Origin of the sequence: Rheinheimera riviphila (assembly GCF_004005945.1) — a bacterium.
In the GTDB taxonomy this organism is placed as follows: Bacteria; Pseudomonadota; Gammaproteobacteria; order Enterobacterales; family Alteromonadaceae; genus Pararheinheimera; species Pararheinheimera riviphila.
Window position 1 is genome coordinate 173,015 of sequence record NZ_SACS01000003.1, and the last position, 57,671, is coordinate 230,685.

46 protein-coding genes, 1 tRNA gene and 1 riboswitch (1 of these 48 cut by a window edge) are annotated in these 57,671 nt (G+C 50.2%); of the genes, 25 read left to right on the forward strand and 22 right to left on the reverse strand.

Annotated features, from left to right (window positions below; translation table 11 throughout):
• Positions 1 to 306: 306 nt before the first annotated feature.
• The 3 genes from astE to EOE67_RS04555 form a co-directional block, all read right to left on the reverse strand.
• Positions 307 to 1,380: a succinylglutamate desuccinylase gene (astE, locus tag EOE67_RS04545; protein WP_127697861.1), complete on the reverse strand. Its 1,074-nt coding sequence runs from the start codon at positions 1,378 to 1,380 to the stop codon at positions 307 to 309.
• Between the two features lie 184 nt (positions 1,381 to 1,564).
• Positions 1,565 to 2,812, reverse strand: coding sequence for an endonuclease (locus tag EOE67_RS04550; protein WP_127697862.1), 1,248 nt, complete (start codon positions 2,810 to 2,812; stop codon positions 1,565 to 1,567).
• Between the two features lie 196 nt (positions 2,813 to 3,008).
• Entirely contained in the window at positions 3,009 to 3,881 is an 873-nt protein-coding gene (locus EOE67_RS04555) for a DMT family transporter (RefSeq protein WP_127697863.1), read from the reverse strand.
• A 232-nt stretch (positions 3,882 to 4,113) separates the two neighbouring features.
• Here EOE67_RS04555 and EOE67_RS04560 point away from each other — a divergent pair.
• Positions 4,114 to 4,190, forward strand: a tRNA-Pro gene (locus EOE67_RS04560).
• A gap of 229 nt (positions 4,191 to 4,419) precedes the next feature.
• On the opposite strand, the gene EOE67_RS04565 is transcribed toward EOE67_RS04560, so the two are convergent.
• From EOE67_RS04565 to EOE67_RS04580, 4 genes are all read right to left on the reverse strand, one after another.
• Complete coding sequence (locus EOE67_RS04565) at positions 4,420 to 5,352, reverse strand: Abi family protein (RefSeq protein WP_127697864.1); 933 nt, start codon at positions 5,350 to 5,352, stop codon at positions 4,420 to 4,422.
• A 96-nt stretch (positions 5,353 to 5,448) separates the two neighbouring features.
• Positions 5,449 to 6,294: a substrate-binding periplasmic protein gene (locus EOE67_RS04570; RefSeq protein ID WP_164852218.1), complete on the reverse strand. Its 846-nt coding sequence runs from the start codon at positions 6,292 to 6,294 to the stop codon at positions 5,449 to 5,451.
• 420 nt (positions 6,295 to 6,714) lie between these two features.
• Positions 6,715 to 9,177, reverse strand: a complete 2,463-nt coding sequence (locus tag EOE67_RS04575; RefSeq protein ID WP_127697866.1) for a TonB-dependent receptor domain-containing protein — start codon at positions 9,175 to 9,177, stop codon at positions 6,715 to 6,717.
• Positions 9,178 to 9,347: 170 nt separating this feature from the next.
• On the reverse strand, positions 9,348 to 10,214 hold the full coding sequence (locus EOE67_RS04580) for a ZIP family metal transporter (RefSeq protein WP_206099429.1): 867 nt from the start codon (positions 10,212 to 10,214) through the stop codon (positions 9,348 to 9,350).
• A 241-nt stretch (positions 10,215 to 10,455) separates the two neighbouring features.
• Here EOE67_RS04580 and EOE67_RS04585 point away from each other — a divergent pair, with 241 nt between their 5' ends.
• Entirely contained in the window at positions 10,456 to 10,806 is a 351-nt protein-coding gene (locus tag EOE67_RS04585) for a putative quinol monooxygenase (RefSeq protein WP_127697868.1), read from the forward strand.
• A gap of 31 nt (positions 10,807 to 10,837) precedes the next feature.
• Here the strand turns inward: EOE67_RS04585 and EOE67_RS04590 are convergent, their stop codons facing one another.
• On the reverse strand, positions 10,838 to 11,776 hold the full coding sequence (locus EOE67_RS04590; protein WP_127697869.1) for a sodium-dependent bicarbonate transport family permease: 939 nt from the start codon (positions 11,774 to 11,776) through the stop codon (positions 10,838 to 10,840).
• 143 nt (positions 11,777 to 11,919) lie between these two features.
• Between EOE67_RS04590 and EOE67_RS04595 the strand changes: the two genes are divergently transcribed.
• From EOE67_RS04595 to EOE67_RS04605, 3 genes are all read left to right on the forward strand, one after another.
• Positions 11,920 to 12,870: a LysR family transcriptional regulator gene (locus EOE67_RS04595; protein ID WP_127697870.1), complete on the forward strand. Its 951-nt coding sequence runs from the start codon at positions 11,920 to 11,922 to the stop codon at positions 12,868 to 12,870.
• 205 nt (positions 12,871 to 13,075) lie between these two features.
• Positions 13,076 to 14,215 (forward strand): low-specificity L-threonine aldolase, encoded by a 1,140-nt coding sequence (ltaE, locus tag EOE67_RS04600; protein ID WP_240652714.1) that lies wholly within the window; start codon positions 13,076 to 13,078, stop codon positions 14,213 to 14,215.
• A 25-nt stretch (positions 14,216 to 14,240) separates the two neighbouring features.
• Positions 14,241 to 16,100, forward strand: coding sequence for an ABC transporter ATP-binding protein (locus EOE67_RS04605; protein ID WP_127697871.1), 1,860 nt, complete (start codon positions 14,241 to 14,243; stop codon positions 16,098 to 16,100).
• 12 nt (positions 16,101 to 16,112) lie between these two features.
• On the opposite strand, the gene EOE67_RS04610 is transcribed toward EOE67_RS04605, so the two are convergent.
• The 5 genes from EOE67_RS04610 to apbC form a co-directional block, all read right to left on the reverse strand.
• Positions 16,113 to 16,691, reverse strand: a complete 579-nt coding sequence (locus tag EOE67_RS04610; RefSeq protein WP_127697872.1) for a glutathione S-transferase family protein — start codon at positions 16,689 to 16,691, stop codon at positions 16,113 to 16,115.
• A 139-nt stretch (positions 16,692 to 16,830) separates the two neighbouring features.
• Positions 16,831 to 18,627: a DUF3300 domain-containing protein gene (locus EOE67_RS04615; RefSeq protein ID WP_127697873.1), complete on the reverse strand. Its 1,797-nt coding sequence runs from the start codon at positions 18,625 to 18,627 to the stop codon at positions 16,831 to 16,833.
• A gap of 83 nt (positions 18,628 to 18,710) precedes the next feature.
• Positions 18,711 to 19,607 carry a DMT family transporter gene (locus tag EOE67_RS04620; protein ID WP_127697874.1) on the reverse strand — a complete coding sequence of 299 codons (897 nt, stop codon included), beginning with the start codon at positions 19,605 to 19,607 and terminating at the stop codon, positions 18,711 to 18,713.
• A gap of 289 nt (positions 19,608 to 19,896) precedes the next feature.
• Positions 19,897 to 20,487, reverse strand: a complete 591-nt coding sequence (gene dcd, locus EOE67_RS04625; RefSeq protein ID WP_127697875.1) for a dCTP deaminase — start codon at positions 20,485 to 20,487, stop codon at positions 19,897 to 19,899.
• Position 20,488: 1 nt separating this feature from the next.
• A complete protein-coding gene (gene apbC, locus EOE67_RS04630; protein WP_164852219.1) occupies positions 20,489 to 21,601 on the reverse strand; it encodes an iron-sulfur cluster carrier protein ApbC in 1,113 nt (370 codons plus the stop codon).
• Positions 21,602 to 21,773: 172 nt separating this feature from the next.
• On the opposite strand from apbC, the gene metG reads away from it, so the two are divergent.
• The 4 genes from metG (at position 21,774) to EOE67_RS04650 (ending at position 26,617) form a co-directional block, all read left to right on the forward strand.
• On the forward strand, positions 21,774 to 23,852 hold the full coding sequence (metG, locus tag EOE67_RS04635; RefSeq protein WP_127697876.1) for a methionine--tRNA ligase: 2,079 nt from the start codon (positions 21,774 to 21,776) through the stop codon (positions 23,850 to 23,852).
• 143 nt (positions 23,853 to 23,995) lie between these two features.
• Positions 23,996 to 25,435, forward strand: coding sequence for an MFS transporter (locus EOE67_RS04640; protein ID WP_127697877.1), 1,440 nt, complete (start codon positions 23,996 to 23,998; stop codon positions 25,433 to 25,435).
• A gap of 58 nt (positions 25,436 to 25,493) precedes the next feature.
• Positions 25,494 to 25,865: an MbcA/ParS/Xre antitoxin family protein gene (locus tag EOE67_RS04645; RefSeq protein ID WP_127697878.1), complete on the forward strand. Its 372-nt coding sequence runs from the start codon at positions 25,494 to 25,496 to the stop codon at positions 25,863 to 25,865.
• Positions 25,862 to 26,617 (forward strand): RES family NAD+ phosphorylase, encoded by a 756-nt coding sequence (locus EOE67_RS04650; RefSeq protein WP_127697879.1) that lies wholly within the window; start codon positions 25,862 to 25,864, stop codon positions 26,615 to 26,617. The genes EOE67_RS04645 and EOE67_RS04650 overlap by 4 nt, the downstream gene beginning before the upstream one ends.
• Before the next feature lie 7 nt (positions 26,618 to 26,624).
• Here the strand turns inward: EOE67_RS04650 and EOE67_RS04655 are convergent, their stop codons facing one another.
• On the reverse strand, positions 26,625 to 27,662 hold the full coding sequence (locus tag EOE67_RS04655; RefSeq protein ID WP_127697880.1) for an NAD(P)H-quinone oxidoreductase: 1,038 nt from the start codon (positions 27,660 to 27,662) through the stop codon (positions 26,625 to 26,627).
• Positions 27,663 to 27,889: 227 nt separating this feature from the next.
• Between EOE67_RS04655 and EOE67_RS04660 the strand changes: the two genes are divergently transcribed.
• Together EOE67_RS04660 and EOE67_RS04665 are read left to right on the forward strand one after the other, a co-directional pair.
• Positions 27,890 to 29,080 carry a class I SAM-dependent rRNA methyltransferase gene (locus tag EOE67_RS04660; RefSeq protein ID WP_127697881.1) on the forward strand — a complete coding sequence of 397 codons (1,191 nt, stop codon included), beginning with the start codon at positions 27,890 to 27,892 and terminating at the stop codon, positions 29,078 to 29,080.
• A 209-nt stretch (positions 29,081 to 29,289) separates the two neighbouring features.
• Positions 29,290 to 29,859: a YceI family protein gene (locus EOE67_RS04665; RefSeq protein ID WP_127697882.1), complete on the forward strand. Its 570-nt coding sequence runs from the start codon at positions 29,290 to 29,292 to the stop codon at positions 29,857 to 29,859.
• A gap of 95 nt (positions 29,860 to 29,954) precedes the next feature.
• Here the strand turns inward: EOE67_RS04665 and EOE67_RS04670 are convergent, their stop codons facing one another.
• From EOE67_RS04670 to EOE67_RS04695, 6 genes are all read right to left on the reverse strand, one after another.
• Entirely contained in the window at positions 29,955 to 31,319 is a 1,365-nt protein-coding gene (locus tag EOE67_RS04670) for a YjiH family protein (protein ID WP_127697883.1), read from the reverse strand.
• 158 nt (positions 31,320 to 31,477) lie between these two features.
• Entirely contained in the window at positions 31,478 to 31,777 is a 300-nt protein-coding gene (locus EOE67_RS04675; RefSeq protein ID WP_127697884.1) for a PilZ domain-containing protein, read from the reverse strand.
• 137 nt (positions 31,778 to 31,914) lie between these two features.
• Positions 31,915 to 35,796 carry an ATP-dependent RNA helicase HrpA gene (gene hrpA, locus EOE67_RS04680; RefSeq protein ID WP_240652715.1) on the reverse strand — a complete coding sequence of 1,294 codons (3,882 nt, stop codon included), beginning with the start codon at positions 35,794 to 35,796 and terminating at the stop codon, positions 31,915 to 31,917.
• Between the two features lie 138 nt (positions 35,797 to 35,934).
• On the reverse strand, positions 35,935 to 36,354 hold the full coding sequence (locus EOE67_RS04685) for a CBS domain-containing protein (protein WP_127697886.1): 420 nt from the start codon (positions 36,352 to 36,354) through the stop codon (positions 35,935 to 35,937).
• A gap of 108 nt (positions 36,355 to 36,462) precedes the next feature.
• Complete coding sequence (locus EOE67_RS04690) at positions 36,463 to 37,515, reverse strand: isoaspartyl peptidase/L-asparaginase family protein (RefSeq protein ID WP_240652716.1); 1,053 nt, start codon at positions 37,513 to 37,515, stop codon at positions 36,463 to 36,465.
• A gap of 155 nt (positions 37,516 to 37,670) precedes the next feature.
• Entirely contained in the window at positions 37,671 to 38,612 is a 942-nt protein-coding gene (locus tag EOE67_RS04695; RefSeq protein WP_127697887.1) for an endonuclease, read from the reverse strand.
• 115 nt (positions 38,613 to 38,727) lie between these two features.
• Between EOE67_RS04695 and sbcB the strand changes: the two genes are divergently transcribed.
• The 12 genes from sbcB (at position 38,728) to EOE67_RS04755 (ending at position 53,334) form a co-directional block, all read left to right on the forward strand.
• Positions 38,728 to 40,236, forward strand: coding sequence for an exodeoxyribonuclease I (gene sbcB, locus EOE67_RS04700; RefSeq protein WP_240652717.1), 1,509 nt, complete (start codon positions 38,728 to 38,730; stop codon positions 40,234 to 40,236).
• A gap of 225 nt (positions 40,237 to 40,461) precedes the next feature.
• A complete protein-coding gene (locus EOE67_RS04705) occupies positions 40,462 to 41,259 on the forward strand; it encodes a hypothetical protein (RefSeq protein WP_127697888.1) in 798 nt (265 codons plus the stop codon).
• A 199-nt stretch (positions 41,260 to 41,458) separates the two neighbouring features.
• Positions 41,459 to 42,313, forward strand: a complete 855-nt coding sequence (locus tag EOE67_RS04710) for an HprK-related kinase A (RefSeq protein ID WP_127697889.1) — start codon at positions 41,459 to 41,461, stop codon at positions 42,311 to 42,313.
• Positions 42,313 to 43,425, forward strand: coding sequence for a nucleotidyltransferase family protein (locus EOE67_RS04715; RefSeq protein ID WP_127697890.1), 1,113 nt, complete (start codon positions 42,313 to 42,315; stop codon positions 43,423 to 43,425). Before EOE67_RS04710 ends, EOE67_RS04715 begins: the two co-directional genes overlap by 1 nt.
• Before the next feature lie 50 nt (positions 43,426 to 43,475).
• Positions 43,476 to 43,577: riboswitch (TPP riboswitch) on the forward strand.
• Between the two features lie 191 nt (positions 43,578 to 43,768).
• Entirely contained in the window at positions 43,769 to 45,625 is a 1,857-nt protein-coding gene (gene thiC / locus EOE67_RS04720; protein WP_127697891.1) for a phosphomethylpyrimidine synthase ThiC, read from the forward strand.
• The gene (gene thiE, locus EOE67_RS04725) at positions 45,622 to 47,208 is read left to right on the forward strand and encodes a thiamine phosphate synthase (RefSeq protein ID WP_127697892.1); all 1,587 of its coding nucleotides are present in this window, start codon (positions 45,622 to 45,624) and stop codon (positions 47,206 to 47,208) included. Before thiC ends, thiE begins: the two co-directional genes overlap by 4 nt.
• Positions 47,198 to 48,022 carry a HesA/MoeB/ThiF family protein gene (locus EOE67_RS04730; protein ID WP_164852220.1) on the forward strand — a complete coding sequence of 275 codons (825 nt, stop codon included), beginning with the start codon at positions 47,198 to 47,200 and terminating at the stop codon, positions 48,020 to 48,022. Before thiE ends, EOE67_RS04730 begins: the two co-directional genes overlap by 11 nt.
• A complete protein-coding gene (gene thiS / locus EOE67_RS04735) occupies positions 48,015 to 48,224 on the forward strand; it encodes a sulfur carrier protein ThiS (protein WP_127697894.1) in 210 nt (69 codons plus the stop codon). The genes EOE67_RS04730 and thiS overlap by 8 nt, the downstream gene beginning before the upstream one ends.
• Position 48,225: 1 nt before the next feature.
• Positions 48,226 to 48,993, forward strand: a complete 768-nt coding sequence (locus EOE67_RS04740) for a thiazole synthase (RefSeq protein ID WP_127697895.1) — start codon at positions 48,226 to 48,228, stop codon at positions 48,991 to 48,993.
• Between the two features lie 13 nt (positions 48,994 to 49,006).
• Positions 49,007 to 50,125, forward strand: a complete 1,119-nt coding sequence (gene thiH, locus EOE67_RS04745) for a 2-iminoacetate synthase ThiH (RefSeq protein ID WP_127697896.1) — start codon at positions 49,007 to 49,009, stop codon at positions 50,123 to 50,125.
• Positions 50,126 to 50,307: 182 nt separating this feature from the next.
• Complete coding sequence (locus tag EOE67_RS20660) at positions 50,308 to 51,849, forward strand: hypothetical protein (protein ID WP_206099430.1); 1,542 nt, start codon at positions 50,308 to 50,310, stop codon at positions 51,847 to 51,849.
• Positions 51,850 to 51,999: 150 nt separating this feature from the next.
• Positions 52,000 to 53,334, forward strand: a complete 1,335-nt coding sequence (locus tag EOE67_RS04755; RefSeq protein ID WP_127697897.1) for a mechanosensitive ion channel family protein — start codon at positions 52,000 to 52,002, stop codon at positions 53,332 to 53,334.
• A gap of 121 nt (positions 53,335 to 53,455) precedes the next feature.
• Here EOE67_RS04755 and EOE67_RS04760 read toward each other — a convergent pair whose 3' ends face one another.
• Positions 53,456 to 53,845, reverse strand: coding sequence for a YebG family protein (locus tag EOE67_RS04760; protein WP_127697898.1), 390 nt, complete (start codon positions 53,843 to 53,845; stop codon positions 53,456 to 53,458).
• 202 nt (positions 53,846 to 54,047) lie between these two features.
• Between EOE67_RS04760 and EOE67_RS04765 the strand changes: the two genes are divergently transcribed.
• Both EOE67_RS04765 and EOE67_RS04770 read left to right on the forward strand, forming a co-directional pair.
• Positions 54,048 to 55,346 (forward strand): anti-phage deoxyguanosine triphosphatase, encoded by a 1,299-nt coding sequence (locus EOE67_RS04765; RefSeq protein ID WP_206099431.1) that lies wholly within the window; start codon positions 54,048 to 54,050, stop codon positions 55,344 to 55,346.
• 162 nt (positions 55,347 to 55,508) lie between these two features.
• Positions 55,509 to 56,573 carry a patatin-like phospholipase domain-containing protein gene (locus EOE67_RS04770; protein ID WP_127697899.1) on the forward strand — a complete coding sequence of 355 codons (1,065 nt, stop codon included), beginning with the start codon at positions 55,509 to 55,511 and terminating at the stop codon, positions 56,571 to 56,573.
• A 140-nt stretch (positions 56,574 to 56,713) separates the two neighbouring features.
• On the opposite strand, the gene EOE67_RS04775 is transcribed toward EOE67_RS04770, so the two are convergent.
• Positions 56,714 to 57,671, reverse strand: partial view of a TonB-dependent receptor gene (locus tag EOE67_RS04775; protein ID WP_206099432.1) — the end only. Its footprint extends 1,373 nt past the window's final position; only the last 958 of its 2,331 coding nucleotides appear in the window; its start codon lies off the right edge, out of view; it ends in the stop codon at positions 56,714 to 56,716.

The following is a 57,671-nucleotide window of genomic DNA, read 5'->3' on the forward strand; positions in this document are numbered from 1 at the left end:
GTGCACCTGTCGGTGCTTGACGTACGCGTCAACTTAAATACGGTGTTTTCAGCTTGCTGTTATCGTTTTTTGAATGCGCCGCAACTTTACCTTTACGTAAACTGCATTGCAACCCAGCCAGCCGTTAAAATTTAGCAGAGCGGCGCAGCGCTTGCGTCGATTTTTGTTGCCAGCTCAAGCGACTGACTTGCGTTATCGCAGGCAAAAATTGAATCTAAACAATTGAAATTTAATATTTTAAATTGAATTGAAGCCCAAGGCGCCGGTAAGCCGACGCATTATTCAACTGCAGTTTTTGGCGCTTAATCAGGCAGTTTGGCCAATAATTGAAACTGGTTTGACCATTAGCATGGCGCGCTGACCAAGTGCCACATTGGCATTGGGGAAAATAATTGCTTCGCCTGGTTGCTCGACTCTGTATTCAATGTCCGCATCTTTTGCCAACAAAGTGCCCAAAGGCAGCTGGGTAAAATTCTCAATCGATGTGGCAAAACAAAGCTCAAAAGCTTCGGTTTGTTTATTGATGGCGCGGTACACCTCAAACAATTGAAAGTCAGTTTCGACAAAGGGTTTGGTTGTTATGTCAGCGCCGCTGATCAAGGCGCGCAAAGTGTCGGCAACCTTGGCGAAGCGGCTCATATCGTTCTCGCCAAGCGGCCGCGCTTTACCCAGTTCCAGGGTAAAGGCATGGGCGCCATGCGTTTGGGCAGCGTAATAACTAAAAGTGGTGGCTGGGGTTTGCATCAATAAGAAGCAGGGAATATCACAAGCAGCCAATAAACTAAACTGTGCTTCGGACCAGGGTTTGCCATGTAAAAAGGGGTAAACGGCAAATTTTTCAAATTGCGAACCACGAATGGCGGTATGTAAATCGTATAAACAACGTTCGCGTCCTGCTGGCACCGCCTGATAAAACCGGCTGACATACTGCTCTAAACGAGCACAACGACGTTTTTCAAAGGAAATTTCTACATCAGTGATGGCATCGATATCGCGATCATTGCTGATGCCATGCGCGCCGGAGAAAAACCGGTTCATATTGTCAATCAGCTCGCGCTTACCGGCATTAATTGCTGGTGGATTACCGAATAAAAACAATACTCGCTCGCTCAACTGCAACCGTTCCAGCAAAATGTCCTGCACCAGCGCGGCACAAATTTCTATCGGCGCCGTTTCATTACCATGCACGCCGCAGCTCAGTACGATATCGTTGTTGCCGTAGGTTTGCGGGGTAAAACAGATAATGCCGGTATCCCAGATTTGACAGTCAGTGCCATTTTTTAACTGAAATGTCAGAGGTTGCAGATCAGACGGCAATTGTTCGGGGTTTGCCAGAGTAAAGGCCAGAAAATCAGCAGAAGAAAGCCACGCCGGTAACATTCGATCATTCCTTGCAAAGTGCTTGAAGCGGAAGTCTATTCTACCCAGAACTTGGCTTTTCGCACCAGATGAAAAACAATCCAGTCAGGCGGAATACAAAACTGGCGCACTACCGCTTTCGCGGTGAGTGACGCCCTACTTTGCTTTTATTTCAATACTTTACTGACTATTACTTTATTAACTATTAAGGACACTGGCTACCATAAATCGAAGTCGCCCACTGTGGATTATCGATAAAGGGGTTGCGGTTTTGCTGCAGCTCATAGATCCGATTGTTGCGACGCTGCTCAAAACTATCCACCGGATCGGCGAGGTGCCAGGCCAGCAACACACAAAGTTTACCCATTTGCGGTGCGGTGCTGCCGGTAGGCGCGATATTTGGGATGGATAAATCCGGTGTGCCGCTATCGTCACCACCTTCGTAACGTACATCCATATAAAACATCATCCGTGCCACGTCACCTTTGACAGCAGCACGAGGTTCAAAGCTGTCGCTGTCAGTTTTGTTCAAAGGTGCTTCGCTGACTGCAGTGCCGCCATTGTCAAAATCTTTGTTGCCGCGGGTGGAATTCAGCGACACATCTTCCGGCCGTAAGTGGTGAATATCGGTGTGGGCATATTGGCTTTCTGCAGGGAAACCGTGGCTTTTCGCCCAGACATGCTCGCGGTTCCAGGCATCCAGTGAACTGCTGTTACTGACGCGGAAGGTTTTGGCGGTGCTGCGTCCGGCATATAATAAAATCACGTTGCTGGTGTTAGCCGGATCTTCATCGGTGTAGCTGATGGCATCCCACACTTCGCTGTAACTTAACCGTTGATGGCCGCGTAAAATGCCATTCAAGGTGGTTTTAAGTGCAGCACCGGTTTTGCCGCTGGTGCCGACATAATAAGTCGGCAGATTGACGGTATCGCCACCGCCGCTGCATGAAGTCGTTAACAGACCTGAACCAGGGTTACCGGCATTGGTCGACACTTGCCAATCCGCCATGGTGTTGCTGTCGGCGACATTTTGGCGGGCAACCGATTTATCAACAGCGTTTAAGGTCCAGCCGCTGATGGCATTTTCAAAAGCGACACTATCAATTTCAGTGCTGCCCTGGCGCAGTTTAACGTAGTCGCCGCTATTGCCAAGCGACAGTGTTAGCCCGGTTTGTTGTGGCGTTTTGCCAAACAACGCTTGCATGGCAGCAGTATTTTTCGCCACCACAAAATAGCTGGCTGGCGCGATGGTGCCACTTAAGTTAAAGCTGCCGCCATTATCGGCCAGCGAATAACCACTTAAATTGACGCTGGTGCAGCCGTCATTATAAATTTCAATAAATTCTTCAGTGGTATCGTTGGTCGGTGCGTCGTATAACACTTCAGAAATTAATAGCTTGGCGTGTACTGGCAAGGTCAGACTAAACAATGCCGCGAGGGTAAGAAGGCGCATAATGGAATGGCTCCGCTGGTATCGATATGTTTGATGTTCCGGCGCCCTTTCTTCGAGTGAGCTACCGCTTTTTTGCTGATGTTTTATCATCGCAAAACCAGCATAGCGCCAGAATATGACATTTGTCTTAATTAATATTAATGAATATTACAGATTTAACAAATGTCTCACTTACATCGACAACTGTGGCCGTTACTTACGCCCACATCACCAATAACGCCGCAACTACAATTAAACCCAGCCCCAGATAATCCTGCTTTTTCAGTTTTTCTTTAAAGAAAAATGCTGAAATCAGCAAGGTAAACAACACTTCCACCTGCCCCAGTGTTTTCACCAGCGGCACTATTTCCAGACTCATTGCAGTAAACCAGCCCAAAGATCCAATACAGCTGGTGACGCTGGTGAGGATCGTCAGTCGTGGCCGTTGCCATAATGCAACCAAAGTCGCGCTGTCACGCAAAGCCAGATACAGCAATAAAATAACGGTTTGCAGGCTAATCACAAACAACAGCACCCAGGCCGCACCATAAGGAAATGGCAAACCCAGCGCCAGACTGGCTTCGCGCACCCACAACGACGTCAGCGCAAACGCCAGCCCAGATGCCGAGCCAATCAACACCTTCGACCAGCTGATGGTTTTAAAGCTACTGAGGCCGCTCAGTAAAAACACCGCGACACTCCCCACCAGCACACCCAACCAACCCAGCGGCGTTAAGGTACTGGCAAAAAACAACACGCCTAGCACAGCCGCAAAAATCGCTTCGCTTTTGGCAAGACCAACCCCAATGGCATAATTTTTTTGTTTAAACAGCACCACCATCAAGGCCGTCGCCAGAATTTGCATCAGCGCCGCCGCCACCACATAAAACACGAAATTGCCGCTAAACTGCGGCAGCTGTGCCGATGGCTCACGATAGAGGAGCCATAAATACAAGCCCGCCAGCGGACTGGCATAAATAAACCGCGCCAGCGTCACACCCAATACATTGACATCAACCGACAGTTGTTTTTGAAAGGCATTGCGCCAGGCCTGCATAAAAGCCGCCAGCAGCGTAAACGAAATCCACATCAGCCAGGTCTCCGCTGTTGAGCAATTGGGGAAATATCAATGGACTGACAATCAGACATGCCTATGACAAGACGGAAGTCCAGATGGATAACTAAAAAGCTAATGTAACGGATTTTCGCCGCTGATGGCGCAGATATTTTTGAAAAACAGGTTAAAAATAACGCAGTTAGCGTTCGCTTGCGCTCCAGAGCGTTGCAATCACAGCCAAAAGCATTATGATAAGCCGCAATGTCGGTACGTAGCGCAGCTTGGTAGCGCACTTCGCTGGGGGTGAAGGGGTCGGAGGTTCAAATCCTCTCGTACCGACCATTAATTTCCCCTGTTTTGATTTTTTGCTTTACCCAATATCTCAATTAAAACAAAAACATACTTAACTAAGTAGCCCTGCTATATTCCTAATTTTAAGATTGTTGCTAAATTAGGTAGTTAAATATAATTAAAGTTTAGTTGACGGCGTCAACAGCCAACTATAAAGTTCTATTCAACACGACCCCGGCCTCTTGGTTCATTGAACTTACGCTGGGGTTATTATTTTCTGCTACCACCAAGTCTGCCAATCTTCTGGTAAACCCATTCCTTGCAAACCAAGTCTTTTATCTGAATGTTGTATTGGAAATTGTAATAAATGTGATTTTACTCTCTGCTCCCACGATGTATTTGGACATACTTGCTTGACCAGCTCTCTCGTAATGGCCAATAGAACAAAAGGTTTAGCCAATAATGTTTGTTGCTGTGCAAATGATTTGCACCAAATTGAATCGGTTAACAATTTAGGTGGGCTGGTGTTATTACGATTCCACATCCGACTGTGGTGGGCCGCAATATTGCGCAAGTAACTTAATGAATAAATCCAACTTCGGAACACATCCCAATCATTAATGCCATATTTTGCTGCCACGGATTGTTGATCTTTAACTGACATCATGGACAATAATTGGGAAATTGCACCAAAATCAAAAACCTCTATCGCGACCCAAACAGGGAGTTCCGCACCGTGCGTTTCCAAATAGTGGCGAACAAAATCTTCTTTCGACCGGCTCACTAAACCTCGGTATTTTTGTACCCATTCATCAAAAGCCGTCAGTCCGCTTGCTCGCTTCTTTCTGGCAAAACTTGGGTGAAAATTTGCGACATGAATATGAGCAAATATGTCTCTCTGACCAAGTAAATAAGCTATATCCACTCGCAACGAAATCTCTATACGCTCCAGTGCATCAAGTACTAAAAATCTCAACTTTTTATCAAACAGATAGAGATTTACAGCGTCCAGAAAATGGGTTCCATCAACAAACTGATCGGTTGCCTTACCAGCATGAAATATTCGGAATGGATACCAGTAACCACTTAATCGATAATAACCAATCCGCTCCAGATATTCGATAGCTGCAGCATCGTCAGTAATTACCATACCTCGCGATTTCAGCTGTTCGAGCTGTTGCTGGAAACTTAACCAAGGACGGCTGTAGGTCATCAAAACCTCAATCGAACTAAAAACAACATCCTACCTGCTTTTCTCCGGCCACTGCAAATACCACTAAGTCAAGCAAGGGGCTGTCCGCGCGACAAGTCACTTTCCCACCAAAGCCTCCACATCCACCCATAACTCCTTTCGATCCAACGGCGTTTCCTTGGGCAAAAAAGGATTATCCAGGTAAATCACCCGACGTTTACTAGCCAAGGCTTCCGCTAAGTCAGCGCCGTATTCCTCTAAAAACAACTGTTCAAACTCGCCGCTTTTGATCATCTGATTCAGACCTTGTTCGATGCGTTTGGCGAGTTCTGGCTGGCTTTTGCTGACGAAGAAGTACAAGGCGGTTGGGTAGTAGATGGATAGTCTGGGGTCTACCAGCAGATTGTGCTTTTCCAGCTTGATTTCTTTCCACACTTCCAGAATTGACCTTGGAAAGAGCTCGGCACGGCCGGTTGCTAACATATTGAACATGGAGCGGTATTGGTTGGAGGTAATGACTTTTAACTTGTTGCTTTGCAGAATTTTGGTGTCCGGCCAGTCGTGGCCTTGCAAGATCACCAGTTTTTTCAGCTGCGCGATGGTTTGCACGGTTTCGGTCAGATGTTGATTTTTTTCGGTGGTAAGGAACACCCGCCAGCCAAACAGGCCTTTATCAATTGGGATCCGTACCGGCAACAGGTATTGTTCACGCTCGATGCTGGTCATGCTCCAGAACACATCGACCTGGTTACCGGCGGCGATTTCGCGTAATGAGCGGTCTTGCACCATCGGCACCGGTGAGGCTTGCAGTTCATAAGGTTCGCCGGATTTGTCGAGCGCTGCGCGCAGCAGCCGGATGGGATAAAGCGTTAAGGGGTCAACAATTTGATGCGGATAGCCGAACACGATCAGTTGCGGCTGTAGTTTCGGCTGCGGTACCGGGGTTTCTGCGATCGCCTTCATTGGCACTGCGCTCATCAGACAGCTAAGTAACAATCCGGGTAAACAACCAACTCCGGAACTTAGCAGCAACCGAACGACGGAACGCGACAAATTGAAAACCTCGACTAACTGATGACCAAGAAGTTAAAGCCAGTATAGTTGAGGAGTCAGCGTGTAAAGGGGACGTTTGAAGTAAAAAACTGCACTTTTCAAATTTACCCTCCGGCGTACTGCCGCTGACGCGGCGAGTAGCGCCCTACAGTTTTTTTATCTTTAAAACAATGTGTTATATGTATTTGGTGTAGGGCGTACTCGCCGAAGGCAGTACGCCATTATCAAATCAGCATCGACAGAGTATCAAATCGTCATCTGGCGTACTGCCGCTGACGCGGCGAGTAACGCCCTACTCGATTCACTTAAAAATGACTCGGTGAACTGGACTCAGAACGTAACGTTCACACTCAGCCACAGGTTACGGGCTTTGTCTTTGTTATTAAAATCATCGACATAACTACCGGTATAACCACCACCGGTCACCGGTGCGAACACCGTGTTGTACGAAGTGAAGTCGATATCCAACAAGTTGTTGATCCGGGCGTTGAAGGTGACTGCATCGGATGCTTTGTACGACGCGCCTAAATGGAACACTTCGTAGTCTTTGTAAAACAACTCTTTGTTCAGGGTCGCATCAAAACCACGGTAGCGTTTTGAGCGCACTTCGGCAGTTAAAAACAACTTTAATAAGTCAGTTGCCGCATAATCCAAAGTGGCATTCGCCATATGACGTGCGGTATTGGTCATCGGTAACCCTTTGCTGGCACCACTTTTTTGCTCTGAATCGGTCAAGGTATAGTTGGCACGCAGCGTTAAATCGTACGGCAGCTGATAAACACCGGCCACTTCAGCGCCGTTGATATCCACCCGGTCAATGTTGATTTTCTGCGAGAACGACACATAACCTAAATCAGCCCAACCGGCGCCGACATCTGCGCAGCGTTGACCTGGTTTGGCAATATCACAAGGTGGAATGGTATCGCCACCGCTGGAAATTTTGTCGTCGAATCTGTTGTTAAAAATGGTGGCGTTAAAGCTGTGGCCATTATCATGCGCGTAGTACACCGCCACTTCAGTATTGACGCTGGTTTCTGGCGTTAACAACGGGTTACCAACGACTGGGCTTACACCCTGGCCGCCAAACATCACGATACCTGGGAATAAATCACTGGTTTTTGGTGTTTTATAACCGGTGCTGACGCCACCTTTGATGGTCCAGCTTGGGTTGACCGTCCACACGCCGTACAAACGCGGACTGACTTCGCCGCCAAACACGTTGTGATCGTCATAACGGATACCGGCAGTCAGCACTACATCTGGTAAAACTGTCCAGTTATCTTCGGCGAACAGCGCCCACATCTCGTGTTTTTGCACTGTGCCTTCGACATAACCATCACCGTACATGCCAAACACGCTGTCTTCCATCTCGCCGTCAATCAACTGACCACCGGTGACAACCATATGATTATCAAATGGAATATCTACTTTAGCGTCCAATGTGTATTGGTTGGTGGCTAAAGTGCGGGCATCACGTGGTAAATACGACAACATTTGCTGATATTGCGCCGCAGATAAATTAGCCTGCATAAAGGCCAGTTTCACCGCTTCACTTTGATTGGTGAAGGCGGTGGACTTTAACGTATCAGTGCGACCAGCCATAAAGCTTGGCACACAGTTCAACGCGGTATTATTTTTGCCACCGGCTTTTAAACATGCAGTGTTCCACAGGCCTTGTAAGCCGGAACGTTCGGCCACGGTGTAAGGTAAAGTCCGGCCCAGGTTGCTGGTATCGACACCTGACAAGCTGATATTGCTGCGAATATCGCCCTGCCACTCACCCAAATGTTGCAGCGCCCATTGTTCACGGCCAAAACGTTGATCTTTGGCATAACCAGCACGTGGCTGAATGGCGGCGTTGACGATGCGCAGCATGGCGTCGAAGGTATCTTCAGTGCCCAGCTGATTGCCATCGTTGTCGTATTTTTGCTCAGAGTTATCGTAGCTGAAAATGACCGTGTGTTTGTCGTTTGGCGTATAGTTCAGCGTGGCACCGGCCGACCAGTTGGTGTTATCCACGGTTTTACCGCCAGCGCCAAAACCTAATTCGCGGCTGACCCAGTTACCGTCCGGATCCATCGCCGGTGCGTATTCTGGATCTGAAGCATCACGCTCATAGACATTGCCCCGCAGCGCTAACCCCACTTTGCCCGGCAGCAACGGTGTAAACAGGCTGAAATCAGTGGTGGTATCGTCGCCGAACACTGATTCTGACTGCACAGTACGGCTGTGCGAGAATGCACCAACGGTTTTATCGGTAATTTTTTTGGTGATGATGTTAATCACACCACCTAAAGCATCTGCGCCGTACAAAGTCGACGCCGGGCCACGGATCACTTCCACCCGCTCCACCGCCGACAGCGGCGGAATATGGTTAAACTGGTTGCCACCAAAGCTGTTCGGGTAAATATCACCATTATTATTCTGACGACGGCCATCAATCAAAATCAGCGTGTAATCTGAACCCATACCGCGCATCGACACGGTGCCCTGCCCGGTTTTGTCACGGGTTTCGCCGATATCAACACCTTCCAGTTCCCGTACGACATCCAGCAACGTGGTGTAAGGACGACTTTGCAGTTCAATGCCGCTGATCACCGAAATACTGGCCGGAGCATCCACCACTTTTTGTTCAAAACCTGACGCAGTCACCACAATCCGCTCGATTGCGGCATCACCACTGGCACTTATATTGGCATTGGCGTCAGGCTGCACGTCGGCATAGGCAGCTGGCAGGCCCAATAAGGCAAATTGCAAGGCGATGGCGATCCGGGCGGGTTTAGACTTGAACATGAAGGACTCCTGTACTGCGATTTGGAACAACAATAAATTGCTGAAATGACAATAAGTTAAAATAAATTTCGCCAATGATAACCATTCTTAGTTGTATTTCCAATAATTATTGCGAACTATTTGCATTCAATGATGTCTGGCAGGCAGGTTTTGAAGGTCGCGGTGAGCACTTAACCCAATGCCGTATCCAACACCATCATCAAAATAAAACCAGTCATCAGCCCGATGGTTGCGGTGGTTTGATGGCCATGGCGATGGGTTTCCGGGATAACTTCATGCGACACCACAAATAACATGGCGCCAGCAGCGGCACCCAGCCCAATCGGATAGGCCAAAGCCCCGCCGCCGGAAAGTCCAACCCCAATCACGGCGCCGATAGGCTCCAGCAAACCACTAGCTGCGGCAATCAGTACCGCTCGCCATGCCGGCATGCCTATCCGGATCAACGCCAGCGCCACCGCTAAACCCTCCGGAATATCCTGAATCGCAATGGCCGAAGCCAGCGGCATCCCCACCGCCAAATCGTTCATGGCAAAACCAACACCAATCGCCATCCCTTCCGGCAAATTGTGAATAGCAATGGCAAATACAAACAACCACAACCGTGGGCACTGCTGATGACCTGGGCCACAAGGTCCGGTTTTATCATGTTCATGCGGGATAAAAGTATCAAGCCCCAGCATCAACAGCACGCCAAGGGCAAGGGCTGCTGCGACAAGGAATGAACCGGACATTGCTGATCCCAGTTGCAACTCTGCTGCCGCTAGCCCTGGCAAGATCAGCGAAAAAGCACTGGCAGCCAACATCATGCCAGCGGCAAACCCCAACAAACCGTCTTCCGCTCGTTGCGACAATTGTTTGAGCCACAAAGCTGGTAAGGCGCCCGCTGAAGTGGCGAGAAAACACACGCCACCGCCGATGATGGCGTAGATAAAAGCCTGATTTAATGCGGTGCCAGCGTCAACCTTTGCTGGCACACCGCCGAACAACGGCAGCACACTTTGGCCAATTGACCAGCACATCAGCGCTATCGTCATGGCGAAACCTGTAGCAATTAAGGGATGTTTTTTGCATTGAGCCAGCCACAATGTGGGCCAGCCGATGCTGCTTTTTATCGCTTGCGTCATAGTCGCTCCAAGGATTGATATAAACTGCAGTAGAATATCATGCAAATGATATTTATTCTCATTTGAAATTGTACGTTGCCACAGCTCAACCTGACAGCGGTTGCGGACTGGAGTACACTCGGCCGGTTTTGATTACTTGGAGCAGTTTTTGATGTCAAAAAAAGTCTATTGTTTGGCGCAGTTTTTACCTAAAGAGGGTCAGGAAGCTGCGTTATTTCAGGTCCTGCAACAGCTGGAACCCAATACTTTAAGGGAAGATGGTTGTCTGCAATACCGCGTCACCCGCCAGATCACCAGCCCCTTTGCGCAAGGCACCAGTTTTCCAATTGTTTTTAATGAAATCTGGGCTGATCTGGCAAGCTTTGAAGCGCACTGTCAACGCGCAGAAATTAATCACTTTTTTGAAAAGTATTGCTTAGCTGATGATGGTCTGGCCCAAGCCTGGAACGTCTGCGTTTATTCAGACGAACCGGCAGATTTTGATGCGCCAAAGTTAGGTTAGGATAGTTTAATTGGCGGGACGCTAGAGCGTACTATGAGTTCAGATAAAACCAACCCAACCACTGCTGATACACCGGGATCCCCAGAAGCACATTCACCGGAAAGGTAATCCCCAGCGCCGCCAATAACGCCAATCCGATATTGGCGCTGGGAATAGCAGCGCGAATGGCTGCCGGCGCTGCAATATAAGAGGCGCTGGCGGTGAGCGCCGTTAGGACTAAAGCGCTGCCATGCGGTAACTCTAACCAAAGCGACACACCAATCCCGAGCCAGGCCAAGCCAAAAGGCGCCACTGCGGCAAAGGCGAGTAAACGCCACTGCGCCAGTGGCAAGGGCGAACAAGCGCGCGCCGTACACAAACCCATTTCCAGTAAAAATAGCGCCAGCATGGTTTTAAAACCACCAAACAACACCGGCGTTAACGGTGCCAGGCCAGCAGGGCCATACAGCACGCCAATCAACACCCCACCACCTAACAGCAATACACCACGGCTGGTCAGTGACTCGCGCAGGATGCTCCAGGTACTGCCCTCGCCGCTCAGTTTCTGATGCAACCACAACATCCCAACGATGGCAGGGAGTTCCAGCACCACCAGATATAACGTCGTTTCCGCGCTCAGCGGCAACTGCTGAAACTCCACCAGCGCCAACACTACCGCAAAAGTACCGGCGCTGACCGAACCATAATGCGCGGCGATACTGACCGAATCGGCTTGCGACAACCGCACTAAACGTTTGAGCAGTGGATAAAGCAATAACGGGATCAACAACCCCATTAAGGCAATTGGGATCAGCTTTTCTAACATGGCGTGGGAATATTGACCGTGTAACGCCATACCACCTTTGAGGCCAAGTACCAGCATCAACATAATCGACAAGGTTTCGTAGATGGACGGTGGTACTTTTAAATCAGATTTTAACAAGCCGGCCGTTAACCCCAGCACAAAAAACGCAATCACAATATCCGGCATCTGATAACTCCTGTGTGAACCCAAGCAAACGGCTGCAACGTGCTCACCAAAGCGACACTTGCAACCTGTTGGCTGGCGATTGTGCCGACAAATGGTTATATTGGATAATTAATTGTTTCAGAGCCAGGTATAGACAATCATCTATGGATGTTCGGCAACTGAGTTTTCGATTGTTACAAGTCTATGTGCAGGTGGTGCGCTTGGGCTCGGTGACGGCAGCGGCAAAAATGCTGCATCTGACGCAGCCAACGGTATCGTTGCAATTAAAAAAGCTAACCGAAGCTGTGGGCGCGCCGCTGTTGGAATATCAGGCGCAGCAACTCACACCGACGCTGATTGGGCTGGAGCTGTATCAGGCGGCTTGTGACGTGTTAGGAAGATTTGACGACTTCAGCAGTTTTCTCAGCGAAGAGCGGGATGGTAATCTTGGGCAAATCAGCCTCGGTATAGTTACGACCGCCAAATATGTCATTCCACAAATTCTCGGTGGTTTTTACCGCAAATTCCCCAAAGTGACGGTTACGGTGAATGTGGGCAACCGCGCACATATCTTGTCGCGCTTTGAACGCCAACAAGATGATTTGTATCTGTTTAGTCATCCGCCAGCCGGTCAGACAATGCAGGCGGCACGTATTCTGAAAAATCCGTTGCAGTTGATAGCACCACCGGATCATTGGGCGGTTGGTATGCCCAATCTGACATTTTCGCAGTTACAACAAGAGCGGTTTCTGATGCGCGAGCCAGGCTCTGCCACACGCTTGATGTTTGAGTCCTGGCTCAGCAGTCAAGGGCTGGGTGTGCTACAAACCATGCAGATTGAAAGTAATGAAGCGATCCGGCTTTGTGTGGCAGCTGGCTTAGGCTTATCGGTGATTTCCGCCCATACCCTGGGCCAACAACCACAACCTTGTGCTGTGCTGAAAGTGGCCGGTTTTCCACTGGAAAGTCACTGGTATCTGGTACGACGGAAAGATCGCAGGCTGGATGCGGCTTCGCGCCAGTTTATTCGTTATATTGGCGAGCATCTGACGGATTGTATTGAGCCACAATGGCTGGTACCGGACCTTGCCAATCTGCCGCAAAAATTTGAATAAGTTTCGACCTTGCAGATTTTTGGAGATCAGTGGCCCTGTTGCATTCGATTGGTCGCAGGTGCATGGATCTGGCATACCCTTATCAACAGATCAGATAAATCACTCAGTTAGCCGCAGATGACTTTAGCGCCGTGCAGAATTCAGGCACACTAGCGCCAATCATTCTCCGCTATTTTTCCGATATGCTGCCAACTATGAGCCCAATATGAGCCCAACCATGATTGATTTACGCAGTGATACCGTCACCCGCCCGTCCCCTGCCATGCAACAAGCGATGTTTGAAGCCCCACTGGGCGATGATGTGTTTGGTGATGATCCAAGCGTCAATGGACTACAGCAACAAGCCTGTGAATTATTGGGTTTCGAAGCGGCATTGTTTGCCCCAAGCGGCACCATGACCAACCTGATCGCCTTGATGAGCCATTGCCAGCGTGGCGATGAAGCCATTGTGGGTCAGCAGTGGCACACCTATAAATGGGAAGCCGGTGGCATGGCGGTGCTCGGCTCGATTCAGCCACAACCATTGGTCCATCAGCCGGATGGCTCTTTGGCGCTACACGATATTCTGGCGGCGATCAAACCGGACGATCCGCATTTTGCCCGCACCCGTTTAGTGGTGATTGAAAACACCACCGGCGGTCAGGTGTTATCGTTGGATTATATGCAGCAAGTGCAACAGCTTTGTAAAGCGCAAAGTCTGGCATGTCATATTGATGGGGCGCGGATTTTTAATGCGGCAGTGGCGATTGCATCCCAACAACAGCAAGATCCTTATCAGGTGGCGCGGCAGTTGGTCGCAGGTTTTGATTCCATTTCGGTCTGTTTATCCAAAGGGTTAGGCGCGCCGGTTGGTTCGTTGCTGCTTGGCTCACACGAATTTATCGCCAAAGCACGGCGCATCCGAAAAATGCTCGGTGGCGGTATGCGTCAGGCCGGAGTTCTGGCAGCAGCTGGCAGTTATGCGCTTGCTCACAATGTGCAACGACTGGCTGAAGATCATCAACATGCGCAGGTATTAGCTGCAGGTTTTAACGAAGCTGTTGCTCAACACCAACTTCAGGCCGAGTTTAGCTGTCATCCGGTGCAAACCAATATCTTGTTTTGTGATCTGTCACCAAAACTAGCTGATTTTCTACGGCAGCAATTCACCGAACAAGGTATTCTGTGCACCGCTGGCAGCTATCAAAGTGCCGATGGGCAGCGTTGCCGGTTACGGTTTGTCACCCATCTGGATGTCAGCCTGGCGCAAATTCAACAAGTGGTTGCGGTCAGTCAGCAGGTGCTGGCGCACTATGCTCGCAATAATACCCGAAATAATGCTCGCGATAATTCCGCCGTTTTATAATTTTCATCAGTGAGATCAAGCTTTTATGCTGCGTTTTTTTGAAAAGTTAACTAACCCCTTTCCAGCTGCCGAACCGCAACAGCCACCCCGTGGTTTATTGGCGTTTTGTCTGCATTACAGCAAAGGCATGGGCTGGCCGCTATTGGTGATGGCAACCTTAACCGCGCTGATTGCGATGCTCGAAGTATCGTTATTTGGCTTTATGGGGCAGTTGGTCGACTGGCTGATTGAAAAAGATCCAAAAACCTTGTGGCAAACCGAAGGTAAAACCTTATTAACCATGGGTTTGTTAACGGCTGTTGGTATTCCGGCGCTGATTTTACTGCACGCCGCAGTCATTCATCAGACCATTTTGGGCAATTATCCGATGGCCATCCGCTGGTCAGCCCATCGGTATTTACTCAAACAAAGCATCAGTTTTTACCAGAATGATTTTGCCGGCCGTATTGCCACCAAAGTGATGCAAACGGCGTTAGCGGTGCGGGAAACGGCTACAAAGTTGCTCGATGTGATGGTGTATGTGCTGGTGTATTTCAGCACCATGTTGTACCTGATTGCCGATGCCGATTTACTGTTAGTGACGCCGCTACTGGTCTGGCTGGCGCTCTATATCGCGCTGCAATGTTATTTTGTGCCACGGCTAAAAGATGTCGCCACCCGTCAGGCCGATGCGCGCTCCGAAATGACCGGTCGCATTGTCGACAGCTATACCAATATCAATACCATTAAGTTGTTTTCGCACACCAGCCGCGAAGCTGAATATGCCAAAGACAGCATGTCGCAGTTCCTGCAGCCTGTTTACCAACAAATGCGCCTGGTAACCTGGTTAACGTTCTCGGTACAAACCTTAAATTACCTGCTGGTGTTTGCCATTGGCGCGATGTCGATTTGGTTGTGGACCGAGCAGGCTGTCAGCATTGGTTCTATTGCCATAGCAGTCAGTCTGGCACTGCGCTTAAACGGCATGTCACAGTGGATCATGTGGGAAGTCAGTGGTTTATTTGAAAACATCGGCACCGTGGTCGATGGCATCACCACGTTGGCGCAGCCACAACTGGTGCAGGATGTGCCTGATGCCAAGCAATTGGCGGTGTCTGGTGGCGCTATTACTTTTGCTGATTTGCAATTTAACTATGGCAAAGCTTTTGGCAAAGAAAGCGGGCACGAACACAAAGCACCAGTGTTAAATGGGCTGCAACTGCAAATTAAACCGGGCGAAAAAGTCGGTTTAGTCGGCCGCTCTGGCGCCGGTAAATCGACCCTGGTCAACTTGCTGCTGCGGTTTTATGACCTGGAGCAAGGCAAAATTCTGATTGATGGGCAGGATATTAGTCAGGTACAGCAAGAATCGTTACGGGCGCAAATCGCCATGGTGACGCAGGATACCTCGTTGCTGCACCGCTCGGTACGTGAAAACGTGTTGTACGGTAAGCCGGATGCCAGTGAAGCAGAATTACTGGCAGCGATTAAAGCGGCTGAAGCAGACACCTTTATTGCCGACCTCACTGATCCCAAAGGCAAAAGCGGTTTAGACGCACAGGTCGGAGAGCGTGGTGTGAAATTGTCCGGCGGTCAACGCCAGCGGATTGCTATCGCGCGGGTGCTTTTGAAAAACGCGCCGATTTTAATTCTGGACGAAGCCACTTCAGCGCTGGATTCAGAAGTTGAAGCGGCGATTCAGCAAAGTCTGAATACGCTGATGGCCGGTAAAACAGTAATTGCAATTGCCCACCGCTTGTCGACGATTGCGGCGATGGACCGGCTGATTGTGCTGGACCAAGGCCGGATTGTCGAAGAAGGTACCCACCAGCAACTGATTGCTGCCGGTGGTATTTATGCCCAATTATGGGCGCATCAGACCGGTGGTTTTATTGGTCTGGATTAGTTTTTTTACTTACTAACCTGCCAATCTTGGATCGGTCTGGGCGACGCCAGCCCGATCCTTGGTCACCTGCATAAATTGTTGTAACGCCGGGTATGGCATCAAATCGGCTAATTGCCGGAATTCCACCCAGTCCAACAAACAATACAAACTAATTGCCAGATAATCCCAGTCCGCAAACTGCCCTACGACCGCCTCTTGCTCCAATACTTGCAAAGTGCCGGTAACCCGCTCATGTTGCAGATTAAAAAACAGCTTATCGCTTTGAGTATCAAAGCCACTGCGTTGACACAATAACAGCTCAACCAGCGAATCGTTGACCGCGTTAATCATCGTCAGCCGGTTTTCATCGGCCCAGCTCAGCACTGGCAATTGCAGTTTTTGACACAAATAGCGAAAAATTACACCCGAATCAAAAATCACCAGCTCGCCGTCCTGCAACATCGGTACTTTGCGCGTTGGATTTAACTGCACAAGCGTTTCCCGACCGGCCGTTTCAAAAATATTCAGACTGATAAATTCATACGGCTGAGCAACCAGCAACAATCTTAAACGACGGACAAAGGGTGAGGACAACGAACCGTATAGCTTCATTTTAACTCCAGTAAGCGGCTGCAAAGTCAGCAGCATACACGGCTTTAAATGCAAAAAACCACTGCTTTTAGGCAGTGGTTTTTCGGGTACACTGTGTGACGCTTATGCTGTTGCAACAACCACGTGTTCAACAGCCAGGCTATTCAATTGAGCCACGGCTTTCGGACGTCCGTTGCCGCTGCTGACGGCCGCTATCATGCCGACCTGCGTCGTGGCGCGATACATCGTGCTGGCGTTGTGGCCGGTCAAATTGCCTTGAAGCCTGAAAAGACGGTTGTGGACGTTCAATGGGCCGCGGTGCTTCATAGGCTGGCTCAGCGCGTTCGATTGGTCTTGGAGCTTCATACACTGGCTCTTGCCGTTCGATAGGTCTTGGCGCTTCGTACACCGGCTCTTGCCGCTCGATAGGTCTTGGCGCTTCATACACCGGACGCTCCTGCCGCTCGATGGGTCTTGGCGCTTCGTACACCGGACGCTCCTGCCGCTCGATAGGCCTTGGTGCGTCGTAAACTGGCCGTTCCTGCCGCTCTATCGGTTTTGGTGCCTCGTAAACCGGCCGTTCCTGCCGTTCAACCCGCGGAGTTTCATACACCGGACGCTCACGTCGGATTGGCTCTGCCGTATCGATGGCTGGTCGCTCAACAGATTCCACCCGTTCAGGTGCGCTATAAACTGAACGCTCCCGTGTCGGTTGATCGCTGTTCAAAGGTTCTGTTTGCTCAATACGCCCACGCATCTCACGGCTATTATCCTGATGGCGACCGGCATCTACATTAATTTGGCGCTCGGCAGCCGGATTTTCGGCTTGCTGGCCATTGACGACATCCAGTTCACGGCTTCGCTGCTGATGCCGTTGCGGATCGCCTTCCCGATGCTGGCGCAACCGATCGCGATCGATGTCAGTGCCAGAGCGCTCATGATTGATCACTGTCGCCCGTTGCTGCTCCGGGTACTGTTCACGAACCCGGCGATCTTCCGGCACGCTGATATTATTGCGCTGGCGCTGATCTGCCGCCCAACGGCGCCGCTCACCGACATCGGCTTGTTGATAACCCTGGCCACGCATTTCACGGGTTGGTTGATAACTTTGATGGTACACCACACCATGGCGATGTTTAGGGTTATGGCGCCAGTGACGGCGTTCTTCATGACGTACAATATCGTGATGGCGATGGTAATAATTTGGGCGATGATGATTGATCACCACAATCTGCCGTTGTGGCCAATAAAAAGTCGAGAAATAAAACGCCGACGACACGCGCGCTCCAACTCCCCAATAGACGTAAGAACCACCTGAGTGATAATCCGGATATGGCCAGTGAATAGGTGGATATTCGCGCCACATCCAGTCACCGTACACCACGCGCGTATCGTAAACCGGCACATACACCACTTCCGGCGTGCGAGGTTCAATCACAATCACTTTTTCCTGCCGCTGAACAGTAATGTGTTCCTGGTCTTTTAAGTGACCAGACGCATAAGCGCGTTCCCGCAGCGCCTGCACCGTCGCCATCAGCTGTGCTTCCTGGATCAGGAACGCATCACCGAGTTTTTGGGTCCATTCCAGCTCATTATTCATTTTGGTCAATAGCGGCGGAAAGGCCACGAGAGCACGAACACTGGGATCCCAAGGCTCGTTTTCAGCGGCTTTTAACGCTTGTTCAGATGTCATTGCCGATTGTGCGCTGAGCCAGCGGGTGGCTTTGACAATTTCCAGCGGATAAGTGGCGGCAATTAAGATGTGTGACAACACAGTGTCAGGATAAAGGGCAATGGGCGCCAGCATCTGGTCAAGTTCAGCCTGGCTGAAAGTGACTGCGGCAGCATTGGCCTGAATAGGTGTGCCGGTGTCAGGCGTCGTTTGCGCCGAAACCGCAGTTCCGGTCAGCGCCAGGGCTAAGCTAAAAATTGAGAGGGAAAAACCGACACCGTTCATGGACTACACTCCTCACTGCCTTGGCAGTTTTCAAACTTTTGTTGAAGATGGAACTGGTCCGAAATTGCCAGTGATACTTTTGTTTATACGCGGCGCTGTCTGAACCATTTCTGAATACTGCTACCGGGGTTAAATCCAGTGACTAACGCAGTACCGGTTAACACCGTCAGCGAACCCGCTAAAGTGTGCCAACCAACCTGCTCGTTTAAGAACAACCAACCCCATAACACGCCGAATACCGGGATCAAAAAAGTGACAGTCAAGGTCGAAGTCGCGCCCACTTCCTGCACCAGTTTGAAGTACAACAAATAAGCGACGCCGGTGCAAACGACGCCCAAAGCCAACACGGCCGCCGCAACACCTGGCGTGATGGCTTGTTGTACCGGAAATAATACAGTCACCGGCAACAAACAACACAATGCGCCCCACATACTACCGTGGGCATTGGCAAAAGGTTCTACCGCTTTGGCGCGGCGGGTGTAATGGGTGGCGATGCCATAACAGCAAGCGGCGCTGGCTGCTGCCGCGACGGCCCATAGTGCTCCAGGTTGTAATAACACCGGGTCAAAACCGACCAGAATGGCCACGCCACTGACACCAAGTGTCAAACCTAACAGCACTTTGGCCGAAAGCGGTTGTCGGTAAAACAAAATCCCAATCACCGCGCCCCAAATCGGCGCTGTGGCATTGAGTACCGACAATAACGACGCCGTTAATACGCCCGCGGCATAAGCGAACAGCAAAAACGGCAACGCAGAATTGATAAAACCAAGCTTCAGATAATGCTGCCAATGTTCAGCCAGCAATAGCCGTTTTTTTAGCAGCAGCGCCACCAGCAGTAAAAACAACGCCGCAAACAACACCCGGCCATTCATTAAAAACGCCGGACCAAGCGCTGGTACTGCAATCCGGATAAACAAAAACGAGGCGCCCCAAATGGCGGCTAACAGTAAAAGTCGGGCGATATTCTGTAAGGACATGTCAGGCGGTTCCGCTACTTTGGGGTGAAAACTGCAACCTTATGCAACAGCAGCTGCAGGGTTAAATCGGGTAGTTATGCAAAAAAACACAATAAACAACAAAATCAACTTGCATGAGTTCGCAGATTTATCGCATAATTGCCCTGCTTCATTTTTGCTTTATTGCTTCGGCCCATGCGTTTTGCATGGGCTTTTTCATTTCTGGCACTATGATTTGTGGAGCATGGTTTTTTATGCGCCAAGACTGATACCGGTCAAAAAGCTGATGTCAGTCAAAGATATGACATATTCAGGACTGATCGTCCTGGCCAATCCGACTGGCCACAGCACCGGTTTGCTGCTGATACTTTGCATCGGTTCTTTTGTTATACGGCCGGTCAGCGGCACCACTCATGGTCTCAAAATTCAGCGCACCGATTTTCATCCCTGGCCGCAGCGCCAGCGGTAACCGACCACTGTTATAAAACTCCAGCACGATATTGCCAGACCAACCCGGATCAATGCGGTGCGCCGTCACATGCACCATTAATCCAAGTCGCGCCAGGCTTGAACGCCCATCTAACCAGCCGACGATATCCGCCGGTAAAGTCACTGATTCCAGCGTAATGGCTAATGCCAGTTCGCCTGGGTGCAGATAAAATGCCTCGTCATCGTTGAGCACCAGCTCATCACTCATTACCGAATCAAGTGCCGCCTGCACTTCTTCGCGTGGTCCGCTTAAATCGATAAAAGGTGCGGCATAGGCAGTAAAACTTCTGAATTTATGGCCAAGGCGGATATCCACACTGACACCGCTGATCATGTCTTGCTCTGGCATCGGCTCGATGCAGATTTTCCCTTCACTCAGATACCGTTCGATATCGCGGTCACACAGTCTCATGTTAATCGTCCGTCATGATAATTTGGGGTTGTTGTTCGCTGATTTTTTTACCGCGCCAGTATAAAGCGAAGATCACTTGTCTGGCTATTTTCCGATAAATATCAGCACATTGCTTATTTTCTGGCTGACTGATCGCCGACTGATCGCTTTCGTCTAAAGCAATAGGACGGCCGTTGTCGCTATGTTCGCGAATGGCTTTGAGCAACGGCAGCTGCCCCAGTACCGGCACCTGATAACGTTGCGCCAACTCAACACCACCGTTAGTGCCAAAAATGTCGTCAATCTGACCACAGCTGCTGCACTGGTAATAACTCATGTTTTCAACCAGACCCAACAGTGGAATATTCACCTGATTAAACATGCTGATGCCTTTTTTGGCATCGGCCAGCGCCACGTCCTGCGGTGTAGTCACCACAATAGCGCCAGCGACAGGTAACTTTTGTGCCAGCGTCAGCTGAATATCACCGGTGCCTGGTGGCATATCGACCACCAGATAATCCAGTTCCGGCCACTGGGTTTCATTGATCAGCTGTAACAGCGCTTGACTTGCCATCGGGCCACGCCAAACCGAGGCCGCTTCGGGGTCCACTAAAAAACCAATCGATTGCATAAAAATGCCAAATTTATGCTGCGGTAATAAGTGTTTGTCATCGGGAGAAGTGGCTTTTGCGCCATAAAGTCCGAGCATGGTCGGAATGGATGGACCGTAAATATCAGCATCCAGTAAACCGGTTTTGGCGCCTTCTTGCGCCAGACTCACCGCCAGATTCACCGCAGTGGTCGATTTACCAACGCCGCCTTTACCGGAAGCGATCAGAATAATTTGTTTGATGTTGCCGATGGTCGTCGGCAGTTGATTCAGCGCACTCAGTTCCAGTTGGCCGTGAAAACCGACTTCGTTGAGTTGCTGTAATAATAAAGGTGCTATTGATTGGGCAGCGAACGGCAGCTGCAGTTTTAACATATCGCCTGCTGTTTTTTGCTCCAGTTGCAGATCCAGCAGCAACTCACCCAAGGCAACCGGCAGTTCATCGGTCTGAAAATTCTGGATCACGGCGAGCTGTGCGTCGGTGATCGTTGCGGTTTTTGTTTTATTTTTCCACCAACCAAACATCTGTTTAACTCCGCAGGGTCAAAAATCAGGAACTCATAATTCAGGTGCTCAGGCTGCAAAACGCCACAGAGAAAAACACCATCAGCACCTTCTGTGGGGTGCGCTTTAACGGCCGTTATTGTATCATGTTGTTATCTCTTTTCAGTTATTTATGCACGCAGAGCCATTTTTGATGACCCAACGTAAAATTTTGATCACCAGCGCCCTTCCTTATGCCAACGGCCCAATCCATTTAGGCCATTTACTGGAATATATTCAGACTGACATCTGGTCACGTTTTCAGAAAAGTCGCGGTCATCAGTGTTATTACGTTTGTGCTGATGACGCGCATGGCACGCCAATTATGCTCAAAGCGCAGCAGCTTGGTTTAACGCCAGAGCAAATGATTGCTCAAACATCCGTTGAGCATCAGGCTGATTTTAAAGAATTTCTGATTGGTTTTGATAATTACCACAGCACGCACAGCGACGAAAACCGCGCTTTTGCCAGCGAAATTTATCAAAAACTCGATGCCGGTGGTTACATCAAACGTAAAACTATCAGCCAGCTGTTCGACCCGGAAAAACAAATGTTCCTGCCGGACCGCTTTGTCAAAGGCGATTGCCCTAAATGTGGCGCTTTGGATCAAAACGGTGACAGCTGTGATTCCTGCGGCGCCACGTACAGCCCGACTGAACTGAAAAACCCACGCTCTGTGGTGTCTGGCGCCACGCCGGTGCTGAAAGATTCCGAACACTACTTCTTTGATTTACCAGCCTTTGAGCAAATGTTGCAAGACTGGACCCGTGGCGGCTCGCTGCAAAGCGAAATGGCCAACAAACTGCAGGAGTGGTTTAAAGAAGGCTTGCAGCAGTGGGACATCAGCCGCGACGCACCCTATTTCGGTTTTGAAATTCCAGGCGCGCCGGGCAAATTTTTCTACGTTTGGCTCGATGCCCCAATCGGCTATCTGGCGAGCTTTAAAAACCTTTGTGATAAAACCGGTATCAACTTCGACGACTTCTGGAAACTCGATTCTGACGCCGAGGTGTATCACTTTATCGGTAAGGACATTATTTATTTCCACAGCCTGTTCTGGCCAGCCATGCTGGATGGTGCCGGTTATCGCAAACCAAGCAGCGTATTTGCCCATGGTTTTGTCACCGTCAATGGCGCAAAAATGTCGAAATCACGTGGCACTTTTATCAAAGCCCGGACTTATCTCGATAATTTAAACCCAGAATATCTGCGTTATTACTTCGCCTCGAAATTAACCTCAGGCATCGTTGATCTGGATTTAAACCTGGAAGATTTTTCACAAAAAGTGAATGCCGACTTAGTCGGTAAAGTGGTGAATATCGCCAGCCGCTGCGCCAGCTTTATCAGCAAAAAATTCGACAGCACTTTATCTGCCGACATCGCCGAGCCTGAACTGTTGGCCGAATTTGTCGCCCAAGGTGAAAGCATCGCCGCTTCGTTTGAACAACGGGAATTTGCCCGCGCCATCCGCGACATTATGGCGCTGGCCGATAAAGCCAATCAGTACATTGACGCAAAAGCGCCGTGGGTACTGGCCAAAGATGAAACCAAACAAGTCGAAACCCATCAGGTGTGTTCGATGGGCATTCACCTGTTCCGCGTACTGATGCATTATTTAAAGCCGGTGCTGCCGGCGATGGCGATTGAAGTGGAAGCCTTTTTAAATAGCGAACTGCGCTGGGATAACTACCAAACCGCACTCATCGCCCATCGCATCAATGTGTTTAAACCATTGATGCAACGGGTGGATCCGGTCAAAGTCCAGGCAATGGTTGATGCTTCAAAAGAAAACCTGCAAGCCAGTGCTGAGCCGGTAAAAGTGGCTGCAAAAACTACGGCCAAATCAGCAAGCAATGCGGCGGTCGTGGCCACAGAAAGCACAGCAACTGGCTTTGAACCACTGGCACCAACCATCAATTTTGATGATTTCGCCAAACTCGACTTACGGGTGGCGCGGATTGTCAGCGCTGAGCATGTTGAAGGCGCAGATAAGCTGGTGAAACTGCAACTTGACCTTGGATTTGAAACCCGCCAGGTGTTTGCAGGGATTAAATCTGCATATGAACCCGCTGATTTAGTTGGCCGTTTAACGGTGATGGTCGCTAATTTAGCGCCGCGCAAAATGCGTTTTGGCATGTCCGAAGGCATGGTGATGGCGGCGGGTCCTGGTGGTGCCGATATTTTCCTGCTAACGCCGGATGATGGTGCAACGCCGGGTATGCAGGTGAAATAACAATCCTGTAACCTATTGATAGAGTACAGCGATAACAATCTGAGGTTCTATTGTTATCGCTGATACAACGGCTATCAGGCCGTTGGTTTGATTGAATTTTTAAGTTGAGTTTCTACTTCCCACGACAGGCTTAAGGACAGCAGATGTCTGCCACTATCCGCTCATTTTCTTCATTGTATTTAGCCACTTTACTGATGGTATTGGCGGCAGGTTTACTCACCACTTATCTGGGCTTGCGCCTGGCCGCTATTGACGTCTCCAAAATCTGGATTGGCGGCATGATGTCGGCTTATTATCTGGGCTTGGTGGCAGGTTCAAAAATTGGCCATAAACTGATTGCCCGCGTTGGCCATATCCGGGCTTTTGTTGCCACCGCCGGTATCGTTACCGCTTCGGCGCTGGGGCATGCGCTGGTTGATGATTTAAACATTTGGCTAGTACTGCGGCTGATGGTTGGTATTTGTATGATGTGCCAGTACATGGTGCTGGAAAGCTGGCTGAATGAACAAGCCGACAGCAAAAACCGTGGCACTGTGTTCGCCAGTTATATGATTGTTTCTTATCTCGGCTTGGTGCTTGGCCAGGGTGCGATGAGTTTAAACCCGGAACTGACGATTAAACCGCTGATTTTAGTCGCCATGTGTTTTGCACTTTGTATAGTCCCGCTGGCGCTAACCCGCAGAATTCACCCCCATCCAATGCGCCCTGCGCCGCTGAAAATTAAAATATTCTGGCAAAAAGTGCCGCAATCGCTGACCACCATTGCCATGGCGGGCATGATTGTCGGTTCGTTTTACGGCCTGGCACCGGCCTTTGCCGCCAGCCAGGGCATGAATACCGAGCAAGTTGCCGCTTATATGGCAGTGACAGTCGTCGCCGGTTTATTGGCGCAGTGGCCGATGGGTAAATTATCCGACCGCGTACGCCGCTCCAGGCTTATTCGCACCAATACCGTTTTGCTTGGTTTATTGGTGCTGGCGATGGCAATTTTGCCCCTTTCGGGCACTTTGCAGCTGGTGTTTACTTTCTGCTTTGGCATCCTGGCTTTTACCTTGTACCCGCTTGCGACAGCAATGGCGAACCAACATATTGAACAGGATGAACGGGTTGCGTTATCAGCCACCATTCTGCTGACCTTTGGTTTAGGCGCCAGTACCGGCCCGCTGATTGCCTCTGCTTTTATGCAATTTGGCGGCAGCCGCATGCTGTATGCCTTTATGGCGCTGGTGGCAGCTTTGTTATTTGTGCGACTCACGCATGTGAACTATCAACAAAAACAACAGGATAAAGCGCAGCCGAAGGACTATGTGATGGCATCGGGTGATTTGGTGTCATCGCCATTGGCAGCGGCGTTGGATCCACGTGTTGATCAAGCAACAGCGCAGCAGCAACTGATGGCCGAACCGGCAGACGCCATGCCGGAACCAGGGCAAGGTTTACAACAGGAACTGCAGTTTGATCCGGAACCGGTAACGGCGGACGCCGTTGATCCCGATCTAACCACCGATCAAACCACCGAGCAAACAGCGCAGCAGCTCGCAGCTGATGTTGGTGCGGTGAAAGACCAGACCGGCACCACCTGATCTTGTGCATAATGCACATATGCTGCATAATTTGTGCAAATGCAGCAGGAGGTCCGTTATGTCAGCCATTGCAATCGCCAAACCCAGCGCCGATTTAGTGCTCGCCAAAGCCGTACTGAATGCCAGTCAGCAACTGGGGTTAACCCAGACCGAACTGGCGGCCGTACTGGGTGTGCATCGCACCGCCATCAGCCGCTTAAAACAACAATTATCACTTTCCCCCACTTCCAAACAAGGTGAACTGGCGCTGCTGCTGGTGCGGCTGGCCAGAGCTTTGTATGCCGTCACCGGCGGTGACGAAAGCTGGATCCGCCATTTTATGCAAAATCCCAATCAAATTACCGGCGATATTCCGGCCAAACAAATTCAGTCGATTGCCGGTTTAATGACGGTGGTGCAATTTTTGGATGCGATCCGGGGCAAAGTGTGAGTCTGTGGCAACAATGTCAGGGCGAACATCAGATCAAACCGCTGCAAGGCATGCTGCTACGGCTGGTTGAAAGTCAGGAACAAATTGCCACTTTAGGTTACGTCGACACGCTGGAAGAACAGGCGTTACTGGAAACTTTACTGGACGACACCAAACCCAATTATCCGGCGCATTGTCAAAATCTGCATTATTTACTAAAAACGCCATTTCGCTACCCACCGCTGAAATGGGGCTCGCGTTTTGGTCAGGTGCATGAACCCGGCATTTTTTATGGCGGTGGGACGCTGAATGTCACACTAGCCGAAGCCGCATATTACAGATTGTTGTTTTGGGACTCGATGTCCGGCACTGCGCCCAAAGCGCAAATTCAGACGGCCCACACCATGTTTTCAGTCCCTTATCAAACTGAACGCGGTATCCAATTACAACAGCCGCCTTTTGACACAGTCGCAGCCATTATTACCGACCGCAGTCACTATCAGGCGACGCAGCAACTTGGCAAAGCGATGCGTAGCAGTGGCATCGAAGCCTTTGAATACCCATCAGCCCGCGATCCGAATTCTGGCATTTGCATTGGTTTATTCAGCGCCCTGGCGTTAGCCAGCAAACAACCTGCTGACTTATCCGCCTGGTGGTGTGAAGTCAGCCAGCAAGGTGTCAGTTTTAAAGCTGCCAATCAAAGTCAGATTTACCACTTTGCCCGCAGCTTGTTTACCGAGCAGGATCAGTTGCCACAGCCAGCCACGGCTTGAATGTGCGTTATTCACTCGCCGCGATTTTCAGCACCAATTTGCCGGTCACCGCATTACTGGCCATCAGTTGATGCGCCACCGCAGCGTCTTGCCAGTCAAATACCTGCGCCAATACTGGTTTGATCACCCCCTGCGCCAGCGCCTGCCCAAACTGGCTGATAAAATCGCGACATAACTGCGATTTGTAATCGTCCGAGCGATTGCGCAAGGTCGAACAAATCAGCTGGCCGCGTTTTTTAAACATCAACGCCAGATCCAAAGGCGGTACCGTGCGCCCGCCCATCATCGCCAGCACCACAATCCGGCCATCGAGCGCCAGTAGCTGTAAATCTTTGCTGATATAGTCCGCCGCCACCGCATCAACAATCACATTAAAACCTTGCGGGCGAAATTTTTGTAACTCACTGACAAAATCCTGGGTTTTATAGTTGACGCAAATATCAGCGCCTAACGCATAACAATCCTGCGCTTTGCTATCCGAACCAACGGTCACCGCCACTACTGCGCCTAACTGTTTGGCCAGCTGAATACCGGCCGTGCCGACGCCGCTGGCACCAGCGTGCAGTAGTACAGCGCCATTTGGCTTTAAATCACCAATATGCAGCATCGCCTGAAATGCGGTTAAAAATACTTCTGCGGTTGCAGCTGCTTCAACATCACCTTGCACTTCGCTTTGAAATAACAGATGGTCCTGCTGCAGCACGGCATATTCGGCATAACCGCCACCAGGCACCAAGCCAAACACTTTTTTGCCGATAAGGCTGCTATCGGCTTCGCTACCAACCGCAACGATAGTGCCGGCGACTTCCAGGCCGAGAATTGGGCTTTCGCCCGGCGGTGGCGGATATACACCGGCGCGCTGGGCTAAATCGGCGCGGTTGACTCCTGCTGCAGCCACTTTCACCAGCACTTGTTGCGCCGATGGCGGTGGTAGAGGGATCTCGACGAAGTGAAGATCGCTGTTTGGGCCTGGATTGATGACATCAATCGCCCGCATCAGCATTGGCAGATTTGGATTTAGTGATTGCTCAGTGGCTTGGCTCATCGGAATGTCCTGAAATCTAAAAAACTCACCTTAACGCATCGAAGCCTATTGCGACAATCCAATCACAACTCAGAATTTCTGCCTGACTGTGCGGCAAAACTATGCAGGAAAGCACCGCTGAAGTCACCGCAACTGACAAACAGCCCCCCAAATCATAACTTTCGCTTTAGCTTTGACGCTTCACACACTAAAATGCGCGTCTTTCCCGCCAACACAGAAGCAACGCCATGACCTCCAGTATTATTTTACAAGCCGACCGTGATAAATCGTTAAAACGCCGCCATCCATGGGTGTTTTCCCAAGCGGTCAAACAGGTGCATGGCACACCAAACTCCGGCGATACGGTCGATATCGTCACGGAAAAAGGCGAGTTTGTGGCTCGTGGCGCTTATTCACCCAATTCGCAAATCCGCGCCCGCGTCTGGACCTTTGATCAAAACGAAGTGATCGACGCCGACTTTTTCCAACGTCGAATTCAACAAGCCTGGGCCGTCCGCCAGCAATTATTCGATTTAAACCAAACCAATGGTATCCGGGTGGTTGCCGCTGAGTCGGATGGTTTGCCGGGTGTGACCATCGATTTGTACGCTGATGTGTTGGTTTGTCAGTTACTGAGCGCCGGTGCCGAGCGTCAGCGTAAACACATTATCGCCGCCTTAAAACAACTGTTTGCCGGTTACAGCATTTACGAGCGTTCTGATGCCGACGTGCGTAAAAAAGAAGGTTTAGAGCCAAAAACTGGTTGGTTACATTTGCCGCGTGAATCCGGCGAAGTGGTGATTAAAGAAAATGGTCTGAATATTCTGGTGGATGTGATCAACGGTCACAAAACCGGTTTTTATCTCGATCAACGCGACAGCCGCGCCGCTGCTGGCCGTTATGCCAAAGGCAAAAATGTGCTGAATTGTTTCAGCTACACCGGCACTTTCGCTTTGTCTGCCCTGCAAGGCGGCGCGAATCATGTCACCAACGCTGATTTATCCGATTTGGCATTAGAAACAGCCACCCGCAATGCACAACTGAATCAGCTGCATTTATCACAACTCACCAACACCAAAGCCGATGTGTTTAAACTGCTGCGTCAGTATAAAGATCAGGGTTTACAGTTTGATATGGTGATTTTGGACCCACCAAAATTTGCTGAAAACAAAAGTCAGTTAGTTGGCGCTTGTCGTGGTTATAAAGACATCAACCGCCTGGCGATGCTGCTGGTCAAACCTGGTGGCTTGCTGTTGACCTTCTCGTGTTCAGGTTTGATTGAAGAAAGTCTGTTCCACAAAGTAGTGGCCGATGCGGCGCTTGATGCCAATCGCGGTTGTTTGTTTATCGAGCGGTTAAGCCAGGCCACCGACCATCCAATCGCCAGTTTTTATCCTGAAGGCCATTACCTGAAAGGCTTGGTTTGTTTGATCCAATAATTGCTTTTTTCAATCAATGAATTTCCAACGCCATCAGCATTTCAGCTGATGGCGCTGTTAGCTCCGAAAGCCAATCCTGTCCGTTTAGTCGCTTTAATTCCGCCATTTAACACAAAGCCGATATGAAAGTTCCGATTTTCACTGGTTGCAGTCAGCATGCTTGGTTATGATAGGCTTTTGCTTTTCCCGAACTTTCAACAGGAGTTGATATGCGTTTATTATTCGCCGCCGTTGCCCTTACTACCGCTTTTGCCAGCCAGGCCGCATGGCAACTGGATCCAGCACAATCACAATTGCGTTTTGTGTCCGTGAAAAATGGCGTGGTGGCTGAAGTGCATAAATTCAGCCAGCTGTCGGGAAGCTGGGTCGACGATGGCAAAGTGTCGGTGCAAATTCCGGTCGCGACCATCGACACGCTGATCCCGATCCGCAATGAGCGGATGCTGGAACATGTGCTGAATGCCAAAACCTTCCCGACGATCAGTGCCAGCGCGATGATAGCCCCCAAGCTGCTGTCAGATTTAATGGTTGGCGCCAGCATGCAGCACAGTACTGAGCTGAGCCTGACGTTATTAGATCAGACGCAGACCTTACCGGTACAATTAACTTTGACTAAACTGGCCGATGGCAAAATTCAGGCTTCGACCACAGCGCCGGTGCTGGTGAACAGCGCTTCGTTTAAGCTGGACACCGGTGTGCGCAAGCTGCAGGAAATCGCCAAGCTCAATGACATTAGCTTAATGGTCCCTGTGACTTTTAACGTGGAATTTAAGCGTTAAGCACCCAACATTCACAGCTCTAAAATGCATAAAGGGACAGTCATTGACTGTCCCTTTGTTATTTATCAAGCACGTCTTCTTTGCATCAACAACGTCTAAAACAACAGGTGTGCCATACCTGCGATCACCGGTAAAGTCACAATGGTACGCAGCAGGAAAATCAGTAATAAATCCAGCAACGTGACCGGGATCCGACTTCCGAGCAGCAAAGCCCCGACTTCCGACATATAAATCAGTTGTGTGACCGACAAAGCCGCAATCACAAACCGGGTCATTTCATTTGGCACCGTAGAAATTAAAATCGAAGGCACGAACATATCGGCAAAACCGACCATCACCGATTTTGAAGCTTCGCTGGCAAATGGAATTTGCAGTAGTTCAAATACCGGGACAAAAGGTGCACCTAAGTAACTAAACAGCGGTGTATATTCAGCCAGGATCAACGCGCAACTACCGACCGCCATAATCACCGGTAACACGCCAAGCAACATGTCCAGTACGGTCTCTAACCCTTCTTTGATCGTACTGCCTACACCGGGCGCCATACTTGCACGATGTAGTCCATGAGAAAAAGCACGTGCCCAAATTGATGTACGGCTGAAATGCCCGCCTTCAGCAACCATTTGATCGGTACCGGTCAGGTAGGTATCAGACTTGCGGTTTAACGGTGGTAAGCGCGGTACTATAATGGCTGCAACAATACCGGCCAGACAAATTGTTGCGTAAAAAGGCACAAACATATGTTCGAGTTTTACCTGGCCCAACACCACCAAACAAAAAGTAACCGAAACCGCTGAAAATGTAGTGCCGATCACCGCGGCTTCCCGCGCGGTGTAAAAACCGGCTTCATATTGTTTGCTGGTCAGTAAAATACCAACGCTGCCATCACCCAGCCAGGAGGCGATGCAATCCACTGCGGAGCGACCCGGCAACCGGAACACTGGCCGCATAATTTTACTCATCAGGGTGCCGACCATTTCCAGCAAACCGAAATTCAATAACAGCGGCAGTAATAAACCGGCAAACACAAACACACAGAGCAGCACCGGCAGTAAGTCGTTAAAAACCAGAGCCCCGGTCGCTTTACTAATCACAAAGGCCGGTCCAACCCCCGAATACACCATCACAATCAGTGCGGCACCCAGCAGGCGCACAAACAGCCAAATCCAGCTTGGGTTAAACAACTTTTGCCACAATGGCCGTTGTAATAAAGCCGCTGGCTGGAACAGTTTTGTTCCCAATGTCGCCAGTGCTGACGACACCACCAACACCGTTAACAACATGGGAATGGCATCACCTAAAGTGGTTTTCAGCCAGTTCGCCAGCATCGCGACCGGGATCGTCAGACCTTGGGCTGAGGGAATGGGTGTCATAAACAGGAACAAACCGGCTAACGACGGTATCGCCAACACCGCCAGATTGCGCCAGCTGAAATAATTCACAGAATGAGCAGATGACATAGTTAAATCAGAATGAGCAGACTCAGAATGCGGCAAGGGTAATGACTTTATCGGCGAATGTCACCTTTTTGGCAGGCGAAGAGCCACGACTGGTTAAATTTTGACAAATCACACCGCTGCCGTGGTGCAAACCAGCACGCACCGGAAACCGACAGCGGTCAGTTCATTTCGATAAACAGCAAGCCAAGTAAATAAATATCTTCGCTTTCCGCGCCGCAGCGTACCACTTTGGCATGCGCATCGAGCGGCACCAGACTGGTGTTGGTCGATTCTAACCGTACATGCAGCATCAGCCCCATTTCCAGTGGTTCATCCACTTCGACTGACATACCGGTGGCACTTAAATCGCGGCAAATGCCGCTGAGCACGCGGCCGGATTCCGGGTCGTTGACGATCATCTGCACATCGCTATTGACCATCATCCGGAAGTAATTTCGTTTATCGTTGCGAGTCAGCATGACATCCTCTGTTGCGTTGGCCAGATACAGCGCATAAATCATCCGATTGTTATAATTCTTTCAGCGCCCGCTGTAAAGGTGCGAAAGCCGCAGCGTTATTTTCGCAACGGCGGTTTCAGCAAATTTTAACCAAGAAGTTATTTATATTCCTGCACTGCCAACAACACCCGCTTGGACGAAATCGGGTACGGCGTACCTAACTGCTGCGCGAACAACGACACTTTTAATTCTTCCAGCATCCAGCGGATAGCATCCACTTCAACTGGCAGCACCTTGCCGGAAAACTTACCGAGTAACGCCTGATAAGCGTCCGCCGCTTTCTGATACTCGTGCATCATTAACCGATCACGTTGTGGATCCACCGGCAATTTTTCCAACCGTTTTTGCAGCGCCTGTAAATAGCGTTTCACATCATCCAGTTTCGCAGCGCCGTGTGCGGTGACAAAACCTTTAAACAGCAAAGTATCTAATTGCTGTTTGATATCCGCATTGGCATAAGCCAAAGCTAAATCGAGCCTGCCGCGTAGTTTTTTCGAAATATCATGGCCAATGGTTAGAATTTGCTCCACTTTGAGGGCAATGCTGACCACCCGCTCGCCGATTTCGGCGCGCACTTTATCGCGCAGTTGCAAAAACTCTGTGTCACTTTCCGGCCACTCGGCTTCGCTGACCAGGCTATCAATACCGGCGGCGATGCAATCGTCAATCAGCTCCAGCACTTTGCCAAAGGGGTTAAAATACAAACCCAGCTTGGCTTTATTTGGCAACGACTCCTGCAGATATTTCACTGGCGATGGAATATTCAGCAGCAACAAGCGGCGTAGTCCAAGCAAGGACAACGCCCTAGCTTGCTCCGGGTTATCCAGCAATTTAATCGACACACTGTGTTTATCATCAATCAGCGCCGGGAAGGCTTTGATTTCATAACCACTTTGAATTTTGATGTACTCGCGTGGTAATTCACCAAAACTCCATTCGGTCAGTTTTTGCTGCTCAATGCCCTGCTCGGCCACTTGGCTCAACGTCTGTTGCACCTTACCCTGCAATTCTTGTTTCAGTAAATCCAGCGAACGGCCTTGTTTCAGGGTATGGCCCTGGTCATCCACCACTTTAAAATTAAATTTCAGATGCGCATCTAAAGCTGATAATTCCCAGCTACCATCCGGAATAGTGACACCGCTCATCCGTTTTAAGCGCTGACTGACCACATCCAATAACGCACCATCGTCCGGCTTAATACTTTGCAGCAACGCATCGGCGTAGTTCGGTGCCGGCACAAAATTACGGCGCAGCACTTTTGGCAAGGATTTAATCAGCGCCACCAACAAGTCATGGCGAAGGCCAGGAATTAACCAATCAAAGCCCTGATTTTGCAGCTGATTTAAAAGCGTTAACGGAATAATTAAACTCACGCCATCATCAGGTGCGCCCGGCGAAAAATGATATTCCAGTGGCAAAGTCAGATTGCCCTGACGCCACAATTCCGGGTAACTGTCGGCCGTCACCGCATCGGCACCGTGCTTTTTCAGGCTATCCGGGTCAAAGTTGAGAAACTTCGGATTTTTTTTCTGCTGCTCGCGCCACCATTTTGCAAAATCGACGCGGTTATTTGCAAACTGCGGAATTTTCTCGGCATAAAAACCAGCCAGCGTTTCTTCATCAACCAGAATATCGCGGCGACGGGATTTGTCTTCGAGTTCAGTGACCGCTTCAATCAAGCGCTGATTGTGCTGTAAAAAGGCTTCATTGCTACCAAGGTCCTGATTCACCAGCGCTTCACGGATAAACAACTGGTGACAAAGCGCCGGGTCAATTTTGCTATACAGCACCGCCCGTTTGGCGACAATCACCAAACCATACAACGTCACTTGCTCGTAGGCGATGACCGCGCCGCGTTTTTTCTCCCAATGCGGCTCACTGAAACTGCGATTGACCAGATGCTGCGCCAACGGCTCAATCCACTCTGGTTCAATTTTGGCGATAGTGCGCGCATACAAGCGGCTGGTTTCTACCAGCTCAGCGCTCATCACCCATTTTGGTTTGCGCTTAAATAAGCCACTGCCCGGGAACACAAAAAACCGGCTTTGCCGCGGCCCCATATAATCGGCTTCAGAATCGCGGGTACCGATTTGGCCCAATAAACCGGTCAAAATACTGCTGTGAATGCTGTGATAATCGCCTGCCTGCTCATTGATCGTAAATTGCAGTTCCTGCGCCACTTGCGACAACTGGCCGAATAAATCCTGCCACTCACGCACCCGCAGGTAATTCAGCAGTTCAACTTTACACATGCGGCGGAATTGATTGTTGGTTAAAGCTTCTTGCTGTTGTTGCAGGTAATCCCAAAGTTTCAGCATGGTGATAAAATCTGAATCCGGATCGGTAAAACGACCGTGCAGTTCATCGGCTTTTTGTTGTTTATCCAGTGGACGCTCGCGTGGGTCCTGAATTGACAACGCCGCCGTCACCACCAGCACTTCGCGCAAACAGTTTTGCCCGGCAGCGGCGAGGATCATCCGCGCTAATTTGGGATCAACCGGTAAACGACTCAGTTGTTTGCCCAAAGGAGCCAGTTGCAGCCCTTCGCCCCGTTCGGTTTTCAGTGCGCCCAGCTCTTCGAGTAACTTCACACCATCGTTGATAAAACGGCTATCCGGTTTTTGCAAAAACGGGAACTGCTGAATATCACCCAAACCCAGCGACAACATCTGCAAAATAACCGAGGCTAAGTTAGTGCGCAGAATTTCCGGATCGGTAAATTCCGGCCGTCCCAGAAAATCCTCTTCGCTATATAAGCGAATACAAATACCGGCAGCCACCCGGCCACAACGGCCTTTACGTTGATTGGCACTGGCCTGGCTAATGGCTTCAATCGGTAATTGCTGCACTTTCGAGCGATAGCTATAGCGTGACAAGCGCGCGGTGCCAGGGTCGATGACATAACGAATGCCCGGCACTGTCAGTGAAGTTTCTGCCACGTTAGTCGCTAGCACGATGCGCCGTCCAACATGGTTTTGGAAAATGCGGTTTTGCTCAGCCGCGCTTAATCGGGCGTACAACGGCAGGATTTCAGTATGCGGCAGTTTTTGTTTTTCCAGCGCATCGGCGGTATCGCGAATTTCACGCTCACCATTAAGGAAAATCAGAATATCGCCCGGCGGCTCCCGATACAGCTCATTCACTGCATCAAAGATTGCCTGCAGCTGATCGGCATCTTTATCTTCGTTTTCACTGGCTGGCCGGTAGCGAACTTCCACCGGATAAGTACGGCCGGACACTTCAATCACCGGCGCATCGTTAAAATGTTTCGAAAAGCGCTGTGGATCGATCGTCGCCGAGGTAATAATGATTTTTAAATCAGGGCGTTTCGGCAGCAGCTGCTTAAAATAACCGAGCAAAAAATCGATGTTCAGACTGCGCTCGTGCGCTTCATCGATGATGATGGTGTCGTATTGCGTTAAGAACCGGTCTTGCTGAATTTCCGCCAGCAAAATACCGTCGGTCATCAGTTTGATATGAGAAAGTGGCGTGCTGTGATCGCCAAAGCGGATTTTAAAACCCACCTGCTGGCCGAGCTGACACTGCAACTCATCGGCCAAGCGCTGCGCCACACTGCGCGCTGCCAACCGGCGTGGCTGAGTATGACCAATAAAACCTTTGATGCCACGACCCAGTTCCAGACAAATTTTCGGTAGCTGGGTCGTTTTTCCGGAACCGGTTTCACCCGCCACAATCACCACCTGATGGGCGGCAATGGCGGCTTTAATGTCTTCGCGTTTACCAACCACTGGTAGCTCAGGCGGATAAGTAATACGAGGTAAAGTTTGTTGGCGCTGGGCTCTGAGGGTTTTGGATTTTTCGAGGTCGGCCTGAATTTTTTCAAGCGCCGCTTGCTGTTTGGTAGCGTCTAGTTTATTCACCCCGTGCAGCCGTTTTTTCAGGCTAAACAGGTCTTTATTCATGCAGTTGGACAATTCGCCAAACAATTGCTCGCGCAACGTAGCAATGCTATTTGTCACAGATGATCCAGCAGTCATAGATGGTACAGCAGTCAAAACAACGCCCTCATTCTAGCAAGGGCGTTATGCTACAAGGTTGGCAGAGCCAGATCCAGCAAAGCCGGACAGAATCCAGCCACAAATCAGCAAAAGCGCCGCTTAACTGACGGCGCGATAATGCGAATGCAGTTCCTGATCGATGGCTCTGAGCACATCGGTGCGGCTAATCACGCCGACTAACAGGCCATTGTCGTCGACCACCGGATAAATTTTTGGTTTGGCGCCAAGCATTTGCTGGGCTAAATCAATAATGCTGGTATTGGGTTTTACGGTGAGGACTTCACTGCGCATCACATCGCGGACATGGGCGCTGACCTGATCGTGATAAGACGATAATAACATCCGCGCCAGACAATCTTGTTCTGATAAAAAACCCACCACTTTATGGTTTTTATCAATCACTGGCCCGCCAAGCTGACCAGCATCGGTGAGTTTATCAACCGCCGTTTCCAACGTCATCTCGGCATGGAAAGTGACGGGATGATGATTCATCTGGTCTGCCACTTTGAGTAAATTCATGCAATTCCCCTCGGATTTTTGATTTTGGGACTAGCTTTGGAACTGAAAGTGGCTGAGTTCACAGCCACTTTGTAAGCCTAGTGCAAAAATCCGGCTTCGGTAGTCGCATTACTCGCTTTTTGTAACTTCCTGAAAAATAGCTACTTCTGCAACCTGACCAGCACTGCGTTTGGCGCGGTACATGCCTTCGGTATTAAATGGCCAACTGATGTTGCCTTGTTTATCCATCACAATCACGCCGCCGGTACCACCGACTTTTTTCAGTTCTTGTTGAATCACCTGATCCGCAGCTTCCGCTGCACTGATGCCGCCATATTTCACCCGGGCACAAATATCAGCGGCAACGCGATAGCGGATAAAAAACTCACCATGCCCGGTGGCTGACACCGCACAGCTACTGTTGTCAGCAAAATTGCCGGCACCAATAATAGGTGCATCACCAATCCGGCCATATCGCTTGGCAGTCATGCCGCCGGTGGAGGTTGCGGCCGCCAGATTGCCTTGTTTATCCAGCGCCACAGCGCCGACAGTGCCCATATTCCACTCTGGTTGCCAGTTTGGCGATAACCGGAGTGACGCCTGATGCGGTTGTTTTTTCATTGATTCCAGCGCTTTTTGCAATGCTTTCAACCGAAATTCGGTGTCAAAATAGCTATTCGCGACCAATTCCAGCTGCTGCTCTTTAGCAAATTGTTCAGCGCCTTTACCTGCCAGCATCACATGCTCTGATTTTTCCATTACCGCCCGCGCCAGCAACACCGGGTTTTTCACATTGGTGACACCAGCAACAGCCCCAGCTTCCAGCGTGTCGCCGCGCATAATAGACGCATCCAGTTCATGACCACCATCATAGGTATAGACTGCGCCTTTACCGGCATTGAACAGCGGCGAATCTTCCAGCACCAATACTGCTTTGGTAATGGCGTCCAGACTACTGCCACCTTGTTCCAGCACCACATAACCAGCATCAACCGCCGCTTTTAGCGTACGTTCATAATCAGCCTGCTGCGCCGGGGTCATACTGGCTTTGTTGATGGTGCCGGCGCCGCCGTGAATAACAATGGCAAAGTCGGTTTTGGCGACAGCTGGCATCGCGAGCCCGGCGACAAGCAGCCCTAATGTCAGTGGTTTAAAGTGGGAGGCTGAAAATAATCTGCGCATAACTTTCCTCGGTAGTACAAGTCGTACAAGAAGCGATGGATCCGGATTTGACTAGCAATATCGCGAAAAGCTATCTCATAGCAATGAAAATTCGTTGGCTTGCGGTTGAAAGCACAAAGTGGGCGTTAAATGTATGGCTAAACCACTGGCGGCAATTAATCGCAGTTTTTGGCTTTGTGAAAGCCCGCATCCAGCGCCGCCGCCTCATCGCTAAACCAACGGCGGTTTTTCTCGCCGATCTGACTAAAACCCGGGCAATGTGCCAGGTGATACAGCTTGCTGTTTTTGTTGCCTAATACCTGGGTTGCACCTGTAACTGCCGGTGTTGATTGCTTAGTCACCTTCGCTGCCGTTGGCGGCGTCGCACTTCTGCCATAACCCGTTGGCAGATAACCCAAATACCACTCGCGGCTACCGGTGACAAAATAATTCGGCTGTCCCATTTGCTGGGCAATCCGCTGGTGCAGTTGCAGTTCACGCTCATCAACCGGATCGGCCTGGTGCCATTTTAAAAACAGCTGTTGCTGTGCATCCTCAAGCTGTAGCGCGTATTTATCCGCCATATAAAAATAGATGCGCGCGATATCACCGCGAATTTCGGCTCTGGGTTCGGCTAGTTTACGTTTAAAATCAATCCGGATTGGACAAGCACCATGCTGAGCACGCGCACCGGGTAACTCAGCAAAAGCAAAATTGGCGCGGTCGCCATTGACTTCACCAATGGCTGGTTTGAGGTTAAACAAATCAGCTTCCATGCGCCGAAATTCGTCGTCATTACGGCCACATTGCTCGCGGCCACCTTGTTGCCAGCAGCTTAAATTGCGACCAAATTGATGCGCCGGCACCACATGTTCCCATTCTATCCGCTGAGCCCGCGGGCCATTTTTGCGCACCTGATAACCACAGGCTTTTAAATCCGGAATACCTTTGCCACCTTGCCAACGCAGTGGACAAGCGCAATAAAAGGTTTGGTTTTCATCACTATAAATCCGCTGCGCCAAACGTTTCGCTTCAGAAAAATCATCGGGGGCTGCCAGCAGAGCAAAGCTCATCAGCTGTAATAAAACGGCGTAAACAACCGGCCATTGGTACTTCATTGTTTGATCACTCTTGTTTGGCAACAGACATCAGTGCACTGCGACTTCCGGTCGAATCTAAATTAAGGTGGGACGCATTCAGGCGGAACACGCGCATTATTACACAGCATTTCAATTGATTAAATTAGCTGGCACTGATTTGCCAGAATTCGACTTTGCCTTATACTGCGGCCAATCATTTCTGCTGGCGGACGTTATTTTGGCGGCAACTTTTTACTTTCACGATTATGAAACCTGGGGCGCGGATCCGAAAAAAGATCGGCCAGCACAATTTGCCGGATTACGTACCGATCTCGCGTTAAACCCGCTTGGCGAAGCGCAGATGTGGTACTGCCAACTGGCTGCGGATTATTTACCGCACCCGGTCGCAGCGTTAATCACCGGTTTAACGCCCCAGTTATGTAATCAAAAAGGCTTGCCGGAAGTGCAGTTTATGCAGCGGATTTTGCAGGAATTCAGTACCGCTGAAACCTGTGTGGTCGGTTATAACAATCTGCGATTTGATGACGAAATCACCCGTTATAGTTTGTGGCGCAATTTCCTTGACCCTTATGGTCGTGAATGGCAACAAGGCAACAGTCGCTGGGACCTTATCGATGTGGTGCGTGCTTGTTATGCGCTGCGTCCGGAAGGCATTCAATGGCCACAACACGACAATGGCAACCCGAGTTTTCGGCTCGAAGATTTAACCAAAGCCAACGGTCTCGAGCACCAGCATGCCCACGATGCACGCTCAGATGTGTACGCCACTATCGGTATCGCCAAATTAGTGCAACAAGCGCAACCTAAGTTGTTTCAGTACTTATTCGAAAATCGTAAAAAACAACAAGTGCAGGCGCTGATTGACGTGGCCGGCATGACGCCGCTGGTGCATGTGTCGTCAAAATTCCCGGCAAGCCAGGGTTGTTGTAGCTGGATAGTGCCTTTGGCGTTTCATCCGACCAATAAAAACGCTGTGATCTGTTTTAATTTGCAGTCGGATCCAAGACTGCTCGCCGATCTAACTATCGAGCAGCTCAATGAACGGCTTTATCGCAAAACTGCCGATCTAGCCGACGATGAACCCAGACCTGGCTTAAAACTAGTGCATCTGAATAAATGTCCGGTGCTGGCCAATGCCAAAACGCTGAGCGAAGCGCGCGCGGTGGAACTTGGAATTGACCGCAAGGCGTGCCTGGCCAATCTGGAATGGCTGAAACAAAACCGGCAGTTGCAGCAAAAAGTGGTCGAGTTGTATCAGCATGCGGCTGAATTTAAAGCCGAAACCAACCCGGATTATATGCTGTATCAAGGCTTTACTTCGGATAGCGATAAACAACAGATGCAGCGGCTGCACCAATTAGCGCCAGAAGCGCTGCAAGGCAACGCCATTCAGTTTCAGGATGACCGGTTAAATCAATTGTTGTTCCGGTTTCGCGCCAGAAACTATCCACACACGCTGACCTTTGACGAAATGGAAAAATGGCGACGTTATTGTCATGATAAATTGACACTGGGGTTGGATCAGCCGGCATTAACTTTTGAAGATTTTACCCTGGCGCTGGAAAGTGCCGCCGAAAGTCAGCAAAACGACCCGAAAAAAATGCAAATTTTGCAAGCGTTATATCGATTTGTAAGCGCTTAAGGCTGAGTTCCGAAGATAGTAAAATATCATTTTTAACATCGCAATTTAGTAAATAAGTCGCTAATATATGTGGTATTAACGAGCACGACATTTTGAGTGTCAGAGTGTTTTACACATTGGCGTTAATGCTAACGGATACTAGCGTTTAAGTTTGCTAAATCAGCAACTTATAATATTGGCTGATTTCTTGCTTAACTCAATCGAATTTGATTTCGAGGTAGTAAAATGAACCAACATCACGATACACAAACCACAGATGTAACTGCGACCCCTGCAGTTCTGCCACAGGAACAGGCTCCTGGGTTGTCACGTCGTAAGTTTTTAACCCGCGCTGGTGTGGGTTCTTTACCCGTTATCATGTCGATTAAAAGTGGTAGTGCCTGGGGCTGTGTCGACTTAAAATGTACACCTGGTGAAACCAGCCTGAGTAACTCGGGTTCTGCGGTTGCATCAGCAACATCGACCAGCGATGGCAAACCAGCAGCTTATAAAAAGCCAAAATGGTCGACTATTAAAATCATCAAAGATGTATTCAGTGTTGATTTTAATAGCTATCTATTAGAAACCTACCAATACACGCTCTACACCAAATCTGGCAGCAAATACACTGAGATCTCCAAAAGCAACTGTAAAAGCTGGTGGACGACTGTTAAAGCTTCGACTTGCTATACCAAAAAGAGCAGCTCAAATTATCCAAGATATACCGGCACTAAACGTGAACCTGGTATGTTTGGCACCAAAGTGTTGATCAACAGCACTAAATTCTCTGAAATTTTTGGTACCGGCACTACGGCAAATTTCCTTACCTGCCTGAGCATGAATGACTCGCTGGAACAGTATTTGGTTGCAGCCTTTATCGGGGCGGTTTGGGAACGTCACACTGAATACCGTAACCAATACGGTAGCCGTGAATTGTGTTACCCGGCGCCACAAGATTTGATCGATGCTTATCAGGATGCATTAAATCGTGATAACGGCTTGGAAGACTTACGGACTTTATTAAAGTTCTATACCATCGGTTGATGATAGCTTGCCCAAACCTCAAAATTCTACCCCGGACTATGCCAACAGCATACTCCGGGGTTCTTCTTCTGCGACATTAACACTGGCCACCGACGACAACTCAGGTGTGGTCTGTTTTGATGTATTTACGCAAGATACATGGATCGAACTGCCCGAAACTGCTAACGTAACCACTTCTTCAGTGGAAAATTGATCATCAATGACAACAAGTTTTGTGCTGGCCTCTGCCCCTTTTAATTTTCAGGTCAATACCAGTGGCTCCGTGTTGTATGATCAATTGCAACAACTCTATCCAGCGTCAGTACTGCAAAACTCTCCCTCCACTGACATTATTGATTTTCAAATTGATTTCAAAAAAAACTGGTGGTCTTTCAGCCAAAGCTACGCCTTTAAATTGGGTCAGCATCATTTCCGGATGACCGCCAAACCCCAGTTACTCAGTGTGTTTGAATGGGGTTTAAACTGGGCAGTTTCTTCTTATCAAAACCGCTACCTGTGCATTCACGCTGCGGTGCTGGAAAAAAACGGCATCAGTCTGATTTTGCCAGCGCCACCAGGCTCTGGCAAAAGTACGTTATGCGCATTATTGATGTTGTCTGGCTGGCGTTTGTTGTCTGATGAACATTGCTTGATTGACCCACAAACCGGGATGATTTTGCCTTTTGTGCGGCCAATCAGTTTAAAAAACCGCTCAATTGCCGTGCTCAATCAACGTTATGCCAAAAACATCGTTCAATGTGTGGTGCCGGATACCTTTAAAGGCACTATCGGTTATTTGCCGCCAACTGCCGAAAGCTGGCAGTTGATGCACCAGCCGGTACAACCGGCCTATGTGATTTTCCCCAAATATAACGCTCATGTTGCGGCAACTGAATTCTCCGGTATTGAACAAAGTCAGTTGTTTATGCAACTGGCGGTGAATTGTTTTAATTACACCGTGTTGGCCGAAGTGGGTTTTGAAACCCTGGGACGTTTAGTAAAACAAGTCGTTGGCATTCGGTTGGAATATGCCAATACCGATGAGGCTTTGCAGCTGATTGCGGAGCTTGACTGATGACGCCGGTCTGCCTGCAACTCCTGCAAAACCCGGCGAAATTTATTGAACACGCCAATGCGCAAATCTGGACTGATTTGATTCATCAGGCGCGGGAACAAGCGCTGCTCGGCAGTTGTTATTTCCTGCTACAGGATGCCGGTTTATATGATGCGATCCCCGAAAAAGTCAAAACCCATCTGTATTCCGGTTATATCTACGCCCAGAAGCAAAAAATCAGCTTAATCAAAGAAATGCTAAAGCTGGAACCGTTTTTCAGTGACGCGCCTTATCCCTGTGTCTTGCTCAAAGGCTGCGCTTACCGGCTGACTGAATTGGCGATGGCTCGGGGCCGGGTGTTTTCTGATATTGATATTCTGGTGCCACAACAGCAGTTCCCCGATGCACTGCAACGATTAAACGAAGCCGGTTTTATCGAATTTGGCATGTCCGATTATGACCGGCGTTATTATTTACGCTGGTCGCATCAGCATCCGCCATTGATCCATTATCTGCGTGGTGTATCCATCGATTTGCACCATCATATTTATCCGGTATCGTCCCAGGAAAATATCTTAATCGAGCCGATGCTGCGCCAATCGATCCCGCTGGCCGGTTCGTCCTTTGCCGTGCCGACCAAAGCACTGATGTTTGTGCATGCTTGTGTCCATTTGTTTTATCAGGACGAAACTCACAAGCTGGTCAAAGACTTATGGGATTTATACCAGCTATATCTGGATGCTATTGCTGAAGGTGAAGCGAACATTGTGCAGGCCGCCACCGATTTGAACGCGCAAGCTGCGGTTTATTATGCCTTTGATGTGCTTGAGTGGTTGTTTCAAATTAATGTCTCGGCGCTGGCCCTCACCCAGTTAAAACCTTTTGCCAACCACTCGCAGCGCCGGTCCATGCGCTGGTTATTAACACAATTGTTCAACCCACAAAGTAGCTGGCATCGGCTGGCGCATATTTGGTGGGCCATCCGCGGCCATTTGCTGAAAATGGGGCCAATGACACTGCTTTATCACAGTGTTGCCAAGTCGGTGGAACAATACCGTGAACGGCGTATTCATACCGCGCAGCAGCAACAACAAGATGCGCTGACCAAACCTAAAGATGCCGGTTTTCAGTAAACTTAGCTGCATTTTTACTTGCGTTTAAACTTAATCTTTCCCTATACTCGGCGCTCTTGTCGGAGTGCCCATTTGGGCTGAGACCGCGTTACGCGGGATCCGTTGAACCTGATCAGGTTAGAACCTGCGAAGGGAACAAGGGTAATGTACCCGGAGTTTTTCCCATTTTTAGGCCATAATTTATGGCCATTGTTGAGAAAGGCCCACTAGTCAAACCAGATGTTAGTTGCACCTAGCGCGACTAAGTTATCTGAACGGCTATCCTAACGGCACACCGCCGTCATTACTCCAACATACTCCAGGCAAGCAACTTTGTTAACCCATTGGTTTATTAAGGATTGCTATGTCTTCAACTACCTCAAACCGTCGTACCCTGCGCCAGCAGGCGATGCAAAATATTCATCAGATTGCACCTCATCAGTTCACGGGCTCACATCGGGTCTATCTGGACGCCGGTGAAGATATTCAGGTGCCCTGCCGCGCCGTCACGTTAACCGACGCTCTAAAAAGTCAGATTTTTCTGTACGACTGCAGCGGCGCTTTTGGTGATCCGGCGCAGCAGGTGAACGTCCGCCGTGGCCTGCCCACTTTGCGTCAAACCTGGCTGGATGCCCGTCAGGACACCACGCCAACGCAGCGCCAGTTTTCACCTGATGATATCGAACTGGAGCAATGGCCCACCGAGTTTAGCTCCGATTGCCGTCGCGCCCTGCCCGGCAAAACAGTCACCCAACTGCATTACGCCCGTGCCGGTATCATCACTGCGGAAATGAAATTTATCGCTTGTCGCGAAAATATGGCGATCGACAATCTGGCGTCGCAACAGGATGAGCGGTTACAACCACAACAAAGCGGCCGCAGCTTTGGCGCCCATATTCCAAAGCACATAAACGCCGAATTCGTAAGGGCTGAAGTCGCGGCAGGACGCGCCATTATTCCGTTAAATATCAATCACCCGGAAGCAGAGCCAATGATTATTGGCCGCAACTTTTTAGTCAAAGTAAACGCCAATATTGGTAATTCCTCAGTCAGTTCCAGCATCGAAGAGGAAGTGGAAAAACTGATTTGGTCGACCCGTTGGGGCGCAGATACGGTGATGGATTTGTCGACCGGGCGGCGAATTCACCAGACCCGCGAATGGATTATCCGCAACAGCCCGGTGCCGATTGGCACAGTGCCAATTTACCAATGTCTGGAAAAAGTCGGCGGCAAAGTGGACGCACTGAGCTGGGAATTATTCCTTGAAACCCTGCAGGAACAAGCCGAGCAAGGCGTCGATTATTTCACCATCCATGCCGGCGTGCTGTGGGAGTTTTTGCCGCTGACCGCCAAACGCCTGACCGGTATTGTCTCGCGTGGCGGCGCGATTATGGCGCAGTGGTGCCAGACCAAGCAGCAACAAAACTTTATTTATCAACACTTTCGCGAGATTTGCGCTTTGTGCGCGCAATACGATATTTCCCTCTCCTTGGGTGATGGTTTAAGGCCTGGATCAATTGCTGATGCCAATGACGAAGCGCAGTTTGCCGAGCTTCGCACCTTAGGCGAGCTGACCAAAATCGCCTGGGAATACGACGTGCAGGTGATGATTGAAGGTCCGGGACATGTGCCATTACAGCTGATTGAAGCCAATATGACCGAACAGCTGAAGCATTGCCATGAAGCGCCGTTTTACACTTTAGGGCCATTAACGACCGATATCGCCCCAGGTTATGACCATATCACCTCCGGCATTGGTGCGGCATTAATCGGCTGGTTCGGCTGCGCCATGCTGTGTTATGTCACGCCAAAAGAACACTTAGGGCTGCCGGACAAAGAGGATGTTAAACAAGGGCTGATCACCTACAAAATTGCCGCCCATGCCGCCGATTTAGCCAAAGGTCATCCGGCGGCGCAGCTGCGCGACAATGCGCTATCGGCGGCACGCTATGATTTTCGCTGGCAGGATCAATTTAATCTGGCATTGGATCCGGACACCGCCCGTGCTTATTACCAGCAAAGTGCCCCGGCGGGACAGGCCGATGAACATGCGGAATTTTGCTCGATGTGCGGACCGAAGTTCTGCTCGATGAAGCTCAACCAGCAGCTGCGGGATTTAGCGGTGCCGGTCGATGCGGTAAGGCCGCACACTCTTGTAGCAAATAGCAATGCAAGCACTAACAACGCAGATGCAACAGCGCTGGCCAAGGAGCTGGTATGAACGGCCAGCGTTTGTTAAACCCACATGGCGATGCTCCTGCTGAAAAACTGCCGCTGGTGTGGCTGATCGGCGGCAGCGACAGTGGCGGCGGTGCTGGCATTCAGGCCGATTTACGCACCGTCACTGCGCTCGGCGGCCACGGCTGTACGGTTGTCACCGCCATCACCGCCCAAAACTCCGTAAAATTAAACGCGGTATTTGCCGTCACCCCGCAACAGTTGTTGGCGCAGCTTGATACGCTGGATGCCGATTTACCGCCAGCCGCGATCAAAATTGGCCAGTTGCCGGATACTTCAATCGCTTTGGCGTTAGCAAACTGGCTGGCACACTGGCTGTCAAAATTTCGCAGCCGTGCCGCCGAAACGCCTCCAGTGATCTGGGATCCGGTGATTTATGCCAGCTCCGGTGCCTGTCTGTCGGAGCTATCTTCAGACAGCATCCGGCAGTTACTACAAGTAGTGGATATTCTGACACCTAATCTGGCAGAGCTTTCGTGGCTAAGTCAGGCGGACAGTATTGCGACAGCAGTCAACAACGAGCAGGCGTTGTCGCAATTGAAGGTCCTTCGTCAGCACTTTAGAGGTGATATTTTACTGAAAGGTGGCCATAGCGACGATCCGCTCCGCTGTACCGACTTATGGTGTAGCGGACCACAAAGTAGTTTGATCACCGCACCTAGACATAACGGCGAACACAACCGCGGCACCGGCTGCACCCTGGCGAGTGCTTTGGCCACGGCGCTGGCGCTCGGTTTTACCAAACCCGATGCAGTCACCATCGCCCGCGCTTATTTACAACAGGCACTGCGTTTAAGTTATCCGACAGGCAATGGTGCCGGTAGCCTTGGCGTGGCTGGCTGGCCGCGTCAGCAAACTGATTTTCCACTTTGGCAGGATGTCACGGCGCCTTTACCTTTGCAGCTGAAATTTGCCCGGTTAACCCAACCGATTGGGCTGTACCCGGTGGTTGACGATTTACAGTGGCTTATTCGCCTGCTGCCACTGGGCGTGCAAACCATTCAACTTCGGCTGAAAAACAAAACGGCCGTTGAGCTAGAACGACAAATTCAAAGTGCGGTCGAGCTATGCCGCGATTATCAAATCCAGCTGTTTATTAACGACCACTGGCAGCTCGCCATTAAATATCAGGCCTTTGGCGTGCATCTGGGGCAAGAAGATCTCGCGGATGCAGATCTCACAGCCATTGCCGACAAAGGCTTGCGCTTGGGAGTTTCGACTCACGGTTATGCCGAACTCGCCAGGGTATTGCCATTGCAGCCGTCGTACATTGCACTTGGCCATATTTTCCCGACCAACACCAAGCAGATGCCATCAAAACCACAAGGGCTAAAGCGCTTGCAGCACTATGTCAGGTTGTGCGCGACGGTGCCGGGTGTGCCGACGGTGGCGATTGGCGGCATCGATGAGCGGAATATTCAGGCGGTGGTGCAAACCGGCGTGCGCGGCGTGGCGGTGGTTTCCGCCATTGTCGCCGCGCCGCAACCGGAAAAAGCGTTGCAGCAATTGCAGCAATATTGCCATGCCTTACAACTGCCGCCGGGGGTTGAACGCGATGGCTACTAAGCTGACTACCTCAGCGAAATTGATCACCTCAGCCAATCACAGTTCACCAGCAGCACTGCAATCACCACTACCCGATCAGCAGTTTTTGTATTACAGCCGGCAATTGTTGTTGCCGGACTGGTCGGAGCAACGCCAGTTACAACTGCAGCAAAAAAAAGTGCTGATTGTCGGCATGGGTGGGCTCGGCTGCCCGGCGGCGACTTATCTGGCTGGTGCCGGTGTTGGCTGGCTGTTACTGGCTGACGGCGACAAAGTTGAGCTGAGTAACTTACCGCGGCAGACTTTGTTCCGGGTAAGCGATATCGGTTTAAACAAAGCCGAAGCCGCTGCCGCCACCTTGCAACAACTGAACCCGTTTATCCGGATTGATGCCTTATCGCAAATGTTGGATGAAGCCGAATTAGTCAGACGGATCGCCTGGGCTGATTTGGTGCTCGATTGCAGCGACAACCTTGCCACTAAACTCGCCATCAACCGGATATGCCAGCAGCAACAACGCTGCTGGCTTGGCGCCTCGGCCAGTGGCTATCAGGGTTACAGCTGGTTGATTAATCCGGCCAGTGGCGGTTGCCTGGAGTGCCTTGGGCATCAGCAACCACTGCTACCAGGCGGCTGTCTGCAACAAGGCGTCTACACGCCGCTCGTCGGCCAGCTTGGCCTGCAACTGGCCAGTATGGCGCTACAACAGCTGGCAAACGGCCGTCGGCGGCGCAGTTTTGTACAGATTTACCAACATCATCAACAACAATTCAGCCAGTGCCAGTTGCTGGCCGATCCCCAGTGCAAATGTTGTGGAGTGACCGCAGATGTCTGAAAAAATTGATATTTATTTAAACGGTGATCGGCTGCAAGTTGCAGTGGGCATTGATTTGCAACAGTTGCAGCAACAATTTGCAGCTGATCAACAGGTTGCGATCGCGCTGAACACCGAAATAATGCCACGCCGCTGTTGGCCTGAACGTGTGCTACAGGCGCGGGATCAGGTGTTGATATTTAACCTGGTGGCTGGAGGTTAGTATGTTCACAATTGCCGAAACTCCGTTACCCCGCCTGCTGCTTGGCAGTGGTAAATTCGCAAGTCCAGCGCTGATGCTGGATGCAGTCCGTGCCAGTGGTACCGGTTTGGTCACTGTGGCGCTCAAACGAATTAAACCCGGTCAGCCGAGCCTGGATTTAATTTCACCACTGCGACAAGCCGGGGTGAACATTTTGCCCAACACTTCAGGCGCTGTTGACGCCAAAGAGGCCATTTTTGCCGCTGAGCTGGCGCGTGAACTATTACAAACCAACTGGGTGAAACTGGAAATTCATCCAGATGCACGTTTTCTGATGCCGGATCCGGAACAAACTTTAATTGCCGCACGGCAATTGGTGAAACTGGGTTTTGTGGTGCTGCCTTATTGCAGCGCCGACCCGATCCTCTGTCTGCGCTTACAAGAAGCTGGCTGCGCTGCTGTGATGCCACTCGGTTCAGCCATTGGCTCGAATCAAGGGCTGCAAAATAAAGCCATGCTGGAAATTATTATTGAGCAAGCCAGGGTACCGGTGATTGTCGACGCCGGTCTTGGTCAGCCTAGTCATGCGTGCGCCGCGCTGGAAATGGGCGCGGCGGCGGTGCTGGTCAATACCGCGATAGCAACTGCTGCCGATCCGGTGCAGGCAGCGACCGGCTTTCGACTGGCGGTAGAGGCCGGTATGGCTGCGCGGGCCGCCCGTTGTGCGCCACCAAGCCTGCATGCCAACGCCAGCAGTCCGATTGAGTCTTTACTCACGTTTTTAAGTTAAAGAGGGTTTTAACATGCGCAGCTTTAGCGATGTCCTAGCCCAAACCGATTGGGTCGCCTTGCAACTGGCCACCTTTGATACCGCGGCAGTTGAGCGCGCGTTAACGGCGAGTAGACTGAACCTGACTGATTTTCAGGCACTGCTAAGCCCCGCCGCTTTGCCGAGGCTACCGCAACTGCTGGAAAAAGCCAGCTTGCTAACAACCCAGCAATTTGGCGCGGCCAGGCAATTGTTTGCGCCTTTATATCTATCCAATCTTTGCGCCAACGAATGTACTTATTGTGGCTTTTCAATGAGTCAGGCAATTAAACGCAAGGTGCTGACCGATACCGAGCTCATCGAAGAAGCCAATGCCGTCAAAGCTTTAGGCCATGATCAGTTGTTACTGGTGGCCGGCGAGCACGAGCGTAAAGTCGGTATGGCCTATTTCCGCCAGCAAATCCCGCTGCTTAAACCACTGTTCAGCCGCTTGATGCTGGAAGTGCAGCCGCTGGCGATGGATGACTATTGCGAATTAAAACAACTGGGCATTGATACCGTGCTGGTATATCAGGAAACCTATCAAGCTCAGGCTTACGCCAAATACCATCTCAAAGGTAAGAAGATGGATATGATCTGGCGTTTAGATTGCCCGGATCGGATTGGCGAAGCTGGCGTCGACAAAATCGGCCTTGGCATTTTGCTTGGGCTCGCCGACTGGCGGTTGGACGCGGTGCTACTGGCGACACACCTGCGGTATCTGCAACAACAATTCCCTTATTGCCAATTTAGTATCGCATTGCCCCGCTTACGGCCTTGCAGTGGCGGTATCGAGAGTTCGTATCCGGTCAGCGACCGCGAACTGGTGCAGCTGTATTGTGCCTTCCGGCTGTTGGCACCGGAAATTGATTTAACCCTGTCGACTCGAGAAAGCCCACAGCTTCGGGATTTATTGTTGCCGCTGATGATCACCAGTCTCAGCGCCGGTTCGAAAACGCAGCCTGGTGGCTATCAGGTGGCGCCCCAAAGTTTGCAGCAATTTAGTATTGATGATGATCGCAGTGCCAAACTGATGGCGCAGCGCCTGACCGAGCTAGGTCTGCAACCGGTGTGGACCAACTGGCATCCGGCGTTTGGCCGGGGTGAACTCTAATCCTGGCGCAACTTGTTTCAGAGCTTGCGACAACCGGGATCTATTGTTGGATCCTCAAAAGAGCAACGGTTTAAAACTCTGTCCAAACGTTCACCAGCTCTGGCTGAACAACCGGCGATTATGGTAGCCTTGTCGGCCTGAAATTCATCGGTCGTCGGCTACCTTTTGCTGGGATTATTCGCTTGAAACAATTCATAAATCGCTACCGGACCTGGCTGCTTGGCCTGATGTTGACCTTGTCGTTGTCAGCCTGCGTGGCGCCGATGCTATTGTTGTCACCACAAGGCCAGCTGATGTGGGCATTGCTGAAGCCCTTGGTTGGTTTAGATCCAAAAACCGCGAATTTATTTGAACAACCTTTACTGAAAGGCCGGATGCAGGCGCTACTCGGTGACAACTACAGTACCGCTGTTTCCTTGCTGAATACCGCCAATAAAATTCAGCAGGAAGGCCCGCTATTTTATCTGGTGTCGAACTATACGCCGGTGCCGCAACTGGCGGAAAAAGCCGGTTTTGTCTGGAATGCCGAAACTAACCAAATGGCGGTATTACTGGTCAGCGGCGGTGCACCTTTGGTGTTTGCCGAGCAGCTCAACCAACAAGCCGCCAAAGTGATCCCAAGCTGGCCAGCCGAACTGGTCGACTACACCGATCCGGTGAAACTGAAACAGATGGCACTGACCAAAGCGGCTACCACTGCGGGTAGCAGCCTGGGTTTATCCGAAAATCAAACCGCGCTGGTGACCACAGCTGCCACCGGCGGTGATGTCAAAGCGCTAGCCGTCACTCAGGCCACGGATGCGGCAACCAACAAAGCATCCAGCACTTTGGGGCTTTCAAAAAATCAAACAGCTTTGGTCAAAACAGCTGCCACCGGCGGTGATGTCAAAGCGCTGGCAGTGACTCAGGCGACAGACGCTGCAACCGACAAAGCGTCAAGTACTTTGGGGCTTTCCGAAAATCAAACGGCTTTGGTCAAAACAGCTGCCACCGGCGGTGATGTCAAAGCGCTGGCGGTGACTCAGGCGACCGATGCTGCGACGGAAAAAGCCACCGCAGTCGCCACCGAAAAAGCGACCGGCGATCTTGGCCTTACCGCAGAACAAGCGGACGCCGCAGCGCAGCTTGCCAAAGGCGCCAGCGTCACAGAGTTGTCCGAAAAATATCAGCAACAAAGCGCGGCAGAGCAAATAAAGGAGCAAAAACAACAGTTTGTTACGCAAGCGACCGATCCAATTCTCAATCAGATCAATACCCAAAATGAGGCTGAAGTAAAACAGGAACTCCAGCACAAAACCGAGCCAACAGCACAGCAAGCGGTAGTTACAGCAACGGCTGAAACAGCGCAAGGTATGACCACACCACTACCACCGGTTTTGGCAACCGCAAAACAATCAGTTGAAGAATTAACCGCACAATTAACTGCCGCCACCGAGCAAGAAATGGCGGCGGAAATGGCATTGGAACAAGCCGAAGCGAAAATTGCTGCCGCAGAAGCACAGTTGTCACGGGCAACAACCGGCGCGATGCAAGATGCAGCGAACTCAGCTTTGGTAAAAGCACAAACCGAGCAACAAGCCGCCAGCGAAGCCTTATTGCAAGCCCAGCAGAAAGTACAACAACTGCAGCAACTCATCAAAGCCAGCGCGCCACCAGCCGCAAAATCTGCGCCAGAGGCAGCTACAAATGCAGCGCCAAAAGCTGAAGAAAAACCAATGCAATAAGGCTAAATAACGGTGCTAACTCCACCATAAACAATATACTGCGCCACCTGCATTGCCTGAGCAAAGGGTGGCTTATTCTTTGACAAGATTTGCCTAAGGGCAAATATGGCTTTCACTTCATCATGACCGAGCAACTTTAACCGAGCAACTATGACCAAACAACTACAACAATACTGGCAACAAGGGCTGACATTAATTGCCCAACCGCATTTTTTAATACAGTTATCCCTGATTGCAGCATCTCTGGTGCTGGCCTGGCTGTTTAATTCATTTATTCAGACCAAGCTTGCATTGCACAATCCAACTGGCTTTAAGCATGTCGCGCTGCGAAGTTCACAGCGCATTATGATGCCGCTGAGCCTGGCGTTATTGTTCTGGCTTTGTAGCGCCGTGCTGGAAGCCAATGAAATACCGGCAAAATTACTGGATTTGCTGTTACCGGTGGCCTTAGCGCTGGGTGTTGTGCGTTTGTTGGTGTATATCCTGCGCAAAGCATTTTCATCTAGCCCATTAATTAAATCAGCCGAGCCGTTTGTGGTCATTACCATTTGGCTGACGCTGGTACTGCATCTGCTTGGGTGGCTCACGCCGTTACTGAAACTGTTTGACGCGCTGGCGGTGACTTTTGGCGAAAGCCGGATTTCGCTGTTGATCGTGATTAAGCTCGTCCTGATCATCGTGCTGGCCTTTACCATAGCGTTGTGGCTGGCCGAAGTGATTAACCAGAAGATGAAAAACTCGAAGGTGATCAGCCCCAGCATGCAGGTTGGCTTTAGTAAATTCGCCAAGTTCTTCCTGATCACCTCGGCGTTTTTGTTTGCGCTCAATGCCGTAGGGATTAACTTAAGTTCACTGGCAATTTTTGGTGGTGCGCTGGGTGTTGGCCTCGGTTTTGGTTTACAGCGGATCGCTTCGAACTTTATCAGCGGTTTTATTCTGGTATTTGACCGTTCGATTAAGCCGGGCGACATCATTACCGTCGGTGATAAGTTTGGCTGGGTCGAGCAGCTGAACGCACGCTATGTGGTGTTACGCAACCGTCAGGGCGTTGATACGCTTATTCCCAACGAAAACCTGATTATCACTGAAGTGATTAACTGGAGTTACGCCGATCCGAATGTGCGGCTGGAAGTAAAAATTCCAATCAGCTATCACAACGATCCAGAACAGGCGATGGCGCTGATGTTGCAATGTGCCAACGCTTCGCCGCGGGTGTTAACCACGCCAGAGCCAACCGTACGGCTGATGGATTTCGCCGAAAGCGGGATGAATCTACAACTCCGGGTGTGGATTGCCGATATGGAAAACGGCACCGCTTCGGTTAAATCAGAAATTAATCTGGCGATTTGGCGGGCCTTTAAAGCCAACAATATCACCATGCCGTTCCCACAACGCGACTTGCATCTGAAGTCAGGTTGGCCTGCGCTAGAAAAGCCAGCGACGCCAGAAATGCCGGAAAAACCAGCACCAACTCAAGACGACTGAGCTCAAAATCAAAGCCTGGCAAAACCTATGACCAGGCCATATATCAAATCTCTTGCGACACCGCAAACCGCACAAACAGTTGGTACAATTCATTCAGAATTGCACCAACTGTCACGGCTTATTACGCCGCTGAACGATCTAATAACAAATCGTCTTCATCGCGCACAATAATCAGCTCTTTTGCCGCTTGTTTCGCAGCAACCACAGACTCAGTTGCCGGTTCTAAAGTAGCGGTCAGCAGATCTGCCGCTGGCTCCACTGCTTTATCCTTTTTTACCGTTTTCGCTTTTGCACCCAGCGCCTGCAGAATTTCGTCTTTATTTTGTGCCAGATAAAGTGCCAGCGACTCTTGCTGCGACTCATCGGCCAGTAATTGACTTTGGCCCAGCACCACAAACAGCTCATCGGCAATATCGAGCATTTTGTCATAAGCGTCTGCTTCACTTTTGGCAGCAAAAGTCATTTTCTCAACCCCGTTGCGTTCAATCACATATTTCACGATGACAGCCATAGCTTTTCTCACCTTAGTTGCACATATAATCGGATACTGATTATTTATACAGTATAGATCTGAAGTTTGTCCAGCCCTGCTGCGGATAAAATTTTCTCATCGCGCAAATCAGCATGACGCCTCGGGATGTATCGCCTGTGCCGGTATTTTCGCGTAGGATTAAAGTTATCGCTTACAAAGCAATCTGCAGCAAGGAGCAACAATGTCGAACCCCGCCATGTCAATCTGGCAACAACGCCGCCAGCAGGAACAAAGCGAACGGCCGCAGGATCACCGCACGCCATGGCAACGCGATAAAGCCCGTATTTTACATAGCGCCGCCTTTCGCCGGTTGCAGGCGAAAACCCAGATCATGGGTGTAGGCCAGAATGATTTTTACCGTACCCGCCTCACCCACTCACTGGAAGCGGCGCAAATTGGCACCGCGCTGGTGGCACAGTTGCAACTGAATGCACCGACCACAGAATTAAAAGAACTCCTTCCGGCAGATAGCTTGATGGAAGCTTTATGCCTGGCGCATGATATTGGCCACCCACCCTTCGGCCATGGTGGCGAATATGCACTGCATCATTGTATGCAGCAGGCCGGCGGTTTTGAAGGCAACGGCCAGACACTGCGCATCGTCGGCAAGCTGGAACCTTATACCGCCGAAGGTGGCATGAATTTAAGTCGCCGCACTTTGCTCGGTTTACTCAAATACCCGGTGTTGCAACCAGTTCTGCCCAAAGACTCAGTGGCCTCCACTAATCGCAGTAGCAGTAAACCATGCAAAGCGATTTATCGCGAGGATGCCGACTTACTCGACTGGATTTTAGCGCCGTTATCAACCAATGATCGCGAACAGTTTCAGGCGGCAGATACATTAGCTGCTGCACCTTTTCTAAAATCCAGATATAAATCACTGGATGCATCGATTATGGAGCTGGCCGATGATATCGCTTATGGCGTGCATGATTTGGAAGATGCGGTGGTCACCGGCACGGTACAGCGCGAATTGTGGCTGGAAGAAATCGCTAAACATACCAGCGACTGGCAGCAGAGTACGGTAGAATTTTTAACGCAAGTCGGCGAAAAACTATTTAAATCTCAGCATCATATCCGTAAAGATGCCATCGGCGCTCTGGTCAACCGGTTGATCACCAGTGTGCAGTGGCAGCAAAGTTTGCCGCTGGCGAGCGAGCCCTTGATCCGGTATAACGCGGTGTTGCCGCCGGAAGAGTTGAAAATATTGCAGCTGCTGAAATCCTTTGTCTATCGGCATGTCATTTTGCACCCGAGCCTGCAACAACTGGAATTTCGCGGCCAAACCATAGTACAAGCGCTGTTTGAAGCTTTTGCCCAGGAACCACTGCGGTTATTGCCCTTTAATACCCAGCAGCGCTGGCGTGATCTTTCGGCAGTGCAACTTGGCGACCGCGCTATTTGTGATTATATTGCCGGCATGACCGACGAATACGCCGAACGGATGTATCAACGTTTATTCGGCCGTGGTTCTTCATAGCTATACCCTTCATCCTTGAAGATGCGGGGTTGTTGCCATCGCTCATTCGCCCCAGTCACATAGACAGCTATGCTCCTGGGGTCTCACTCACTCGGCGCCTACCCGCATCTTCAATGATTTTGGGTATAAGTACATTGCTTACAGAAGCGTAAGGAAAAGGATTTGCACGCACCTTTAGTTCTCAAAGCCGGGCCTGTTGCCCTGAAACATATCCAGCAACATGGCCTTCGAAGCGACGATATAGAAGTCTTAGTCGGCGCCAGCGGCGGCCCGAAATGGTTTTGTTTATTTGGTTTGGATCAGTATCTGGCGGCCGAGTTTTTTCAAGGCCGGCAAAAACCGCTGCAATTATTGGGTAGCTCAGCCGGCGCCTGGCGCTTTGGCTGTTACGCACAGGCCGATCCGGCTGCCGCCTCGCGCCGTTTTTGCGACGCCTACCGCACTTTATGTTATGCCAAAGATGCAACTATTGCAGAAATCACCGCCACTTCGGCCACCGTGATGGATGCGGTATTTCCAACCCTTGATCATTTACAGCAAGTGATTGATAACCCGGTATTCCGGCTGAATTTTATTGTCGCAAGGTCGCGAAAACTCAATAGTGGCAAGGGCAAAGCAGCGCAAATTGGTGCTTTGACCTTAACGGCGGCCGCCAATTTGGTCAGCCGTAAAACGCTGGGGCTGTTTTATCAACGTTATTTATTTCAGCATCCGTCATCGAGCAATTCAGCCTTAACTAATGAAGCTGCTTTTGCCGATGTCAAAGACCTGCCAACCCAAAGAGTCAGCCTGACGGTCGATAACTTAAAACCAGCACTATTAGCCTCAGGCGCTATTCCACTGGTGATAGCACCGGTGCGGCATATTCCGGGCGCCGGTTTTGGTCATTTTGTTGATGGTGGTATTACCGATTATCATTTTGACTGGCCGTTTAGCGCTAAAGGCCTGGTGCTGTACCCGCATTTTTACCCACATCTCACGCCGGGCTGGTTTGATAAGTCACTGCGCTGGCGCCGGGCTAAAGCAAAAAACCTACACAATGTGGTGTTGGTCTGCCCAAGCGAGACTTGGGTCAAATCACTCCCTTTTGGCAAGATCCCCGATCGCACTGATTTTTCGACCATGTCGGACGAGGCTCGAATGGCCTATTGGCTGGAAGTCACCGAACGGTCGTTTGAGCTGGCAGCGGCGTTGAAATCCGGTAACTACAGGTTGCTGCCGTGGTAAGGCTGCTGTCAAATGTCATTGTTGTTTCGAAAAAATGTGCTGTAAAGAAACAAGAAAATGAGATCAGAGTATCCCTCTGATCTCATTTTTGGCTTGCCACAACTGCACTTTAACCAGGTAGTTGCAACTTTAGTTGTGATTTAAAAACCTAAGCTAACGGTGACGCTCGCGCTGCGTCCGGCACCTAACAAATAGGCACCTTCACTACCGCCACTAATATGCTCTTCGTCGGTCAGGTTATTCAGTACAAAGTTGATATCCAGTGAGTTGACTAACTGCTGACCGGACAGCACTTTGCTATATCCCAGATAAGCATTCCACAAGGTATGACTTTCGATCTTATCTTTGTTCCAAACATCCTGGTTTGCGACATAACTATGTTTGGCTGCACCAAAATAATCGCCCTGATATTTAGCACCAACACCTGCACGGTAGTCATCCTGTTGATAATTCAGCGATAACGACAACATTTGTTTTGGAATACCGGCGATTTCCTGGCCAGATTTGTATTCAATCACTTCGACTTTTTTGCCCGCCGGATTGTTTTTAACACCCAGCACATTGTCCGAATAGGTAGAATCATTCAGGGTCAGTGATGCTGCCAGATTAAACTGCTCAGTGATACGCCAGTCAAAGCTACCTTCGAAACCTGATGAATCTACGCCACCGATATTGTCATAATCAGAGTCGCCAACAGCATCATAATTTGGCGTACCATCCGGATTCGTCTGATAGGTCAATAATGCGATTCGGTCGTCAAATTTTACTTTGTACAAAGTTGCGGATAAATCAAATGTGTCCCCAGCATAACGTAAACCGATATCGAGATTGTCTGCTGTTTCCGGTTCCAGATCAGCAAGTTGACTGGCTTTTTTCTTCTCCAGCACTTTGTCGGAAATCGCTTTAAAATTCTGCGAATACCCAGAGAACAGTTCTACCCGCTCAGACAGTTGATAGACCAGACCCAGACTTGGCAGCAACTTGGAATCGCTGTCGATTTTGTCCTGGCCAAGCGTATTCAGTAAATCTTTGCGCTCAACATCGACAAAATACTGTTGCACACCGACAGTGATCTGTAAGTCATCCAGCGTGATTTTA

What these genes read in the sequence shown, in the direction of transcription:
- astE (WP_127697861.1), bottom strand. Translation starts at nt 1,380, where the DNA reads ATGTTACCGGCGTGGCTTTCTTCTGCTGATTTTCTGGCCTTTACTCTG.
- EOE67_RS04550 (WP_127697862.1), bottom strand. Translation starts at nt 2,812, where the DNA reads ATGCGCCTTCTTACCCTCGCGGCATTGTTTAGTCTGACCTTGCCAGTA.
- EOE67_RS04555 (WP_127697863.1), bottom strand. Translation starts at nt 3,881, where the DNA reads ATGTGGATTTCGTTTACGCTGCTGGCGGCTTTTATGCAGGCCTGGCGC.
- EOE67_RS04565 (WP_127697864.1), bottom strand. Translation starts at nt 5,352, where the DNA reads ATGACCTACAGCCGTCCTTGGTTAAGTTTCCAGCAACAGCTCGAACAG.
- EOE67_RS04570 (WP_164852218.1), bottom strand. Translation starts at nt 6,294, where the DNA reads ATGAAGGCGATCGCAGAAACCCCGGTACCGCAGCCGAAACTACAGCCG.
- EOE67_RS04575 (WP_127697866.1), bottom strand. Translation starts at nt 9,177, where the DNA reads ATGTTCAAGTCTAAACCCGCCCGGATCGCCATCGCCTTGCAATTTGCC.
- EOE67_RS04580 (WP_206099429.1), bottom strand. Translation starts at nt 10,214, where the DNA reads ATGACGATAGCGCTGATGTGCTGGTCAATTGGCCAAAGTGTGCTGCCG.
- EOE67_RS04585 (WP_127697868.1), top strand. Translation starts at nt 10,456, where the DNA reads ATGTCAAAAAAAGTCTATTGTTTGGCGCAGTTTTTACCTAAAGAGGGT.
- EOE67_RS04590 (WP_127697869.1), bottom strand. Translation starts at nt 11,776, where the DNA reads ATGCCGGATATTGTGATTGCGTTTTTTGTGCTGGGGTTAACGGCCGGC.
- EOE67_RS04595 (WP_127697870.1), top strand. Translation starts at nt 11,920, where the DNA reads ATGGATGTTCGGCAACTGAGTTTTCGATTGTTACAAGTCTATGTGCAG.
- ltaE (WP_240652714.1), top strand. Translation starts at nt 13,076, where the DNA reads ATGAGCCCAACCATGATTGATTTACGCAGTGATACCGTCACCCGCCCG.
- EOE67_RS04605 (WP_127697871.1), top strand. Translation starts at nt 14,241, where the DNA reads ATGCTGCGTTTTTTTGAAAAGTTAACTAACCCCTTTCCAGCTGCCGAA.
- EOE67_RS04610 (WP_127697872.1), bottom strand. Translation starts at nt 16,691, where the DNA reads ATGAAGCTATACGGTTCGTTGTCCTCACCCTTTGTCCGTCGTTTAAGA.
- EOE67_RS04615 (WP_127697873.1), bottom strand. Translation starts at nt 18,627, where the DNA reads ATGAACGGTGTCGGTTTTTCCCTCTCAATTTTTAGCTTAGCCCTGGCG.
- EOE67_RS04620 (WP_127697874.1), bottom strand. Translation starts at nt 19,607, where the DNA reads ATGTCCTTACAGAATATCGCCCGACTTTTACTGTTAGCCGCCATTTGG.
- dcd (WP_127697875.1), bottom strand. Translation starts at nt 20,487, where the DNA reads ATGAGACTGTGTGACCGCGATATCGAACGGTATCTGAGTGAAGGGAAA.
- apbC (WP_164852219.1), bottom strand. Translation starts at nt 21,601, where the DNA reads ATGTTTGGTTGGTGGAAAAATAAAACAAAAACCGCAACGATCACCGAC.
- metG (WP_127697876.1), top strand. Translation starts at nt 21,774, where the DNA reads ATGACCCAACGTAAAATTTTGATCACCAGCGCCCTTCCTTATGCCAAC.
- EOE67_RS04640 (WP_127697877.1), top strand. Translation starts at nt 23,996, where the DNA reads ATGTCTGCCACTATCCGCTCATTTTCTTCATTGTATTTAGCCACTTTA.
- EOE67_RS04645 (WP_127697878.1), top strand. Translation starts at nt 25,494, where the DNA reads ATGTCAGCCATTGCAATCGCCAAACCCAGCGCCGATTTAGTGCTCGCC.
- EOE67_RS04655 (WP_127697880.1), bottom strand. Translation starts at nt 27,662, where the DNA reads ATGAGCCAAGCCACTGAGCAATCACTAAATCCAAATCTGCCAATGCTG.
- EOE67_RS04660 (WP_127697881.1), top strand. Translation starts at nt 27,890, where the DNA reads ATGACCTCCAGTATTATTTTACAAGCCGACCGTGATAAATCGTTAAAA.
- EOE67_RS04665 (WP_127697882.1), top strand. Translation starts at nt 29,290, where the DNA reads ATGCGTTTATTATTCGCCGCCGTTGCCCTTACTACCGCTTTTGCCAGC.
- EOE67_RS04670 (WP_127697883.1), bottom strand. Translation starts at nt 31,319, where the DNA reads ATGTCATCTGCTCATTCTGTGAATTATTTCAGCTGGCGCAATCTGGCG.
- EOE67_RS04675 (WP_127697884.1), bottom strand. Translation starts at nt 31,777, where the DNA reads ATGCTGACTCGCAACGATAAACGAAATTACTTCCGGATGATGGTCAAT.
- EOE67_RS04685 (WP_127697886.1), bottom strand. Translation starts at nt 36,354, where the DNA reads ATGAATTTACTCAAAGTGGCAGACCAGATGAATCATCATCCCGTCACT.
- EOE67_RS04690 (WP_240652716.1), bottom strand. Translation starts at nt 37,515, where the DNA reads ATGCGCAGATTATTTTCAGCCTCCCACTTTAAACCACTGACATTAGGG.
- EOE67_RS04695 (WP_127697887.1), bottom strand. Translation starts at nt 38,612, where the DNA reads ATGAAGTACCAATGGCCGGTTGTTTACGCCGTTTTATTACAGCTGATG.
- EOE67_RS04705 (WP_127697888.1), top strand. Translation starts at nt 40,462, where the DNA reads ATGAACCAACATCACGATACACAAACCACAGATGTAACTGCGACCCCT.
- EOE67_RS04710 (WP_127697889.1), top strand. Translation starts at nt 41,459, where the DNA reads ATGACAACAAGTTTTGTGCTGGCCTCTGCCCCTTTTAATTTTCAGGTC.
- EOE67_RS04715 (WP_127697890.1), top strand. Translation starts at nt 42,313, where the DNA reads ATGACGCCGGTCTGCCTGCAACTCCTGCAAAACCCGGCGAAATTTATT.
- thiC (WP_127697891.1), top strand. Translation starts at nt 43,769, where the DNA reads ATGTCTTCAACTACCTCAAACCGTCGTACCCTGCGCCAGCAGGCGATG.
- thiE (WP_127697892.1), top strand. Translation starts at nt 45,622, where the DNA reads ATGAACGGCCAGCGTTTGTTAAACCCACATGGCGATGCTCCTGCTGAA.
- EOE67_RS04730 (WP_164852220.1), top strand. Translation starts at nt 47,198, where the DNA reads ATGGCTACTAAGCTGACTACCTCAGCGAAATTGATCACCTCAGCCAAT.
- thiS (WP_127697894.1), top strand. Translation starts at nt 48,015, where the DNA reads ATGTCTGAAAAAATTGATATTTATTTAAACGGTGATCGGCTGCAAGTT.
- EOE67_RS04740 (WP_127697895.1), top strand. Translation starts at nt 48,226, where the DNA reads ATGTTCACAATTGCCGAAACTCCGTTACCCCGCCTGCTGCTTGGCAGT.
- thiH (WP_127697896.1), top strand. Translation starts at nt 49,007, where the DNA reads ATGCGCAGCTTTAGCGATGTCCTAGCCCAAACCGATTGGGTCGCCTTG.
- EOE67_RS04755 (WP_127697897.1), top strand. Translation starts at nt 52,000, where the DNA reads ATGACCAAACAACTACAACAATACTGGCAACAAGGGCTGACATTAATT.
- EOE67_RS04760 (WP_127697898.1), bottom strand. Translation starts at nt 53,845, where the DNA reads ATGGCTGTCATCGTGAAATATGTGATTGAACGCAACGGGGTTGAGAAA.
- EOE67_RS04765 (WP_206099431.1), top strand. Translation starts at nt 54,048, where the DNA reads ATGTCGAACCCCGCCATGTCAATCTGGCAACAACGCCGCCAGCAGGAA.